This is a genomic window from Streptomyces sp. LE64, from assembly GCF_052606915.1.
Window position 1 is genome coordinate 3,214,096 of the sequence record NZ_CP199708.1, and the last position, 56,336, is coordinate 3,270,431.

Consider the following 56,336-nt stretch of genomic DNA (forward strand, 5'->3'; position numbering starts at 1 on the left):
AGGCGTCGAGGTCGGAGCGGCGGCAGCGGAGGTGCCCGTTCGGCAGCTTGATGAGCTTGGGGGCCTTGCCGCGGGCGCGCATGCGGTAGAAGGCAGCGCGGCTCATCTCGATCTCTTCGAGGACTTCGGGGAGTTTGAGCATCCTGGGGTTGGCCACGTGGTTCTCCCGATGAGTTGTGATAGGCGAGAGCTGGATGGCTCCGGCTTTCACCTGGAGAGTCCGCAACATCCGCCACGCCGCAACATCGCAGGTCAGGGGCGTGTGGTTGTGGCGGATAGCGGTTGTGTTGCGGATAGGTGCCGCCGCGCGGGGGCGCGGTGGCACCTGGTGGATGTGGGTGAGGTCAGCCGACGCTGGGCAGGGCCCGTGTGTCGGTTTCCGTGGACGTGTGGCGGCTGTCAGGAAGGGTTTCCGCCACGTATTCACCGACGCTGACCTGCGATGTTGCGGTTGTGGCGGACGTTGCGGGTTCTCCGGGGGGAGGGGGGCAGTAGCGGGCCCAGGCGTCGCTGAGGTCGTCCGCGTAGTAGCCCTTGGGGGTGGTGCTGCCGACGCGGATGCCTCGGGGTTTGATCGGGGTGTTGTCGGGGCGGACGTACTGGCTCAGGAACTTGGACAGGGCGCGGGCGGTGAGCGGCCTGGCGGTTTGTCCGTCGTCGCTGAGGTCGGACCACGGGGCGTCGTCGAGTTGGAGGAGCACTTCGAGAATGGCGGCGGTGGGCATGCGGTCGACGCCGCAGAACACCCGGTCGCGGAGGTCGGTGAGGAGCTTCACCCCGAGGGACGCCTGATTGCCGTCGGAGGCGGCCTTGATGAGGGCGACGCAGGCGGCGCGGGCTCGCTCTGGCCAGTCACCCCCGGCCGCGTCCGCGACGGCGAGCAGGGGTTCCCACACGTCCGCGGGACGGTCGGTGACCCCGTCGGGCATCTCCGGCCACGCCTGCGCGATGTGGTCGTGGATGGTCGCGGTCCACTCCGCGAGTCGGTCCCGCAGCACGTGCCCCTGCTTCTCGTGGACACGGCGGCGGTAGGGCTCGCACGTCTCGTTCGGGGCCTTCTTCCGCATACGGATGATCACCGACCGGGTCAGGATCGTGTCCGGCAGCGAACCCAGTCCGGCCATAGCCACCGCGCAGAACGAGCCGAACCAACCCGGCTTCTGCTCCGAGCCCTCCCCGACACAGCGCAGGGACTTCGCCCCACGCCGGTAACCGGAGTTCAGGAACCCCCGGACCTCCTCGTTCCCGCCTGCCTTCGGCCCGAACACAGTGTCGATCTCATCGAACAGCAACGTCGGCGGGCCCTCGTCGGCTGCCGCCAGCCGGAACAGCGCGTTCGCGGACGCGTTCACCGTCGCCACCGCCCTCGGGGTCAGCGTCTCGATGATCTCCAGCGCACGGGACTTGCCCGATCCCGGCTCGGGGCTTAGGAACGCGATCCGGGCGGTGCCGTCCAACGCATCGATCAGGTGCGCGTGCGCGTCCCACAAGGCAACCGCAACGTAGGCGTGCTCGGTCGGGAAGACGTTGAACCGGCGGTGGAACGCCTCGACCTCGGCGAGCAGGGCGGCGCCGTCGATGGGCTCGGGCATGCGGGTGTTCCTCCGGGCGGGAGCGTGGTTGGCCGGGTGCGGGTCGGAGCCAGAGCTAGAAGGGACGCCTTCGGCGACGACCTCCCCGGCGCCCACGGCGCCCGAGGGCGATGCCGGTTCGGCGGGTGCGGGTCGGTCCGCGGTGAGGGTGGGGCTTTTCAAGGGCGGGGGTTCGGGGGTGGTCATGCGACGGCCTGCCGGGGGCGGGCGGTGCGGATGGACCAGTCGAGGGCGCTGCGGATCGTGGACCGGCACTCGGACGCGGTGAGTCCCGCCGCTTCCCCCGCCGCTTGAAAAGCCTCTTCGGCCACGTGCCGGGGGATGTCCCCGCATGCGACGAACCGTCCCACCGCCCTCACGGACGCGAGCAACCGCGTGTTCCTTCCGCCTTCCTGGGCGGAGCGGACGGCGGCGGTCTCCCGTTCCAGGGCCACTTCGGCGACACGGCGCCCGTTCCCCAGCGCGGCCACCGCGGCCGGAGCCGGGTTCGAGGTGCGGGGGGTGGTGAGGGTGGTGTGGAGCCAGTCGGGCAGTGGCGCGGGAGGTCGGCTGTCGAGGAGTTCGTAGGTGCCGGCCGGGGTGGTGGAGCCGGGGGCGACGACGTACCCGCCCCACCCACGGGTGTCGATCCGTGGCCCGAGCTTCCCGGCGGTGTTGCGGAGTCGGGCGCCGGTGGGTTGGGTGAAGTACAGGTGGGTTCCGCCGCGTGCGGTCCGGACGCGGTGGGTGAGGGGGACGGCGTGTCCGGCGCGCTCGCAGAGCGCCTCGAAGGTGGTGACGCCGTCAGGCGTTCCCTTCTCGTCTGTCGCCTTGACCGTGTCGAGGTCGACGACGAGTAGCCCGGCCGGGCCGGTGGCCAGTCCCACGTTGTAGGGGGCGTGGGTCCACGCGGCGGTGATCAGGTCGGGATCGGTGGTGGCGCGCTGCTCGGGGGTGCGATGCCCGGTCGCGCACCGGCCGGTGCGGGGGCAGGACCGTTCGGGGTGCCCGGCGGGCCGCTTGTCACGAGGGCGGAGCGGGAAGACGGGCCAGCCGCGCCCGGCGGCGGCGATGGCGTGGGCGAGCAGGCCCAGGCCCGGCAGATCGATCGACGGCAACCCGCCGATCTCTCCCCCGGAAGGGGGCTGATGGGTCATGCTGGAGACCTCCAACAGGTCTGTAGTGGGCTGGTTGGGTTGAGGGCGGCCCCGGTTCTTGGCGGATGGGGGCCGCCCGTCTTGCATCAGCGGTGGTTGATGGTGCCGTTGGCATGGGCGGCTGGAGACGGGGCGGAGCGCCTGTCACTTGCCTGTCACCTGTGCCTGTTCTCGGCCTGTCACTGTCACCTGTCTGTCACCTGTAATCCGCAGGTCACAGGGGGGTTTGTGGGCTGTGGGGTGGTGATGGTCGGGGTGTTCGGGTCGGGTGACAGGTGGGGGTGGGGTCAGGTGTCGGTGTGGTGTTGGCGGTGGACGTAGCGGGCTTTGCTGCCTTCGCCGACGCGGGTGATCTCACCGGTTTCGGCCCACTCCTTCAGCCATCGTTGGATGACCGGGCGGCGGGTGCCGAAGGTGTCCTTGAGGGCGCGTTCCATCGCGGAGGCTCCGGTGCCGGTGGGGCCGGCGTCGATGAGGAGTCGGAGGGCGGCTTCGCGTGCGTCGGGCTTGTTGAGGTCCCGGTTGGTGGTCCAGGTGGTGGGGTCGGACCAGTCAGCGCCGGGGTCCGGCGGTGTGCTGCTGTCGGGGCCGGTGTCGCGGGTGGCGGAGGGGAGTTGGAAGAGGGCTTCGAGTTCGTCCGCGTCGGGGGTGTCCACGGTCGGGGTGGGGCGGGGTTCGTCCCATCCGGCGGTGGCCTTCCAACGTGGTTCGGACGGTCCCGCGGTGGCGGCCGGGCCGGGGCCGGCGGCGATGGTGCTGGTGTGGGGCCAGAGGTGGCCGCAGCGGTCCGGAGTCCAGCGGTTGGTGTAGTCGGGGCCGGCCGCGGTGGCGGACGGGGCGTCCAGTGCGGGACGGCGGAGGGCGGTCGTGGTGCTGACGGTCTCGATGCCGGAGGGGGTGATGCGCCACTGCTGGGCGGTCTTGGGCTGCTTGCCCTCGGTACCGACGAGCATCGACCCCGGCCCGGAGAAGCTGTTCTCCGCCGAGAGGGCCCGCCACCCGAAGACGTGCCCCAGCTCGGCGTCCTCGGTCGCTCCGGTGCAGACTCGGTTGGAGGCCATCTTCCGCACCATCGGGTCCGGCAGGACGTCCTGGGTGACGCGGAGCACGGACACCACGGCACGGATGGCCATGGCCCGGGCGATCCGGATGACCTCGCAGATGCCGGCCATCACGGCGCGGGCCTCGCGGGTGGCGGACACCTCGGCCCCCTCGTCCACCACGATCACGATCTCCGGGACGTCGGGGGAGACGGGGAGCTTGTCGTCGTCCTCGGCGCGCATGTGCTGCTGGTAGGTGACCTTGCGGGCCTTCGCGATCCGCACCGCCGCTTCCAGCATCAGCGTCGCTTCGGCGGGGGTGGACGCCAACCAGTCGACCCCCGGGACCGGGACCGCCGCGGCGGCGACGGGGTCGCCGCTGGTCTGGGCCTGGTGCCAGGCATGGAGCCAGGGGAGACCGAGGGAGCCGCCGTTGAGGTCGATGACCCAGACCAGGGTGTCGTTGGTCTGGGTCAGGCGGGCGATCAGGGTGTGGAGCCAGTTCGTCTTCCCGGTGCCGGTCGCCCCGGTGACGATGGTGGACGCCTGCCGCATGTCCAGCTCGGAACGTCCCCCGTCCGAGAGCAGCGCGATGGGAGCGGGGTTGTTGACCGTGGTCGTCTCCCCGATCTCATCGACGGGGAAGGGAAGCTCACGGCCCTGGTAGGACTGGGTGGCCACCTCGATCAGCACTCGGCGGCGCGACACCCCCGGGAGGACCTGGAGTCCGCATCCGTCGGGTAGGTCGAGGTCGGAGGCCAGGGCGTCGGCCCGGTCCGCGATGGCCCGCCGGGTCGTGCCGCCCTCGGGGAGTTCGACCTCGACGGTGTAGCCCATGCCGGACGGCCAGTGCTCGATGCCGGGGATCGAGACGTTCTCGACGCGGCAGACACGGGCGATCCGCTCGATCCACTCGACGGCCAGCGCCCGCCGGGTCCCGATGGACAGCAGCGTCCGCCGCCGTGCCTGCTCGGTCTCCTCGTGTGCGGCGAACCCGGCGGCGAGGGTGCCCGCGGTGATGCCCCCCACGGTCAGGGCCCCGAGCGCGGCCAGCGACACCGGTCCACTGGTGCCCAGCGCCCATGCCGACCAGGTCCCGGCCGCCGTCCAGCACCCGGCCCGGAACGTGAGCGTGGCAGTGGTCAACCGGCGGCGCAGACCGGTCGTGGCCGTGCCCACGGCCCCGGCCGCCCCGGCGGCGAGGGCCCACCCTGCGGGCATGCCGCCGCTGTGCGCGAGCGCCGTCGTGACCAGGGTGCCGGCGGTGGCGTTCAGGGTGCCGGTCAGCAGGCCGTGACCCGCCTTCCAGTCCACCCGTGTCCCAGAGTTCTTGCTACTCACGTGACCTCTCCTCGCAGAAGGGGAAGGGCCGGTCCCCGCGGTGCGCGGGGACCGGCCCAGGACGGGGCGCAGGTGGTCAGGAGACGTTCCAACGACGTTCGCCGTCGACGCCGTTGCGGGGGTTCTCGTTCCGTTCGATGTCCTCGGCGTGGACCCGCCGGTAGATGACACCGACCTCGGACAGGGACTCGACGACCTTGCTCATCGCCCGGTAGCCCTCCCCGATCTCCTCCACCACCCGCGCGTCCACGGGCAACTTCTCGTCGGACAGCTCGGCCAGCACCCGCAGCGTCTCCTGCACCGTGGACATCGCGTCGGGCAGGTCGTCCACCAGGGTCTGGAACTCGGACATGTGGTCCGGGTCGAACGTCGACGCGGCCTGGAGCATCACCTCGGCCGCCTCGGACAGCCGAGTGAATCCCGGAGCGGGGGTACCGGTGTTGGACACGCTTCCTCCTGAAAGATCGGTCCCGCCCGGCACGATCCGCGCCGGGTTCCGTCCCGGAAGGACGGGAGCCTTCTGCCGGGGCTTGGAGCGCCGGGGGTTGCTGACGGTTGAGTCCGGCACCGGCACCTGACCCGGCGCCGCCTTGCCACGGATCGCCGCGTCCCGCGCGGCCCGAACCCGCCGGGCCCGCCCCGCCAACCGACGCCACACCGCCCTCATGTGGCCCACGGCCTTACCCGGCCGCTTCGCGTTCCACAGCCCCGACACGGCACCGACACCGGCCGCCACCACAGCAGCACCCGCCAACCGGACCCCGTGTCGCACCGCCGACCTGCGCAACGCCTTCCGCTCAGCCCTACCGCCCCCACGCGAAGGCGACGACCCGCGCGGCCTCCCGGACGCGTCCAGCCCAGACTCCCGCAGAGCCTTCGCCACGCCCTTGGCCACCCGCCGCTCAGAGCGCGCAGCAACCTTCCGCTGCCGTGCCTGAGCACCAGCCGACAGCCACGATGAACCCCGCCCCGGGTCACCAGCCGTAGGAGCGGCCTTCGCCTGCTGGCTTCCCGCACCAACCCGGCCCCGCCCACGCGGCGTCTTCTGCGCACGCACCCCACGAGGACCAGCACCAGGGAACGGACCGGATGCAGAAGCACGGCCAGGGGCCACACCGCCCGGTGACGTCCGAGAGGCAAGCGGCCTCTGCCCTGGCACCCGGGGCGGGACCTGCGGGGCACGGACCGTGGGCGCCGAACTCCGGTGCACACCCGCACGCGGGTTGCCGGCGGCCAGTACCGACGCCAGCGGCCGAGGAGCACGCGCCCCGCTTCCACGCGGGTGCTGCTTGCCACCCTTGGCAGACGCGGGTCGGACCCCAGATGTGGTCGCACGGGCCTTTGCCGAAGGGGACTTCGCCTTACGGGTCAGGCGACGGGCCAGCCCCGCGGCCCCTGCCAGACCGACCGCTGCACCAGCGATTGCCAGCCCTGCGGGGCCGGCAACCGACGTCAGCCCCGCAGCCATCGCACCCACCGTGTTCGCGCCAGCCACCACCAGGGGCACCCCCGGCAACACCGCCGGGCCAGGGACGGCAGCCGGAACGGGAGGAGACTGCGGCGCCTCAGGCACCACCTCAATGACGGTATCGGTCATGCCACGAACCCCCCGTCGCCCTTGCGCGGGGTCTTGTCACGCCACATGCCCATGGCGGGTCTCCTCGGGGTAGGCGCTCGGCAGGCAGGTGTGCAGGTACTGGAGGGCGATGTGGTGGGTGTAGGCGGGAGGTATGGCCTTGCGGGCTTCCTGGTTGGTCATCCAGGTGCAGCCCATGGCGTCGGCGAAGGCGCGTTCGTTCTTGTGCGCGAACGGCAGCAGGTCGCGGTGGTGCCAGCAGGGCGGCACCAGGTCCGCGGTAGTCCCCCAGGACGTCTCGAAGGCACGGTGTCGGCGGACGTTGAGTCCGAACTGGGTCCCGCACAACAGGTAGTCGTGGCGGACCGGAGCCTCGGGGACGTTCTCGATCACCCAGGGACGGCCGGTCGATTCCATGACGCGTCGCCCGTCCGGGACCAGGTCGGGGTGGTCGGCCGGCCTGCCGCGCCACCTGGTGACGTTGGCGTAGTGCTCGCACGGCCACGATCCGTGGATGAGGTCGAACTCGTGCCCGCGGTCGGCGACGAACTCCAGGGCGTCGGCCTGAACGAACTCGAACGGGTAGTTGGGCTGAGGAGCGATGTCGACGCCGACGACGTCGAAGCCCGCCAGCCAGTAGCCCATGGCCGCTCCACCGGCACCGGAACAGGCGTCCAACACACGCAACCCGACCCCCGAGGCCCGGCCGGTCACGAGACGACCTCCAGAACGGGAGCCGGGGCGGGGGCCGTGCCGGCGTTACGCCGCTCCTGGTAGCGGGCGGTCACCCAACCGACCGACCAGCCGCACAGCTCCGCGGCGGTACGCACGGGCAGGCCCTCGGCGTGCGCGGCGGCCACGATCCGCCGGGCGTCGGGTTCGGGCAGCTTCTCGGCGGCCGGCCCGGCGGACAGCACCACGGCCCGCTCCCGCGCTTCGCGCTCTGCTCGCTCGCGCTGTTCACGCTCGCGCTCAGCGTGTTCACGAGCCGCCTGTTCGGCCCGCTCCCGCGCTTCCCGCTCGGCCTGTTCGACCGTGTGGCGGTGCTCGGCTTGGCGGCGTTGTTCAGCTTCGCGTTCACGGCGTTCACGCTCCCGCTCGCGCTGTTCACGCTCGCGCTCAGCGTGTTCACGAGCCGCCTGTTCGGCCCGCTCCCGCGCTTCCCGCTCGGCCCGTTCCGCAGCGCGGGCGGCAGCCTCACGCTCGGTCTGTTCACGGGCGAGACGGGCTTCGTGGTCGCGCTGTTCACGGGCCAGCACGGCGGCGTGCTCCCGCTCCTCGCGCTCCCGCCGCACCGCGGCGTCCCGCCGTTCCTGGGCGGCCCGCTCCCGCGCCGCCCGTGCGGCATGCTGCTCGGCTTCGAGGGCGGTGACAGCGGCGGTGATGGCCCGCCGGTAAGCGAGCCCGGTCTCCGCGGTGACGATCAGCAGGAGCGGCGCCACCGCGTGCACGGCAACTCCGACCAGGTCCTTCTTCAGGGCGGAGTCGGCGATGTTGAGGGCGAGGGTCATGCAGCCGGTCAGCCACCGCAGCACGATGGGCCATCGTCCGCCGTTGCCGCCCAGGCGGGCGAGGACCGAGTCCAGGCGGACCACGATCACCACCGCCGCGTCCACCACGATCGGCAGGATCGGGGCCGTCCACCCCCACCCCGGCGGGGTGTGCTTCGCCATCAACGGCGTCACGGTCAACACCGAGAACAGCATCGCCCCACCGACGATCAACCACGTCCCCACGGACAACGCACGCTCCGCTGAACGGATCTGAGCACCGTTCACGACCCCACCCCCACACCCGGCACGGGCACGGGAGCGTCGGCGTAGCCGGCCAGGCGCAGACGGGCCCCCATGAACACGGTCTGAACGCTCAAGACCAAGGTGAGCCCTCCACCCTGAACGCCGTGAACAACCGAACCGGGGTCGATACCCAGAGCCTCCCGCCACGCCTCGAACACGCCGAACGCTCCATGCCCCTCCTCGTCGAGGGAGGGGTGAAACGACAGGTCCAGCAGGTCCGGGAAGACCGTGGACACCCGCATGCACGGGGCCGGCAAGTCCGGGTGCTCAGCGGCCAACAGCCGCAGTACCCGCAGGGGTGCCGACAGGTCCGCCATGGTGACCGCCTCGGTCCCCACAAGGGCGGTGGTGGGCGTGCTCATGCCACACCCCCGATCGTGAAAAGGGCGGCGAGGACGAGCAGGGCCCCGCCGGTGTAGGTGAGGTCGACCGCGTGCTTGAGGGCGGTGAACTTGGCGACGGCGATGCGGGACAGGCCCGCGACGTCCTCGGCGTAGTCCTCGGAGAGTTCGGTGCGGAGCTGTTCCGCGCTGAGCGTGGCCCAGTACGGGAAGCCGCACGGCCGGTCACCGCCCAGATTCGGGCGCACCGACCGCAGCAGCATGGCCACCGCCGCGATCAGGACGGCGATGCCCAGTCCACCGAGCACGGCGGCGGGAACCGTCAGGGGGAGGTCCTTGCCCACCGTCCAGGCGCCGGCCAGCAGCGCGCCGACGAACGCCAGCAACAAGCCGGTCTTGGTGTCGGTGCGGGCGATCTCCGCCTTCACCTCGGCGTGGGCGGCGGTGATGCGGTTGGTGGCGCTCATGCGGCACCGTCCGAGAGGTTCGACGTGCCGGCGGCGGTGGTGTGGTTGAGCAGGGCGACGCGGGCGGCCAGTGCCCGGTGCCGGGCCCGGCGGATGCGCCGGGTGTCCATCTCGTTCGGGGTGCGGTCCAGCAGGATGATCTGCGCGTCGAGCAGGTCGACGTCCGCCAAGATGACGGGCATCTCCCGCTCGATCGCCGCCAACTCGCCAGCAGTCGGCTCGATCCAGTCCTCGAACGCCGTGACAGCGTCCTGAACAGTAATCTGACTCATCGGGTCGTCTCTTCCTCTTCGAAGTTGGTGCACGGCCCAGCGCGGCCCCGGGGTGCCACCCGGGGTCGTGCGCCGTAGATCAGGTGAAGGTCAGGTGGTCCAGGCGGCGGCGCGGACCAGGTCGTCCGCTGCGGCGATCGCCGCAGCACGCAACCGGTCCAGCTCATGCCGGTCGGTGGCGCCGCGCAGGGCGTAGGCCGCTGCGGTTGCGGTGCCGGCGGCGGTGGCGAGGGCGGGGGCGAGGATCTCCACGGTCACCAGCGGAGCGGAGATCGCCGACCGGGTGCCGTGCGAGTCCGCCCGGGCCACCTCGTACTCGACCGCGGGGGCGCCGGCCAGGCGCAGGGACTCCCGCACCCACATCGTGCGGCGGTGGTCCGCCAACGCGGCGACCAGCGCGGCCACCGCGGCAATCCGCTCCCGCCGATCCAGATCAGCGTGCGCCGCCCGACGCTCCGCCCGGGCCCCACGCTGCTGAAGCAACGCCGTGGTCACCGCACCCAACAGGGTGCCCACCACAGCGAACAGAGCAGTGATCATCACAACCCCCAACGGGGCCGGTACCTCCGGCTCCCCGCACCCCCGCCCGTACGGCCACCGCGGTGAGGCGGCGCCGGACAGGCGGGAGAGGCAACCGGCCGCGGCGGCAACGCCCTGGAACGGAAGTAGTGGAATCGACCAGCCTTCTCATCAGGCAGTTGAACTGCGACAACACGAAAACTCACTGCAAGGGGGACCACGTCCCCACCCTCCGGCCGTTGCTCGCGGTCACCGGGCGACCTCGCCAGTCGGGCCGAAGCCCATTGCGTCCTACCTGGCCTTTAGCGGGATTGCAGCGTCCCCGCCCTGAACGGTGGCGAGTCCTCCCAGCAGCGGGAATGTCGCCACAAGCGGGCACACTTAAAGGTGTTGCACCGCTTGCTCAACTTGTTGGTACAAGCTGATGCAGTGATGGTGCACCCACGGACGGTGAGTCGTCAAGCGATCGGGGCCTACATGTACCAACAAGTTGGGCGAGTGCGTCATGATGGATGCATGACCAAGCAGCCGAAGTACCGGCAGGTGGCGGACGCCCTCCGTCGCGACATCGACACCGACGTCTACAAGCCGGGCTCCCGCCTGCCCTCCGAAGCCGAGCTGTGCGCCCGCTTCGACGCCTCTCGGAACACGGTGCGATCCGGGCTGAGTCTGCTGGTCAGCGAGGGGCTCATCTCGTCGAGTCAGGGTCTCGGCTACGAGGTTCGCAAGCACGAGGTCTTCGAGCTCAACGCGTCCCGCTTCGAGAACCTGACCTTCCCGCAGAACGGTGACGCCTACAGCACCGACGTCACGAATGCCGGCCGTCGTCCCACCCAGACGTTCCGCGTCGAGGTGACACCGGCGACCGGGTACGTGGCCGAGCGGCTCAAGGTGGAGCCCGAGTCCACCACCGTGCTCCGCTTCTGCCACCGCTTCGTGGACGACGTGCCCTGGTCGACACAGGCGACGTACTACCCCGACTGGCTCGCCAAGAAGGCGCCGCGGCTTGCCGAACCGGGCGACATCGCGGAGGGGACGACTCGGCACCTGGCCGCGCTCGGCATCGAGCAGATCGGCTACTTCGACGAGATCGCGGCCCGGATGCCCACGCCGGAGGAGGCGCGGCTGCTCGACATCGGAGCTGGCGTTCCCGTGCTGCTCTGGACCCGCACCGGCTACTCGGAGGACAGGCCCATCCGGTGCACCCTCACGACGTTCCGGGGCGACCTGAACCGGATGAACTACGAGATCGGCACGTTGTCCGCTCGGCAGGAGGACGAACCGCAGTGATCATCGAACGAGCGACCGCAGACGACCTTGATGCCCTGCTGGCGTTCCGACGGGAAGCCTCGTCGTGGCTCACCGCACTCGGCACCGACCAGTGGCAGCGTCCCTACCCCGCCGACAAGTTGCTGGGCACGATCGAGGCCGGGGAGGTGTTCATGGTGCGGGACGGTGGCAGGACCGCAGCGACGATCACCCTGACCCCCGAAGCGGAGGAGGGGCTGTGGACCGACCGGGACCTCCGAGAGGAGTCCCGGTTCGTGAACAAGCTGACGGTGGCGCGCAGCCACGCGGGCCAGGACCTCGGTGGGCGTCTGCTCGATTGGGCAGGTGACCGAGCCTTCCGGTCCGGTGCGGTGTGGCTCCGACTCGACGCGTGGACGACGAACCGCGCACTCCAGGACTACTACCTCCGGCACGGCTTCACCCACGTTCGTACGGTCACGGAGGGCGGTGCGGTGAACGGCGGCCCCCGGGTCTCCGGGTGGCTCGCGCAGCGTCCCGCACGCCTGTCTGCCACGCACGGGCTCACTGACCGGACGGACCTCCCGGAAGCACCGATTGGCCAACCTGTGGCCAACAGAGGCCACTCCCAGGTGCCCACCAGATGAAAGCAGCACGTCAGGGCGGGTGGAGCCGCCGGTCATCGACCGGTCTTGAAAACCGTCGTGGCAGCGATGTCACCGTGGGTTCAAATCCCACCGTCTCCGCAGAGGTAGAAGACGCGCAGGTCAGAAGGGGTGCCCCGGCCCGGGGCACCCCTTCCGCGTGCTCGGGGTGTCTCACCCCGAGCCGCCCGTATCCCGGGGGTGACCAGGGCGTGCGGGCCAGGGACGGGCCAGGATTCCGGGCCTACCCCTCGGCCAACTCAGCACCGATCAGGCGGTTGGCGTGCTCCTGGCCCCCTTGCAGGATCTTGGCGTAGAACCGGAACAGCACGGCCACGCTGTGCCCGGCCCGGCGGGCGACCTCCACCGGGTCGACCCCCGCCTTGATCCACAGCGAGACCCCCGCGTGCCGCAGCGAGTAGGGGACCTCGGCCAAGGGCGTCTTCGCCTGCCGCGGGTCGAGCACCTTCTTGCGAGCCGTCGCCCACAGGTCGCAGTACTCGGTGGACCGGACCCGGCCGCCCTCGGCGGCCCGGAAGATCCTGCCGTCCGGCGCCGTGCCGTACCGGGCCAGGTGCTCCCGCAGCATCCGGACGAGGACCGGGGGAATGGGGACGGGGCGGGTCGCCCGGCGGGCCCGTCGCTTGAGTCCGCGTGCCTCGTACGGGGTGCCGCCGTCCGTCCACCCCGAACCGACCTCCGGGCGGCTCTCCTCCAGCAGTAGTTCGCCCCATGCCGCCACGTCGCCCTCCGGTGGGAGGACGCAGTCGGTCTCCTTGAGGGCGGCGGCCTCGGACGGGCGCGTTCCCGCGTAGTAGATGCAGCCGAAGAACGTCGCCAGGTGCTCGCCCCGGGCGCTCTCCTACCTCACGCCGTTGAGCAGAGAGCGGGCCAGTGACGGCCCGGGAACGTACCTGAAGTCGACCTCGTCGTCTGTCTGGGGCGGCGACCAGTCGATGCCCAGCAGGGGGTTCCGGGGGTAGTGGCCCTTCTCGACCGCGTACCGGAGACAGTTGCTCAGCACCATGACCTTGCGCTTCACCGTGTTGTCAGCGGCCTTCGTACCGTCCAGCTTGAGCGACAGCGCGCCGACGTGCCGTTGCTGGTGGTGGAGCCGGGGGCCACGATGTACCCGCCCCACCCTCGGGTGTCGATCCGTGGCCCGAGCTTCCCGGCGGTGTTGCGGAGTCGGGCGCCGGTGGGCTGGGTGAAGTACAGGTGGGTTCCGCCGCGTGCGGTCCGGACGCGGTGGGTGAGGGGGACGGCGTGTCCGGCGCGCTCGCAGAGCGCCTCGAAGGTGGTGACGCCGTCAGGCGTTCCCTTCTCGTCTGTCGCCTTGACCGTGTCGAGGTCGACGACGAGTAGCCCGGCCGGGCCGGTGGCCAGTCCCACGTTGTAGGGGGCGTGCGTCCACGCGGCGGTGATCAGGTCGGGATCGGTGGTGGCGCGCTGCTCGGGAGTGCGGTGCCCGGTCGCGCACCGGCCGGTGCCCGGCGGGCCGCTTGTCACGAGGGCGGAGCGGAAAGACGGGCCAGCCGCGCCCGGCGGCGGCGATGGCGTGAGCGAGCAGGCCCAGGCCCGGCAGATCGATCGACGGCAACCCGTCGATCTCTCCCCCGGAAGGGGGCTGATAGGTCATGCTGGAGACCTCCAACCTGGCCAGCCGGTAGTGGCCCTCCAGCCGCAGCCCCTTGGCGGTCGTCACCGTGATGTGCGCGTCGATGATCCTCAATCGGGTCCCGTTGATCCTGGTCAGGAACGACCCGTCTGGCAGTAGCGCCCAGCGGGCGGGTGTCCGGGTTCCCTTGAGCCGCACCAACAGCTGTGCGCTGGTGGCCGCGGCCTTCGCGAGGAAGTCGTCCGAGTCGAAGCCCCGGTCGTTGAGCAGCAGCATGCCGTCGTCCAGTAGGGGCAGCAGTTGCTCAGCATAGCCAGTCTCCTTCTCTGGAGTCGGTCCGAAGACCGCGCTGAGCAGGGCCCGTGTCCCTGTCGCACACAGTGCCATGATCTTCAGCATCGGGTATCCGTCGGTGCCGTAGCGGTGCTTGTGCTTGCCCAGCCAGGCACAGACTCGCGGCCGGTCTGGGGCCTTGGTGGAGCTGCACCCGTCGAAGGCGACCGTGCGCCAGCACCGGTATCGCACCCCGGGCGTGAGCGGCTGTGCCACGGGGCCGGCCAGTGTTTCGAACAGCAGCCGAAGCGGCGCGACGCCCAGTCGCCGACGAACCTCCCGCAGCGCCTTCTCCGAAGGACGCCGGTGAAGAAGCCCGCGCAGCCCGACTGTGAGCTTGTCCCACACTCGCACGTACCCCAGTTGCGGAAAGAGGGCCAGTGCCAGAACGAAGTACACGCCCACCCGCGACGGCAGCAGCCGCAGTCTGCGTTGGGTGCCGCTGGTGCGTTCCAGTACGTCATCAATGAGTTCGGGCAACTGCCGTGTCAGTTCCCCGAGATGCCCAGGAGCGAAGATGCCGTCGGCGACAGTGATGGACGACGTGAGCGTGACGGTGGAACACTGAACGGGCAACGGGGATCCTTCGAGCGGGAAGACCTTGGTCGGCTTCCTCGCTCTACCAGGAGCCCCGTTGCTGTGACCTGCACTTCCCCGAGAATCCCCGATCCCGTTGACAACCGCGGATGGGCCTTAACTCCGTGGTCTTGGGGTACTTCCTCGGGGCAGGCATCGTCTGGGCTCCTCACGTGAGACCCATCTGACCTTCTGTCACCCAACCCCGCATCTCGGGGGAACCTCATAACGGTCGATCATCGCGTGAAGCGGGGAACCGGTGTCGGGCCAGCTCGTCCGAGGGCCGACCAAGCAGTCCCAGCGGCGGACCTGTTCAGAGTTTCTTTACTGGATCAAGGCGGCCCGCTCACGCGGGCCGCGCGGCGCGGCGGCCAAGCCGCCGCTTGGTTCCTGTCTCCGCCCCACCTTGCGACGGCCCCGCCGCTCGCGCCGCAGCACCGAAGGCACGGACGGCCAGGGCCCGTGAGCAACCGGACCATCCAGCCGCAGCCGTACGGTCAGGCCGAGGCGAGTCCGCCGACGCCGAGTGCCCACCACGCCTCGATTCCCGCTCTGCGGCATCCGTCCGGATCCGCGGTGATCGCACGCGAACAGCCATCAGCCCCAGGCGCGGGTTCGCGTCCGGGGCTGCGTGACCTCTTGGCACAGGGAGCGGCGGTACGTATCCCACCGTTGACGAGGGCTGGTCGGTGGCGGGGGCCGGGGCTTCTGCGGCTTTACCCACCTCCCCGGTCCGGGACCCGACGCCGGGCAAGGCCAGGGGGCCACTCGTGCCCATTGCGGGCAGGGGAGAAGCCTGCCCGAGTTGCCGGCCATGGGGTATCCCCTGCTCCTTGGAGCTTGGGGAGGTACGGCCCCCTGGCCATGCCCGACCCCAGACCGGGGAGGACACCGGCCAAAGCCGCGCCAGCCCCCGCGTGGGCACCCGGGCGCCCAGTGATCAGACGGGCTCGGTGGCCACCAGGTGGTCGTCGGCGATGGCGTCCATCAGGAGTTCGTCGCAGGGCTGTCCCTGCCAGTAGCCGGACTGACGGAGGCGTCCGGCGGGCTGGAACCCGGCCTTCTGGTAGGCCGCGACACCCGCCGCGTTCGGTTCCAGGACCTTGAGCCAGACCATGCGGAGGGCGGCGTACTCGAAGGCCCAGCGCAGGGTGAGGGCGGTGGCCTCGGTGGCGAGACCCCTGCCGCGGGCTTCCGGGGCCAGCAGGATCACGAACTCCGCCGTCCGTACCGCCCCGTCGATCTGGAGGGTGGTGAGGCCGACCGGGGTGTGGTCGTCGGTGGTGACCACCTCGAACTGGGGGTAGTCGCGGTTGGCCCGCTGGCGCTCCCAGCCTCCTGAGCGGGCTTCCCAGGACTGGGGGACCTGGGTGCCGAAGCCGAGGATGGTGCCGGGGTCGTTCTCCCAACGGTGGTAGTCGGGCAGGTGGTCACGGTCGGGGAGGACCAAGGCGACGCGTTCGCCGGGGAGCAGGATCTGCGGGGTGGTCATCGGTGCCTCTTCGCTGTGGCTGCTGGGGTGTTGAGGGGTGTGTAGTCGTCAGTCTGGTCCGGTTCCTCGACCGGGCGGGCGTGAATATCGCAGATCCAGGCGTGCAATCTGATCGGGTCGGTCGCGATGCCGTGCCGCCAGACACCGCCGAAGCCCCGGCACGCCAGCAGCAGCGAGGCCGTCGTGGATTCCTCCAGACAGGCGACCCGGGCGGGCAGGAACCGGGCCACCCAGCGCACCGAGCGGACCGCGAGGGCCGCTTGCTCCCGGGGCGGAGGCGGGAGATTCCGGCCGGCCTCGGCGAGGCGGACCAGGCGGCCGAAGCGTGTTCCGCGACTGCCGAACTGCCGGACGCCGAGCGTGCACAAGAGCAGTACCCCAGCAGCCAGTGCCCATCGCCATGGGGGACGGGGAAGGAGCGGGAGACAGGCGGCCGATTCGCTGGTCCCCCAGGAGATCGCGGATGCCTGAACGGTCACGGGAGCCGGAGCCGCGCTCTGTTCCAGGGCGTCGAGCCAGCGGGCCAGCGCGGTCCTGGTGAGGACCGTGGTGGAACCGGTCCGGTAGTCGATGATCACCCCGGTGTGGTCGATGATCGCCGTACGGGTGTGCCGGTTCGGCAGGGGTGCGGTCATGGCCGTCCCTCCCAGCGCACGAGTTGTGTCGCTGTCCCGGAGGCGCGAAGCCACAGCTCCGTACCGAGGACCGGTTCGATCAGCCCCCAGGGGATATCGACCCCGAGCGCACCCCGGCGGAGCAGGGACCGCAGGACAGCCGGCCGGACCAGTCCGAGATCGGCGAGGTGGCCGTCCGCCAGGTCTAGGGCCCGGCCCAGATTGGCGCGGAGACCATGGTGGTGGTCCATGGCGAACCGCCCCTTCGCCGCGCGCCGTACTACCGAGTCGGGCAGCAGATCCCGGACGGCGTCGACCAGGAGCGGCTTGTAGCGGTGGGCCGACCAGCGTTCGGCGGCGGGGACGGCGAGGACGGAATCCAGGATCCGGGCGTCGGTGAACGGGTTGTGCATCTCGATCCCGAACGCGGCGGCCAGCTGGTTCTCCGTGGCGGCGGTTCGGCCGACATAGCGGCACTCGGCGAGGAGATGACGGTCGGCGTACCCCAGGAGCCTGCCGTGCGGACAGGGCGAGACGACGGCGTCCGCCAGGTCGAGGGCGTCACTGGTCAGCCAGGGTTTCGGGCCCGGGACACCACCCAGTCGATCAGGGTGCGTCCAGGCCGTGGCCAGGACGGGCCAGGGGCTCGCCCGATGGAGACGTGCCCACGACTGGGCGTCTCTCGTGGCGTGGAGCAGGTGCCCCGAGCGGACGAGGTCGGCCAGATGCGTCGGCGGCGGCATGAAGAGGGAGTCACCGCCGTCACCCGTGAGATGGACCTCGGCTTCCTCGGACGCCATCAGCGCGAACTGGGAGAAGAGCTGGGCGATGGTGATGGCGGACGGTGGCGGCTCATCGGTGAGGACCAGCGCGTCGAGATCGGTGAAGGGGAGGTGTTCCCGACCCAGCGGCATCAGGCGGTGCCGGATGGAGGGGAAGGCCAGTGCTACCTCACGGGCGTGGTCGATGTCGCCGCCCCGTTCCCTGCCCTTCGGGTGGTGGGTGATTCCGACGACGGGGACGCACCGGGCCGCGTGGGCGGTGAGCGTGCTGGAGTCCAGCCCACCGGACAGGTCCGAGGAGATCGCCCGGCCGGCCGCGCGGATCAGAACGCTGTCCGCCAGGTCGTCGCGCAGCCGCCGGGTGGACGCGGCTCGGGTGCCCGCCGAGGGTTCCCAGTACGGGACGCAGGCCGATGCCCCGTTTGGCGACACGGTCCACCGATGCCCCGGCGGCACCTGTTCCACATCGGTCCACGCCGAGCGTCCGGGGGTCCATGCGGTCGGGTCGGCCAGATGCGCCGCCAGCCATCCCCGGTCCGGACCGCTTCCGAGCAGCGAGGCGAGCGCAAGAGAACTGGACGACCACAGGAGGGCGTCATGCGTTCGCGCGAGGTAGACGGGGCAGGCGCCGGCCGGGTCTGCCCACAGGGCGAAGGTGCCTTTCCCGTTGTCCAGGACGAGGGTGAAGGCACCTGTCCAGGCGGTCACCGCCGTGTCCAGTTCGTCGGTACGGGCGTGGTCCACCAGGCGTTTCAACTCGGTGTCCACCGCACCGCAAGGGCCGAAGACCGCGAGCCGCCCGCCTTCTCTCCCCGCGGCCAACCGTACGGTCGCACCGACCGACCAGATACGAGGCTCGTTCCACACGATCTGGGCACCGATCGGTGCAGGGCTCGGATCGGGCGAGGCAAGTACCCCACCGAACCATCCCATGTGATCATCTCCAATGGATTCGGGCCGGAGGGCGCGGCGACACCTCGTATCGAGATGCCGCCGCTGAGGATCAGCAGTCGTACGGGGAGCGCTTGTTCTCCACGCTGCTGCTGCTACCGCCCTGGGTCAGCAGAGCCGCGTTCTCCAGGGGCACGGCCTCCTCGTCCGGCTCAATGCCGGGCTGAGTGGTGTCCGCCACGGTGTTCACCTCCCTTCTTCATCGATCGGATGGGGCGGGGAATGACTGCCCTGCCCCGATTGGGCCTCCCGACGCCGAACGTCCGGAGGGGCTTGGATGCGCGAGGCGCGGATCAGCTGAGGGAGCCGAGGTCGGGTGCCGATCCCCGCGGCAGATCGGTCCGTGACGACCCGAGGTCGAGGGAACCGTGCTGATGCAGTGCGGTGGCCCCGAGGAGAAGCAGGGTGATGATGTGCCCCAGCGCCCAGAAGCCGGTGAGCACCGAGCCCGTGGGGTCACGGTGCTCCCTGGCCTTGCGAGACATACGGCCTCCAGTCTTCGGGCAGCCCATGTGTGGGTACCGGCATGGATGAGCGGAACGAAGGAACGTGGCACGGCTCCTGTACGGGTGTGTTCTGCTGTCGGGCATGGCACCGGCTGGGAGGGGCGGGCGAGCCCCTGGAACTCCGGTGCTGATCCGGGCGGACAACGCCCGATCGCGACAACTCCAAGGAAAGCGTGGGGAGTACGAGGACTCCACGGCATCGATGCGGCAGCCTTGATGCACATCCGGGCACATGATCGTCGCGGGGCGAGTTCATGGGAGGGAGTCGGCATGGGACTGGCGGAACGGCGCAGGACCCTGGGCTACAGTCAGGAGAAGTTAGCCCAGTTACTCGGCGTGGACCGTACAACGGTCGGACGCTGGGAGAGCGGCAGGGGCGTACCGCAGCCGCTCCAGCGGCCAGGTTTGGCGGCAGCTCTGGACATCGGTCTCGATGAGCTGGACGCGTTGCTGAACCAGCCGCGATCAGCGGACCGAGCAGTGGCCGAAGGGCAGCCTTCCAGCGACCATCCGCACCCGAGAGCGGGAGACCCTGACGAGATGATCCGCCGTGAATTCCTCCGCCTTCTGAGCGTCAGCGGGGCACTGACTGCCTTGCCCGCCGACGAGGCCGCCGCCCTCACGGACGGAGTCCGCCGGGGGACACCCGCAGACTTTGCCCAGATGAACAGCCATCTCTGGCAGGTCTATCAACTCGCCCGTTCCAAAGGATCGGTCTATCCCGTCGTCAGGGATCAGCTGACGACCCTCGGTGAAGCCCTGAGCGCGGGGCGAGCTGCTTCCCAGCCCTTGCTGAACGCGGCCGCCGACCTCTTCCAGCTCGCGGGCGAGGTGGCCTTCGACGCGAACCGGTACACCGATGCCGCCGCCTCCTACGCACTCGCGGCCTCTGTCAGCAAGGACGCCGGCGCGTACGACCTGTGGGCATGTGCCCTAGTCCGGCACGCCTACCTGGACATGTCCGGCCGTCGGTACCACCAGGCCGTGCAGATGCTCGGGGCCGCCGAGCGGCTGGCCTCCCGGGGCGACGGCGCTCTGGCCACCCGGCACTGGGTCGCGTCGGTCCAGGCCGAGGCGTACGCGGGCCTTGGCGATCTCTCCGAGTGCGAGCGCGCCCTGGAACGAGCCGAGCAGGTCAAGGAACTGCCCGCGGAGAGCACCAACGGCGGATGGCTCCGCTTCGACGGCACCCGGCTCGCGGAGGAGCGCGGAGCGCGTTACCTCCGGCTCGGCCGGCTGGATCTTGCCGAGGAGACCCTGCGCCGGGCGCTGGAGCAGAGCGAGCTTGCCTCCGGGCAGTCGTACCGGCGACGGGGCACGGTGCTGACCGATCTCGCCTCCATCGGCGCGAAGCGGAACGACCCCGAGCAGGTCAGCGCGTACGGGCGGGAAGCCGTCCAGCTCGCCCGAGCGTCATCGTCCGGGTACGTCGCCCGTAGACTCCACGATCTGTGCGACGAGTTCGGGCCCCTGAGCCGCGACCACCGCATGGCGGAGCTTGGGGCAGAGATCGCCGCGCTGAGGACGCCGTGACGAGAGGGGTTGGCATGTCGCAGACCGAAGGCGCACGACTGTTCCGGGAGGCGTGGATCGCGGGGGTGCGCCGGCACTTCCCCGGCGAGCCGAAGGCCGGATACGTCACCCCCTGGGAGGGCACCCCGGAGTGGGAGCGTCGGGCCGCAGGCTCCGTGTACGAGCAGGTCCGCCACTTCATCGAGATCAGCGGCGGGCATGCGGCCCGGCTGTCCCGCGAGCAGAAGGGCCGCTTCGTCGCCACCTGCTGGACGGCCCAGATGTTCCAGCACTTTGAGGATCCGAAGCCGGGGTATGTCGCTGACTGGCCTGAGCTTCCGGAGTGGCAGCGGAAGACCGACGCGGACATCTTTGAAGTCATCCAGAAGTCGTTGGATTGAGTGCTGGCGTGGCCTTGCCCGGCAAGTGGGGCTGCCGCCTTGGGTAGCAGAAGCGATAGGCGTTGGCCCCCAGAAACCAGACCTGGGGGCCACGTTTCTAGCCTGAGCTAGTAGGTCCGTTCAATGTGCCTTCTGCTTAGGCTGGCAGAGAACGGCTGGGTGTAGGTGATGCTCAGCTGGCGTTCTCACCACCTTGCTGGTCTCGACGGTTACGCCAGAGTGCCAGTGCCTTCCGAGCTGCGAGGACGCATGTCGCTGTGACCGCACTCGCTGCAAGGTTGGCAAGAGCGTCGAGAAGGAAGCCCTGCATTCTTTTCTCCGTGGGCAGCTTGAAGCTACCCACCGGATGAGCGGGCTTGCAGCGAACGTCGCTTAGCGACTGGAAAGTAACCCCGTCCTCGCCCAGGGGCTGCTTACAACACACATGCAGCTACCTTCAGGTTAGCAGCGAAACGTCCAACTCCAAGAGTCCTGAGGCTCTTGTGTCGTCAACGATCTTCCACCAGCGCGTTGCGTCGATCTGTGGAGTGCGTGGGCACTTGGGGCATTTGAAGATGTAAGAGCTGCGGCTCACTCCGGAAGCTGGCTCGGCATCACGCATGGGCGGAGCGAAGTGATGCAGGGCATACGTCATGCCGTGGCGGCCGTCAGCTTCTCTGCGTGCCATCGAAAGTCGGACCCGTCCGTGTTGGCCTCTGTCGGTGCAGATGATTCCGACGCGGTACTCCAGTGTCACCACTGTCTCCCGGCGATGGGGTTGGACGAGCCTTGACTCCGCCACAGATTGCCATGTTGTGGACCAGGCGTGGACCGCCAAGCGCTCATGGAACCCTCTGCGAAGGGAAAGGCGAGGTCAGGGCGAGTCTGGTGGGGAAGACCGTAACCCTCTTGAAAACCGTCGTGGCAGCGATGTCACCGTGGGTTCAAATCCCACCGTCTCCGCAGCGTTCAGCGAAGTAGCAGGTAGAATGGGGTGTCCCGGGACGGGGCACCCCATTCGCGTATCGGGCCGCCCGTCGATCGTGACGTTCCGGGAGTAGCCGTGAGCCCTGCCCGCACCCTGACGCCCTCCCGGCCCGCCGGGCCCGTCGAACGGGTCTGGTACGCGTCGTACGGCTCCAACACGGACACCGAGCGGCTCCGTCACTACCTGGTCGGCGGTCGGCCGCCGGGCGCGGCCCGCAGCTGTCCGGGGTGCCGTGACCCCCGTCCGCCCGAGCGCTCCGTGCCCGTACTGCTGCCCGGCGGCCTGTACTTCGCGACCGAGTCGCCGCTGTGGACCGGCGGGAGCGCCTTCTACGACCCGGACGCCGGCGGCGAGCTGTGGGCCCGCGCCCATCTGCTGGGCGTGCAGCAGTTCTCCGACATCGCGGCCCAGGAGATGCACCGCCGGCCGGGGACCGACCTCGACCTCTCGACGGTGCTGAGGGACGGCCGCCATCAGCTCGGACCCGGCCGCTACGAGACGGTGCTGTGCCCGGGGTCCCTGGAGGGGCTGCCCGTGCTGACCTTCACCGGGCCCTGGCGCTCCGGGGACGTCGAGGTGACCGTACCGACCGCCGGATACCTGCGGCACCTGGCCCGGGGGCTGCTCGCCACCGGTGTCTGGGACGTGCCGGCGGTGGCCCGGTACCTGTCCCGGGCGCCCGGGGCCGCCGGGCGGTGGACGCCGCGGGAGGTGGCGGCGTTGCTCGCCGACCCGCCCTGAGGTCCGCCGCGGCCGTCAGGCGGCCCGGAGCTCCGGATCCTCGCGCAGCTTGCCCAGCGCCCGGGACACCGCGCTCTTCACGGTGCCGATCGAGACCCCGAGCACCGCTGCGGTCTGCGCCTCGCTGAGGTCCTCGTAGTACCGCAGCACGACCATGGCGCGCTGCCGGTTCGGCAGCTTCATCACCGCCCGCCACATCGCGTCCCGCAGCGCCTGCTGCTCCGCCGGGTCCCCGGGCGGCACGACCTCCGGCTCGGGGAGTTCCTCGCAGGCGAACTCGTCCACCTTGCGCTTGCGCCACTGCGAGGTCCGCGTGTTCACCAGCGCCCGGCGCACGTACCCGTCCAGGGCCCGGTGGTCCAGGATGCGGTCCCAGGCGACGAAGGTCTTGGTGAGTGCGGTCTGGAGCAGGTCCTCGGCGTCGCTCGGGTTCGCGGTCAACGACCGCGCGGTGCGCAGCAGGACGGGGCCGCGGGCGTCCACGTACGAGGCGAAGGACGGGTAGGTCAGATGGGTCACCGGGGCCGGCACGCCCGGCGCGGCGGGGGCGGGCACGGCCGCCAGGTGGTTCCGGGCCGCGTGGTCCGTGGTCATCGGTGCCACGGGCTTCGATGCGCTGGTGCAGACAGGCGCGATGGGTGCGGTCATGGGTTCCACGCTAGGTTCGCCCCCCGGCCCGGCGGATCGCCCGCAGGTCCCGAAGCCGTGTCCGACTCAGGTTGTAGGAAGGCGGTTCGCCCTACCTCCTGAGGGTGGAGAGCGGGTGGAGACTCCTCGGGGTTCGGGCCGGGGCGGCGCTCCGGAGCGGGCCGGTGCCCGCAGCCCGGGCCGGGGCGGCTGACCTGGGGCGGGCCCCGGGCCGTCGGTCCGCTCGTAGTGACAGACCGCCGGCTGCGGACACAGAATCGGTGGACCGATGTCGTCCCCCCGCGCCGGTTCCTCCGGCGCCCGCCGCACCGCGGAGGTAGCCGTGTTCAGCACGATGCAGGACGTACCGCTTCTGATCTCCCGGATGCTCCACCACGGATCCACGGTCCACGCCTCCTCCCGGGTGACCACCTGGACCGGCGAGGGGGCCCCGAGGCGCCGCACCTTCGCCGAGATCGGTGCCCGCACCGCCCAGCTCGCCCATGCGCTCCGCGACGACCTCGGCGTACGGGACGACGATCGGATCGCCACGCTGATGTGGAACCACGCCGAGCACGTCGAGGCGTACTTCGCCGCCCCCTCGATGGGGGCCGTGCTCCACACGCTGAACCTGCGCCTGCCGCCCAGGCAACTCGTGTGGATCGTGAACCACGCGGCCGACCGGGTGGTCCTGGTGGACGGTTCGCTGCTGCCGCTGCTGGTGCCGTTGCTGCCCCACCTCACGAGCGTCAAGCACGTCGTCGTCTCCGGGCCGGGGGACCGCTCCGGGCTGGCGGGCATCGGTCCCCGGGTGCACGACTACGAGGAACTGATCGCGGAGAAGCCCACCGCCTACGACTGGCCGGAGCTGGACGAACGCCGGGCCGCCGCGATGTGCTACACCTCCGGCACCACCGGTGACCCCAAGGGCGTCGTCTTCTCCCACCGGTCCGTGTACCTGCACTCGATGCAGGTGAACATGGCGCACTCCATGGCGCTCACCGACGCCGACACCAGCCTGATCGTGGTCCCGCAGTTCCATGTGAACGCCTGGGGGCTGCCGCACGCGGCCTTCATGTCCGGCTTCAACATGCTGATGCCCGACCGGTTCCTCCAACCCGGCCCGCTCGCCGAGATGATCACCACCGAGCGCCCCACCCACGCCGCGGCGGTGCCCACGATCTGGCAGGGACTCCTCGCGGAGGTCACCGCGAGACCGCGGGACCTCTCCACGCTCACCCAGGTCACCATCGGGGGATCGGCCTGTCCGCCCTCCCTGATGCGCGCCTTCGACACCCTCGGAATGCGGGTGTGCCACGCCTGGGGCATGACGGAGACCTCACCGCTCGGCACCATCGCCCGACCGCCCGCCCATGCGATCGGTACCGACGAGGAGTTCGGCTACCGCATCACCCAGGGCCGTTTCCCGGCCTCCGTCGAGGCCCGGCTCCGCGGCCCGGACGGCGACCTGCTGCCCTGGGACGGAACTTCGGCCGGCGAGTTGGAGGTCCGCGGGCCCTGGATCGCGGCGGCCTACTACGGAGGGGTGGACGCGCAACCGCTGCGCCCCGACGACAAGTTCAGCGAGGACGGCTGGTTGAAGACGGGAGACGTCGGCACCATCAGCCCCGACGGCTACCTCACCCTCACGGACCGGGCCAAGGACGTCATCAAGTCCGGTGGGGAGTGGATATCCTCGGTCGAACTGGAGAACGTGCTGATGTCCCACCCGGAGGTGGCCGAGGCGGCGGTCGTCGCCGTCCCCGACGAGAAGTGGGGTGAGCGCCCCCTCGCCACCGTCGTCCTCGCGGAGGGCGCCACCGTCGGATTCGAGGGCCTGCGGGCCTTCCTCGCCGAGACGGTCGCCCCGTGGCAACTCCCGGAGCGCTGGACCCTGGTGCAGGCGGTACCGAAGACCAGTGTGGGGAAGTTCGACAAGAAGGTCATCCGGAAGCAGTACGCGGATGGCACCCTCGACGTGACGCGGATCTGACCCGAGCCGCTACGACCGGTGGGGGTGTTTCACGTGAAACACCCCCACGCGGGACGAGGCGCTCAGTTGGTCCCGATCCGGGCCAGGAGATCGACGATCCGGCCCTGGACCTCGGCACTGGTCGACCGCTCGGCGAGGAACAACACCGTCTCCCCGGTCGAGAGCCTGGGCAGCTCCGTGTGGTCCACGGCGGCGGTGTAGACGACCAACGGGGTGCGGTTCAACTGGCCGTTCGCGCGCAGCCAGTCGACGATCCCCGCACGTCGGCGACGCACCTGCATCAGGTCCATCACCACGAGGTTCGGCCGCATCTGCGCGGCCAGGGAGACCGCCTCGGTGTCGGATGCCGCCCGGGCCACCTGCATGCCCCGACGCTCCAGAGTGGCCGTGAGCGCCAGCGCGATCTCCTGGTGCTCCTCCACCAACAGCACCCGGGAGGGATGCTGCTCGCTGTCCCGGGGGGCCAGGGCCTTCAGCAGGACGGCGGGATCCGCCCCGTACGCGGCCTCCCGCGTGGCCTGCCCCAGCCCTGCCGTCACCAGCACCGGCACCTCGGCCGCCACCGCGGCCTGCCGCAGGGACTGGAGGGCGGTCCGGGTGATCGGCCCGGTCAGCGGATCGACGAAGAGCGCTGCCGGGAAGGCGGCGATCTGCGCGTCCACCTCCTCGCGGGAGTGCACGATCACCGGACGGTAGCCACGGTCGCTGAGCGCCTGCTGGGTGCTCATGTCCGGAGCCGGCCACACCAACAACCGGCGGGGGTTGTCCAGCGGCTCGGGCGGCAGCTCGTCGTCCATCGGGCGGGTCTGCGGCGGGTCGGCGACCTCCACCGCCCCGCCCGGGCCGTCCAGGGGCTCGGGCCCCTCGTCGGCGTCCTGGGCGGGTGCCCCTATGGCGTACGAGCGTCCGGGCCCGGTCGTGGAGTTCGCCAGCCGGGCCTGGCCCCCGCCCGCCTGCGGTCGGGCCGCCTCGACCTGGCCGGACTGCTCGGGGAAGGCGTCCGGGCGGGTGCCGAGCTTCCGACGCCGTCCCGAGCCGCCCGGCGAACCGGGCGCCGCCGGCGGTACGGGCACGGGGTCCGCGCCCGACCGGGCCACCGGGACGCCCTGGCCGAGGGTGCGGACGCTGAAAGCCCGGGCCGGGACCCCGTGCGGGTCCTGCTCGGCGCCCTCGGGGGCCGTGTCGGTCGGCTGCGCGGGGGGCACACCCCAGGCGGAGCCGGTGCCCGCCGGTGTCGGGGCGTGGTCGGTGGGGGCGGGCCGGTCCGTCGGTGCGGTGCGAGCCGGCTGCGCGGGCGGCAACGGCTGGCGCTGCGGCGCGGCCGGTGCCTGGGCCGGAACGGCCGCACCGGGCGGCATCTGCCCGGGCAGCCCGGCCGCAGGTACGGGCTGCCCGAGACCGGCACGACCGTCGGCCGACGCCTCCTGGGCGGGCAGGCCGTGCGCCGGAGGCCCCTGGGGCGGCACCGGCACCCCGGGCGCGGCCGAGGGCGGCGTCACCGGGCGCGGAGGCACCCCGGGCGGTGGGACGGGTGCACCAGGCGGTTCGGTGGGAACGGGTCCGGCCGCGCCGACGGTGCCCACGGCACGGCGGCGACCGGTGGGTTGCTCGGTGGGGTGGGGCCGCGGCGGGGTGTGGTCGTCGACGGGGTCGTGCGGAGCGCTTCCGGGCTGGCGTGGCGCACCGGCCTGGGCCGCGAGGGCGCCGTGCCCCGCGGGCGTCTCGGATTCCGCGACGGGCCGACGGGGGGCGCCGTCCGGTCGGTCCGCGTCGGCCGGGGGCAGCGCGAAGGCGGTACGGGTCTCCGCCGCTTCAGCGGCGGGGGCGCGCTCGGACGCCGGGGCCAGCGCCCGGCGGGCGCGCCGACCGGCGGCCGGAGGGGCGGGGTCCGGGGCCGCCTGGGGCAGGGCACCGGGCACCGCCGGACGGGGCGGTAGCCCCGACGGGTCCACGGGCCGGGGGCCCGCCGGCGGCAGTGCCGGCATTCCGGTGCCGGGCTCCGCCGCGGCGGAACGGGGCGCCAGGGCACCCGCGCCGGCGGGCGGCACCTGTCCGAGGCCGGCCGGGCCGGGCCTGCCGCCCGCGGGCGGCAGGGCGTGCGGGCGGCCCGCAGGCTCCGCCTCGGCAGCCCGGGGTCCGGGCACGTCCGGCGTCGGGGTCTCCTCCGCCCGGCGACCGCGTCGGCGCCCGGTGGGCGCCTCGACCTCGCCGTCCGTCCCGTCCGGGCCCCCGGTGGGTTCCGGAACCCCGGCGCCGTCGGTCGAGCTGGTGGGGTGGGCGCCTTCCAGGAAGGCGTCCGTGGACCCCCGGCGGGCCCGTCGCCGTCCCCCGCGGGGACCGCCGAGCGTTCCCGACTCCTCGGGGCTCGCCCCGTCGTCCTCCGCGGGTCGCCGGACGGGGACCGTACCGGCGCCCTCGCCGATCGGCACCTCCAGCACGTAGGCGCTGCCGCTGATGCCGGGCACCTCGTGCGTCTGGAGCACGCCTCCGTGCGCCCGCACGATGCCCCGGACGATCGGCTGGTGCACGGGGTCGCCGCCCTCGTAGGGGCCGCGGACCTCGATCCGGACGACCTCGCCGCGCTGTGCCGCCGCGACGACGACCGTGGAGTCCATGTAGCCCTCGGCCGCCACCGGGGCGTTCCCGGTCGAGTCCACGCCCGCGACGTCCGCGATCAGATGGGCCAAGGCCGTCGCCAGCTGCGCGGCGTCCACCTCGGCCTCGATCTTCGGCGCGTGCACGGCGAACTGCGCCCGCCCCGGTCCGATCAGCTCCACGGCGCCCTCGACCCCGGCCTCGACGACCGCGTCCAGCGGGGCGGGGCGGCGCGTCAGCTTCTCGGTGCCGGAGTCCAGCCGCTGGTAGCCCAGGACGTTGTCGACCAGGGTGGTGATCCGGGAGTAGCCGGCGGCGAGGTGGTGCAGGATCTGGTTGGCCTCGGGCCACAGCTGCCCGGCGTCGTCGGCGGCGAGCCCGGTCAACTCGTGGCGCAGCTCGTCCAGCGGGCCGCGCAGCGAGCCGTCCAGGACCGCGAGCACCTGCTCGTAGCGGGCGCCCTGTGCCTCGAACCGGTCCTTCTCCCGCTCGGCCAGGGCCGCGTACCGCTCCTTCTCGGCGGCGATCTCCTCGGTGCGCCGCTCGGCGTGCTCGGCGAGTTCCGCGGCGTGGTCCGCCCGCAGCCGGATCAGCTCCGCGGCGTGCTCGCGCTCCAGCTCCTCCTTCTCCGCGGCCAGCGCGTCGTACGGCCTGCGGTCGGTGAAGGTCATCACCGCGCCGACCAACTGGTCACCGTCCCGTACCGGAGCGGTGGTCAGGTCGACGGGCACCTTCTCGTCCTTCTTCGACCACAGCACCTGTCCGCGCACCCGGTGCTTGCGGCCGGACTTCAGCGTGTCGGCCAGCGGCGAGCCCTCGTACGGGAACGGCTCGCCGTCGTCCCGCGAGTGCAGGACGAGGGTGTGCAGTTCCTTGCCGCCCAGCTCGTTCGCCCGGTAGCCCAGGATCTGCGCGGCGGCCGGGTTGACGAGCACGATCCGGCCGTCGAGATCGGTGCCGACGACGCCCTCGGAGGCGGCCCGCAGGATCATCTCGGTCTGCCGTTGCGAACGTGCCAGTTCCGCTTCGGTGTCCACGGTCCCGGACAGGTCCCGGACCACCAGCATCAGCAGTTCGTCACCGGTGTACCCGTGACCGTCGTACGCCTGTTGGCCGTTCTCAAGATTCGCGGATGTGACCTCGACCGGGAACACGCCGCCGTCCGTGCGGCGCGCCGTCATCCGCTTCGGCTTGGTGCGGCCCCGGGGGTCGGTGGACTCGGGCCGGCGCATGGAGCCGGGGATCAGCCGCGAGTCGAACTCGGGCAGCAGATCCAACAATCCCCGCCCCACCAGCGCGGTACCGGGCGCCTCGAACGCCTCCAACGCGATGGTGTTGGCGTTGACCACCGTCCCGTTGGCGTTGACCAGGACCAACGCGTCCGGGAGCGCGTCCAGTATGGCTGCGAGGCGAGCAGCGCCTCGGGATGGCCTGCTGCTCACGAGACGCTTCCTCCCTGTTACGGCATCCTGCCGACCACGAAGGCCATCTTGCCGCGCGGTCCGCAACGTGTCACGCGGGAGTCTACGGCCCTGGGTTGCGCTCGCGACGGCGGATGCGGGGGAGTCGGCGGGCGCGGGGTGTGCGGCGTGCGGTCGTTCTCCGGGTGCGGCGGGGGCGATCGGACGGTGGCCCGGCACCGGTGTTCCGGGCCACCGGGCGGATTCCGGCCCGGTCGTGCGGGGCTCAGGCTCCACCGGCGCTCGGCAGGACGGGGACCAGGTCGTTCCAGCGGGCGATCTCGCAGCCGTCGGTCCGCGAGAAGCGGGCGTCCACGGGCCTTCCGTACCAGCGTCCGGTGACCCGGGCGGTGGCGTTCCCGCCGTGCTGGAACGTGCAGACGGTCCCTCCGGGAACGGGGGCGAAGGGATCGCCCCCGAAGGTGGAGAGTTCGGCGAGTCGTTCGCATGCCCGTGCCGCCTGCGGATGGGTGCCCCCGGTGGGCCCGCACTCCAGACGGTACGCGCCGTCGACGGCCCGCCCGGTGCCCCTCACCTCGATGGTCAGCCGGTCGGGCGTCCCGGCGAGCGGAGCCGCCGGCCGGGCCAGCAGGCCGTCGCCGAGGAGCGGGAGCAGGGGCACCCGGTCCAGTGCCTGGGCGGTGCCGGGGGCCGCGGCCAGCCCGGAGAAGGCGGCGAGGGCGGCTGCGGCGGTGCGGAGGATGCGCTGCGGCATGGGCGTCCTTCGGTGGTGCGGAAACGGTACGGCAGGCGAGCGCCACCGGCCGGCCGGGACGCCCGCCGGGTCTAACGCGCGGGACCGGAACGGGTTGCGCCACGGTGCCGGCCCGGCCCCGGGCGGGGCCCGCGACGGCCCGGAGCCCGGTGATCTCGTACCGGTGGCGGCACGGGCTTTGCCCTGCGGCCGGCGCGCCTAGTACCGTAGGGGGCGATTGGTGACGGCCCGCTGGGCTGTGTCATCATCTGCACGCACCCTTCGCGCTCGCGCGGGCGGTTGTGCTGGAGGCGTCGCCTAGTCCGGTCTATGGCGCCGCACTGCTAATGCGGTTTGGGCCTTAAAGCCCATCGAGGGTTCAAATCCCTCCGCCTCCGCACTCGTGAACCCGAAGCCCCGGCCCCACGGCCGGGGCTTCGGGCGTTCCCCGGCCCGGGCTCCCCGGCTCCCCCGGTCTGCCTTCCGCCGACCGCACGGTCGGTACGGGGGCGAGGGTTCGAGGGGCGATCCGGTGCGTCGGTGGCCCCGGCGGACAACGGTCGACCTGGGCGTGTCGCGGTGAAAGTGCAGGTCAGAGGTGGTGTGAAGAACGGATTTCGCCTCACGGCGCCGTTCATGTAATGTTGTTCCCGCAACGCCGACCGGCAAGAAAGTCGGAGCGGGGGAGCACAGAGAACAACAGAACACAAGCACTCGTAGCTTAACGGATAGAGCATCTGACTACGGATCAGAAGGTTGCAGGTTCGAATCCTGCCGAGTGCACAGCAGACCAGAGGCCCTGTGGATCAGTCCACAGGGCCTCTGGCCTTCGCGTGGACGGTGGGGTCGGCGGGGCCGGGCGGGCGTCGTTCGGGACGTCGGAGGCCCCGTGGGGTGAGCCACGGGGCCTTGGGTGCCGCCGGGGCGGGGCGGCGGGTAGTGGGGGCGGGGTTGCGGTCAGGCGGTCTCGTGCTTCGCGCGCCACTCGGCGGCCAGCATGGCGTAGTGCAGCTCGCCGCCCCACTCGCCCTTGAAGATCTCGGACTCCACGAAGTGGGCCTCCTTGCGCAGGCCGAGGCGCTCCATCACCTTGGCGGAGCCGCCGTTGCGCGGGTCGCAGCGGCCGATGATCCGGTGCAGGGAGAGCTTCTCGAAGCCGATGCGCAGCATCTCCGCCGCCGCCTCCGTGGCGTAGCCCTTGCCGTGGAAGCCCGGGTGGAGGACGTAGCCGAACTCGCCCTGGCGGTGTTCCTCGCTCAGCCACACCAGCAGGACGTAGCCGATGACCTTGCCGTCGAGTTCGACGGCCGTCATCAGGGTGTCCTTCTCCTTGCGGAGGGCGGTCTGACCGAGTCGGACGGCCAGTTCCCTGGCGTTGTCCTCGCGGGTGCGGGGCTCGTTGAAGAGGTAGCGGGCCACGTCCTCCCGCGACTCGAACTCCAGCATGTCCTCCTCGTCGCGCGCGGCGAACGGGCGGAGGACCAGACGCTCGGTCTTGATGGGCTCAACGAGTTCGAACATGGAGTAGTCCTTGAGGAATCGAATGACGGTCGAATGATCGGGTTGCTCGGTACAGCCTGGGCCACGCGCGCTCCCCACCAGGCGTTTTCACGCCAGTGTTGGGGCGGTCGGCCGGGGCCGGCAGCAGCCGGGGGCGGCGGGGACGGGAGGCCGGGGCGGGTGTTCCGCCGCCGGTCGGCCGGGGCGGGCGGGTCCGGTCGGCGGACGGTCGAAGGGGGTCAGGAGCTCCTCGACGGGGTGCCGGTGGCCGTCCGTGAAGACCTCGCGGACCCGGGCCGCCGCCCGTACGTCCCGCAGCGGGTCGCCGTCGACCACGAGGAGGTCGGCCCGTGCCCCGGGGGCGACCACGCCGAGGACGCCCTGCGCGCCGAGCGCCACCGCCGCGTTGACGGTGGCCGTGCGCAGCGCGTCCACCGGGGAGAAGCCGTGCCTGACCAGGGCGCGCAGGTTCTGGTGGATGCCGATGCCGGGGAAGTCCAGCGGGGCGTCGGTGCCGGCGACGACGGTGCCGCCGGCCCGGTGCACCCGCAGCAGCAGGTCGACGTCGCCGGCGGTCCACGCCCGGTCCAGTTCGGCGGCCGGGGTGGCGGCGTGCTCGGCGCGGGCCAGCAGGGCGGCGTACTCGGCGGCGGGGAACAGCGTCCTGGTGCGCCGGTCCTCGATCAGGTCGCGTCCTTCCAGGAAGAGTTCGTGCGCGAAGAGCAGGGTGGTGGAGACGTACATCCCCGAGCCGCTCAGCAGGCGCACGGTGTCCTCGGCGGTGCGCCCCCCGGCGTAGCTCAGGGTGCGGGAGTAGCCGAGCCGGTTCTCCCCGCCGGTGTGCTCCATGCCGTTGAAGCCGGTGGCGGCGGCCGGGTAGAGGTAGTGGGAGACCGCCGGGACGCCCGCGTGTCGCAGTCGGGCGACCAGCCGTCGCTCCAGCCGGACCGGAAGGCGCTGATACGACTTCAGCACGTGGTAGCCGAGTGCGGTGACCCGTTGGAGTTCGCGGTCGAGCTGGGCCTCGGAGGTGACCGTCCGCATGAACGGGAAGCGGACCCGCGCACCGTCGAGGGGCTCGCCCGAGCCGAGGAACCTGGGGCCGGGGACGGCGCCCGAGTGGATCGCCTCCCGGGTCTCGGCCATCCGGTAGGCCGGGTCGCCGGTGGAGCGGCTGGTGGTGACCCCGTACGCCAGCCACAGCGGCCCCTGCCGGCTGCCCCATTGGCGTCCGCGCAGGTGCCAGTGGTTGTGGACGTCGATCAGGCCCGGGATCACCGTCGCGGTGCCGGCGTCGACGTCGGGCCGGGGCGCACCGGCCCGTACCGGTTCCACGGAGACCACGCCGCCGTTCTCGACGGTGATGTCGACGTCCCTGCGGTAGCCGTCGGCCCGTCCGTCCCAGAGCGCCCCCGCACGGATCACGGTGCGGGGGGCCGCGGGGCGCTGCACGCACACCAAGGGGGTGGTGTGGCGGGCGGTGCGCCGGCGGCGTCCGGGGGACAGCAGGACGAGTTCGCCCAGGGACAGGAACAGCACGTGCCCGGTGGCGGAGACGGAGACGGCGTCGGCGACCCGGTCGGACAGCGGCACGGGAGGTCCGGTGACGGTGCCGTCGGGGGCGACGGGCACCCGGTGCACCAGGCTCTCCGCGACCACGACCAGGGACTTCCCGTCGGGTGCCCAGACCGGCCCGTCGTGGCCCCGGGTGGCGATCGAGCGGTGCGGGGCGATCGGCCGGACGGTGCTCGCCCCGGTGGCGACGTCGAGGGTGAGGACGCGGTTGAAGCCCGCGGTCTCCCGTTCGGACGCGGTGACCAGCACCGCCATCGACAGCCGGGTCCCGTCCGGTGACCAGGACGCCTTGCCGGGGTGGTCCGCCGCGGGAAGCAGTTCGCGGCTGCTGCGGGCGGCCGTGTCGTACAGCCGCAGCGCGCCGTTGCCGTCCTGGAAGGCGATCCGGTCGCCCGCGGGAGAGACGCTCGGCAGCAGCGCGCCGTCCGCGAGGTCCGTGAGCCGCTGGTCGGGGCCGCCTCCCACGGTGTGCCGCCACAGCTGGGGGGAGCCGTCGCGGTCGCTGGAGTAGACCAGGGAGCGCCCGTCGGGGAACCAGTGCGGATCGCTCGGGTCCCCGCCGTCGACGATCTTCGTGGTGGCCCCGCCGAGGACGTGCAGCCACAGCGCGCCCAGGGCCCGGAAGCACACCGTGGAGGCGTCCGGCGACAGCACCGGCCCCGCGAGGCCCCGCACCGGGGCCCGTTCCGGGGCGGTCACCGGCCGGGACGGCACCGGGGCCGCCCCGGCGGGGGCCAGCACCGCGGCGAACGGGACCTCGCCGGCCCGGGAGCCGGGCGCGGTGGCGCGCCGGCGGATCGTTCCGTCCGCGCCGCCGTACAGCAGCTCGGTCGCCGACGCCCACGCCGGCGGGAAGGGCCCGGGTTCCTCCGCCTCGTCGGTCAGCGGCCGGCCGTCGACGTACAGCCGGGCGCGCGGCCCGTCGACGGCGATGTGCGCGAGGACGCCGCCGGGCCCGTAGCCGGCGCCGCGCAGCACCTGCCCGGCGGGCGCGGTGCGCACCGTGGTGCGCCGCCCGCTGGGCAGGTGGAGGGTTTCGAGGACGGTCTCCCCGACGACGTAGGCGATCCGTTCGCCGTCCGGGTGCCAGGTCGGCGAACGGTACGCGCGGTCGTCGTCCGTGCCGACGACCGCGCGGGTGCGTCCGGTGGCCGGGTCGAGCAGCCACACGGCGCTGGTGTCGCCGGCGTCGGAGACGTAGGCGATCCTGCCGCCGTCCGGGGAGACGGCGGGCTCCACGTCGTACTGCGGCCCCGAGGTGAGTCGGCGCACGGCGCGGGTCGTGAGGTCGACCGCGCACAGGTCGTAGACGCCCTCGCGGAAGGACTGGAAGGCGACCTCGGTGCCGCCGGGGAAGAAAGACGGCCAGGTCGCGTCCTCGGCGTCCTCGGTGAGCCGCCGGGCCGTGCCGCCGGTCAGCGGCATCGCCCACAGGGCGTTGACCGCGTCGTGGACCAGGGTCCCGGAGACGGGGTCGCAGCTCAGGGCCGTGTTGGTGGCCCGGTCGACGGCGATGCCGGGCGCGGCGGCCCGCGCCGGGGAGGTGCGCACGCCGAGTTCGACGGCGGGCGCACCTCCCAGCACGGCGCCGCCCTTCAGCATCGTGCGCCTGCTCAGGGTCATGCGCGGAGCTCCAGACGGTTCACGGACGGTGCGGGGCGGGGTCGCTTCATCGCCCGGCGCGTCGGGCGATCACGTAGCGGGGGAAGCCGTCGTGGTCGGTGTGGCTGGTGACGGTCTCGAACCCGGCGGCGGCGACGATGTCGGACACCTGGTCCACGACCGCGTCGTAGTGCTCCAGCGCCAGGGTGCCGCCTGGCTTGAGCAGCCGTGCGGCGGTGGTGACCACCGAGCGCAGCACGGCCAGCCCGTCCCAGCCCGAGTAGACCGCCTCGGCGGGCTGGTGGACCGACCACTCCGCGGGGATCACCAGGCGGTCGGGGACGTACGGCGGGTTGGCGGTGACCAGGTCGACGGTGCCGTCGAGTTCGGCGAGGAGGGCCGGGTCGTTCGCGTCGCCCCGGACGAAGTCCACGGCGGCAGGGACCCGTTCGGCGAGCGAGGCCGCGTTGCCGCTCGCGCACGCGACCGCGGCGGCGGAGACGTCGACGCCGGTGACGGTCGCGTCGGGGCGGTGCGCGCCGAGCGCCAGCGCGATGGCGCCGGAGCCGGTGCACAGGTCGACGCAGCGCGGGGCGTCGGTCCCGACCCGTTCGAGGGCGTCGAGCACCATCGCCTCGGAGTGCACCCGGGGGATGAACACGTCCTCGGTGACGCGTAGGTCGAGGTCGAACAACCGGGCCCGGCCGGTGAGGTACTCCAGCGGGGTGCGGTCGGCGCGCCGGGAGACCAACGTCCGGTAGGCGTCCACCTGTTCGGCGGTCAGCTCCGTCGTCTCCGCGGGGACGGCCCCTTCGCCGAGGACGTGGGCGGCGAGTGCCAGCGCGTCCTGTTGCGGGGCCCACACCCGGGCGGCGGTGAGGACCCGCAGGCCCCACGCGGTCTGCGCGCCGACGGTGTTCGTCGCGTCCCGTTCGGGCTCGCCGAACCTGGCGCGGCAGTTCGCGTAGTAGGTCCGCATCCACTCGACCATCCTGGGGTGGAGCCGGGAGGAGGCGATCAGCTCGGGGGGCGGGGTGAACCCGGGGTCGATGGTGTCCGCCCAACGGGAGTAGATCGGCTCCAGGTCCGCGCCGAGGTACTCCTGCCAGTCGGTGGGGACGTGCCAGTGGTGCTCGTAGCCGGTGGCGAGCATGTGCTCGACGGTGGTGTCGATCGCGGACCGGCGGGAGACGCCCTCCAGGGGGCGGCGCTCGGGCGTGAAGGGGTCGAGGTCCAGCTCGGGGGCGTCCCCGTACAGCCGGCGGGCGAACTCCTGCGCCAGCAGGGGGGAGAGGAACAGCCCGTCGCGGTAGGTGCCGGTCATCATCCACAGGCCCGAGAGCGGGGTCTCGCCGAGCAGCGGGAAGCCGTCGAGGGAGACGGGCCGGTTGCCGACGTGGATGCCGGCGACGCTGCTCGACCAGAGGTCGCGGCGGACCTGCCGGTGCGAGCACTCCAGCAGGAAGAGCAGGTCGCGCATGACCGGGTCGGCCAGCGGTCGCGGGTTGATGATGTTGGTGGCGCCGACGTACACCCGGGCCATGCCGCGCGGAACGACGTGCAGGCCGCAGGCGAAGGCCCGGTTGGGGGTGCGGATCACGGACTCGGGGGCGGTGCCGTCATGGGTGGAGACCGTCGCGGAGACGCCGTAGCCGGCGACCAGGCGGGGGATGCAGTCGCCGAGTCCGTCGACGGAGTCCACGAGTTGCTGGGAGCCGACGCCGCTGGCGAGGACGACCTTGTCCGCGGTGAGCCGCTCGCCGTTGTCGAGGACGACGCCGCGGACCGTGCCGCCCTCGTGGAGCACGGAAACGGCCTGCGCGTCGACCAGGGTCACCCCGCGCCGCTCCGCGGTCCGTTCCAGCCGGCGCAGCAGCCGCCCGGAGTCCACGGCGTGCTCGCCGGGTATGTGCAGGGCCTTCAGGGGGCGGGAGTTGGGGTCCGGGTCCAGCCAGCCGACGTCCTCGGGGTCGACCGTCTCGTACGGTTCCCCGTGCTTCTCCAGCGTGGCGCGGATCGCCTCGTAGTTGTCGCTGTCGATGGCACCGGTGCCGACGGTGTTGAGGATGACGGTGGTGCCCTTGGCGGTGAGGATGTCGCGGGGGTCGGCGGTGCCGTCGGCGATGGTCTCCAGCCAGTCGTCCCAGACGTCCTTCGCCTTCAGGTCCAGGGCGAACTTGACCTGTCCGTAGGCGTTTTCCAGCAGGGCGCTGGTGACCTCGCCGAAGCAGCCGAGCATGGCCCCGGCCGCCGAGGAGGCGGCGAAGGGTCGGGTGCGCCGGCCGATCAGCGCGACCCGGGCTCCGCGCCCGGCGAGTTCGACCGCCAGGGAGGAGCCCAGCGAGCCGTTGCCGACGACGAGCGCGTCGAAGCCCGTGGAGCGGGGGGTGCTGTCGTTCATCGAAGGGTCTTCCTTTGCCTGGGGCGCCCCGGGGTCCGGGGCGCCTGGGAGTGGTGGCCGGGCGTCAGACGGAGGCGAGGCAGTCCGCGACGGACTGGATCTGTTCGGGGGTGTGGTGGGCGGAGAGGGCGAACCGCAGCAGGCCGGTGCCCCGCGCGACGACGGGGTAGAAGACGGGGAAGCAGAGGACGCCCGCCTCCCGCAGCTTCACCGCGCTCGCGAAGGCGGCCTCCTCGGTCTCCATGGCGAGGCCGCGGATCGGCGAGCGGGTTCCGGCGTTGACGAGCGTGCCGGCGCTGTTGGCCTTGTCGAAGAGGTCCGCGTTCTCCCACAGCTTCCGCTGGAGTTCGGCGACGGTCCCGTCGAGGTGCATCCGTGCCGACTCGGTGTTGACGAGGACGTGGGTGATCATGTTCGAGTGGCCGAAGACCATGGGGTTGGCCTCGCGGCGCAGCACGGTCACGTCCTCCGCCCGGTGCGTCAGCAGGAAGCCGCCCGAGCCGCCGAACGCCTTGGACAGCGAGCCGACCAGCAGCACCGAGGGCGGGACCTCGCAGCCGAGCGCCTCGAAGGCGTAGCCGGCGCCGCGCGGGCCGCTGATCGAGATGCCGTGGGCGTCGTCGACGTAGACGTAGCCGCCGAGCCCGGCCGCCGCGTCGCTCAGCGACTTCACGTCGATCAGCCCGCCCATCGAGCCGATGCCGTCGACCAGGACGATCGGGGTGCGGCCCTGCGACCGCGCCAGGTCCAGGGCGTCGGTCAGCGACTGCGGGTCCTCGATGCGGAACCGGGCCGCCGGTCCGACCTGTTCGAGGACTCCGCGCAGGGCCTGCATGGAGGCGTGCGCGGTCCGCTCGATCACGAAGAGCGGCCCCTGGGCGGCGATCGGGTAGCCGGGCAGCACGCCCGCTCCCAACAGGGGCAGCACCCCGAGGTGGACGCTGGAGACCGAGTTGAACACCAGCGCCGACATGCCCGGGTAGACCTCCCCGAGCAACTCCTCCAACTGGCGTGCCTCGGCGGGCTCCACGCTGTTGCGGGAGGAGGAGAAGTGGGTGCCGTACAGGTCCAGCGCGGTGCGCACCGACTGGACGAGCCGGGGATGGTCCTCCAGCCCCAAGTAGGAGCAGGAGACGAACTCCACGTACTCCTCGCCGTCGGCCAGCCGCACCGACTTGCCGGAGCGGGCGGAGATGGTGTGGCCGGTGAGTCCGGCGCGGACCGCCCGGTCGTACATGTCGGTGGTGGCCGCGGACCTGCGGGCGATGCGGTTCGGTGTCGGGTCGTTCATGACGCCCTCCTGGGGTGGGGGTGCGGGGGGTTCTCCGGGTTCACGGCGAGCCGGGGGGTGCCGGGGCGATCAGGGCGCCCAGCAGCCGGGCCGCGTCGGCGGCGGCGCCGTCGAGGCCCTCGCCGTACCAGTCGGCGAGGTCGGTGAAGTGGGTGCGGAACTCCTCCTCCCCGCCGTCCGCGCGGGCCCGGGCCCCGAGCGCGGCGAGGGCCTCGCCGAGGGCCGCGCGGGCCGCGCCGGCGTCCTCGCCGGCCGCCTGGATGTCCCAGTAGGTCTCGACGTCGGCGGAGAGCACCCGGGCGGTGAGGGCCAGCAGCGCCCGGGTCGGCGGCGGCGCGCAGGCCGCGACCAGGGCCGGGTCGAGCCCGAGCCGGGCGAGTGCGGCGGTGAAGGAGAGCAGGGCGGCGTGGGTGGCCGCCTGCACGGTGGTGACGTACCGGTCGTGGTCGCGGTGGCTGAGCCGCTCCACCCGGACCCCGGTGCCGGCGAGGAGCTCCAGCAGCCGTTCGCAGCAGTCGTCGCCGCGGGTCAGGGAGGCGGTGACGGCGTTGCCCGCCCAGCCGAGGGAGGGGTGGAAGAGCGGGTTGAGGCTGAGGACGGGACGGGGCGCGAGTCCGTCCTCGGCCAGCTCCAGGAAGCGGTGCTTGTGGGAGAGGGTCTCCACCACGGTCGCGGTCGGGGCGGTCGTTCCGGCGAGCACGGGCACCGCCGCGACCGCGGCCTGTTCGGGCACGGCGACGAACACGGCGTCGGCGGCGGCGAGTTCGGCCCGCAGTTCGGCGCCGGGCGTGGCGATGTCGTCCCTGATCAGCGGCGTGGTCCCGGTGGGTCGGGCCGCGGGGTCGGCGGCGACGGTGCGCCAGCCGGCGGAGGCCAGCAGACCGGTGAGGAGCCGGCCCACGTTGCCGTGGCCGACGACCACGGCCCGCCGAATGCGCTCGGGCCCGGTCCTCGGGGCGGGGGCGCTCATTCGTCCTCCACCGTGGCGTCCGTGGCGGCGAGCATCACCCGGGACTTCACCAGGGTCTCCTCGTACTCCTCCGCCGGGTCGGAGAGGGAGACGATCGCCCCGCCGACGCCGAAGGTGGCGGCGTCGGGGCCGTTGACCAGGGTGCGGATGACGATGCTGAGGTCGGCTGCACCGCTGAGGGAGAACCAGCCGACGGCGCCCGAGTAGTAGCCGCGGGCCCGGCGTTCGAGCTGGTCGATGATCTCCATGGTGCGGACCTTGGGCGCGCCGGTCATGGAGCCGCCGGGGAAGGCCGCGCGCACGCACTCGACGGCGGAACGGTGGTGGGCGACGCGGCCCTCGACGGTGCTGACGAGCTGGTGGACGTGGGAGTAGGTCTCGACGTCGAACAGCTTGGGCACGTGCACCGAGCCGACGGTGCAGACCCGGTTGAGGTCGTTGCGCAGCAGGTCCACGATCATCAGGTTCTCGGCGCGGTCCTTGGGGTTGGCCGCGAGCTCGCGGCGGATCTCCTCGTCCTCGGCCGGGTTCCCGCCGCGCGGCCGGGTGCCCTTGATGGGCTTGGCCTGGACGCGTCCGTCGCGGCGCACCTGGAGGAACCGTTCCGGCGATGCGCTGAGCAGGGTGTCCGCCCCGAAGCGCAGGTACGCCCCGAAGGGCACCGGGCTGGTGGCCCGCATCCGCAGGTAGGTGGGCAGCGGGGCGTCCACGGGCGCGGATTCGGCGGTGTTGGTCAGGCAGATCTCGTAGCTCTCGCCCTCGGTGATGGCGTCCAGGCAGGACTTGATCGAGCCGAGGTAGGCGCTCCGGGGCTGGTCGAAGCGGAAGGTGCGCCCGCCGTCCGGGTCCGCGGGGGCGGGCGCCGCGGCGCCCGCCCCCGGCTCCGCGCACCGGGCGACCGCCTCGGCGGTCCGGGCGAACCAGGCGGCCGTCTCCCGCGGGGATTCGGCGGCCGCGGGGTCGGTCAGCGCGAGGAGGTGGGTGCGCCGTTGGTGGTGGTCGATGACGACCGCCCGGTCGGCGAAGACCAACTGCCCGTCGGGCCGGGGGGAGACGTGTCGGGCCCGGCCCCCGGTCTCCGCCTTCAGCTCGTAGCCGAGGGCGCCGACGTAGCCGAGGTTGAAGTCGCACGGGAGCCCCGCGGGGTGCGGGGCCCGCCGCTTCGCCAGTTCCTCCCCGAGGCGCTCGAAGAAACCCTGCTCGACGCGGTGGGTCCCGGCCCGGTCGGTGACGGTCCAGGTGCGGTCCTGCACGCAGTAGGAGGCGTGCTCGGCGAGCGGGCCCGAGGCGTCTCCCATGATCGTGAAGCGGCTCTCCGGCAGGTCGTCGCGGGAGCTGTCGAGCCAGAAGGCGTGTGCGGAGTCCCCGTACAGCCCGGTGAAGAGGGCGGCGGCGTCGGGGTGGTGGGGCAGCTCGCGGACCTCGACGCGGCGTCCGGTGCGCGGGGTGCGCCGGGCGGCGGACCGGTCCCGGTCGCCGTTGGCGGCGGTGGCCAGGGCACGGAAGTTGTGCAGCAGTTCGCCTCCGTACTCGGTGAGGACCGACTCCGGATGGAACTGCACCCCCCACTGGGGGGCGTCGCGGTGGCGGACCGCCATCACCACGCCGTCGGCGGTCCACGCGGTCGCCTCCAGGTGCGCGGGCAGTTCGGTGACGGCGAGGGAGTGGTAGCGGACCACGGTGAAGGGGGAGGGTATCCGGGCGAAGAGGCCCTCGGCGGCGTGGAAGACCTCGGCGGTGCGGCCGTGGACGGGTTCGGGGGCGTGCGCGACGGTGGCCCCCGCGAAGTGCGAGATGGCCTGGTGGCCCAGGCAGATCCCGAGGACGGGCACCCCGGTCTGTTCCAGGGCGTGCGCCGACGCCCCGAGGTCCGCGTTCCGTTGGGGGCGGCCCGGACCGGGCGAGAGCACGACCGCCTCGTAGGAGTCGAGGTCGATCTCCGACCACGGCGTGTCGTGGGTGACCACCTTCGGTGCGATCCCGAACACGCGGTGCATCAGGTCGTTCAGGTTGTAGGTGAAGGAGTCGTAGTTATCGATCAGAAGCGTGCGCACCGCGCTCCACACCTCCGACCAGTACGGCGATCCGGTCCCGTGCCGAGTCGAGCGGCGCCGAGCGGCCCTCTTCCTCCCGGCAGGCGTCGGAGATGAGGGTGGTGTACACGTCCTGGAGGGCCCGCGGGTTCAGGCCGTGCTCCAGGGCGAACTCCGTGGCCCTCTCCAGCACCGTCCGCACCCTGGCCGGCTGCATGACGGGGATGTCGTTGCCCTTCTTCATCTCGCCGATGCGGCGGGTGCAGTGGTGCCGCATCAGCAGGGCGTTGAGGAGGATCCGGTCGACGGCGTCCAGGTCCGCGCGCAGTTCGCGCAGCACCTGCTGGTGCGCGTCCTCGGGGTCACCACTGGTCATGGGGGTCTCCTAGGGGTGCGGGTACGGCGCCCGGGGCGGCACCGCGCGGGTCCCGGTCCGACCGGGGGCACGGGCGGGCGGGGTTCGCCACCGAGGGCTGGGGGAGGGGGTCGGCGGTCGGGCTCGGCTCGGGGTTCCGTTCCGGGGGGCGCACGGACGCGGTCGGGGCGGCCGTGGGTGGAGCGAGACGGCGTGCGGGCGCGCCGGGGCGGCGGCGGACCGCCGGGAACCGGGGCGGGAAGGGAAGGGGGGAGGGGGAGGCACGGAGCGGGTCGGTCGATGCGTGCGGCTACGACGGATGACGTACGCGGCACGGGGGCGCCGTTCGTCGTGGCACTGCACGGTAGGCAGCCGGGCACCCGCCCCACCAGGGACCACGGGAGACACTTCCCGGGCGGTTGCCCGCTCGGGTCACCCGCACCGTCCTCCCCAGGAGGCGTCCCGGGGGTCACCCCGGAGGACATCGGGGCCGGGCGGACGGACGGCGCGGGAGGGCGGGAGCCGAACGGTCGCGGTGCCGGAACCGGGCCGGGCGGGGAGCCGGGGCGGGCTCGGAGCCGTATGTGGGTTTCTGATGGGCGGCGCGGGTCCAATCGGTGACCGGTGTCCGAAGGACCCGCAAATCTGGCTGATACCCATGCGTCAACCGGTGTGGTCAGGTCGTTTTTTGACGCGTGGTTGAGTCGTTTGTGATGGGCTCTTTACTATCCGCTAGGCAACCGCCTGAACGGACGGTCCTGGTGGGGGAGGAAAAGCGGCGTGTCCATCCGAGTCGTGATCGCCGAGCCGCGTGCCGCCGCGCGTGCCGCCTTGTCGCTGCTGCTGGCGTCGGACCCGGACATCGTGGTCGTGGGGGACGCGGCGAACGGGGCCGGGGCGGTCGCCCTGGTCGCCGCCGTCAGCCCCGACATCGCCCTGCTGGAGGTCCGGCTCTCCGACATGGGCGGCCTGGAGGCCATCTCCCGGATCGCCGACCGACCCGGACCCCACCGCACCCGGGTGCTCGCCTACAGCAACTACGCGGAGGACGAGGACGAGTTCTTCCTGCCCGCGCTCTCCGCGGGCGCCAGCGGCTTCCTCGCCGTGGAGAGCGAACCGAGGGCCGTGCGCGCCGCCATCCGCGCCCTGGCCGACGGCGACTCCTGGCTCGACCCCCGCCACGCCCGGCGGCTGATCACCGAGTACGTCTCCGCCGCCGGGCCCCGCCCGCCCGCCCCCGCGTGCCAGGGCCCCGCCCTGACGGCCCGGCTCAGCGCCCGCGAACGCGAGGTCACCGCGTTGATCGGCCGCGGCTACACCAACGGGGAGATCGCCGAGTGGCTCAGTCTGAGCCCGCTCACCGCGAAGAAGTACGTCAGCCGGCTGATGGCCAAGCTCGGTGCCCGCGACCGGGTGCAGCTGGCCCTGATCGCCTCGCGCGCGGGCACCTCGCTCGCCTCCTGAGGGCCGGGGCCCGGCGGGGCGCCGGGCGGCGGGCGACACGACCACACGAGAACGGGAAGAGATGAGTCCCCCCAACGACGTACGGGTGCCCCCGGCAGGTCCCCGCGAGTGGGCCGGCCTCGCCGTGCTCACCCTGCCGGTGCTCCTGATCTCCATCGACATGACGATCCTCGGGTTCGCCGTCCCCCGGTTGAGCGAGGACCTGGACCCCGGCGCCGGGCAACTGCTGTGGATCGTCGACGTCTACTCGTTCGTGCTGGCCGCGCTGCTGGTCACCCTGGGCGCCCTCGGCGACCGCATCGGCCGGCGGCGGCTGCTGGTGCTCGGCGCCGCCGGATTCGGCATCGCCTCCGTCCTCGCCGCCTTCGCCCCCTCCGCCGAGGTCATGATCGCGGCGCGGGCCCTGCTCGGCCTCGCGGGCGGCACCCTGATGCCGTCCACCCTCTCCCTGATCCGCTCGATGTTCCCCGACGCCACCCAGCGCGCGTTCGCCGTCGCGGTCTGGTCCTCGGCCCTGGCCGCCGGTTCCGCCCTCGGGCCGGTCCTCGGCGGCGTCCTGCTCGAATTCTTCTGGTGGGGTTCCCTCTTCCTCGTCAACGTCCCGGTCATCGTGCTGATCCTGGTGCTGGCCCCGCTGCTGGTCCCGGAGTCGAAGGCGCTGGTGCCGGGGAGGCTCGACCCCGTCAGCGTGCTGCTCTCGGCCGCAGCGATGCTCCCCGCGGTCTACGGGATCAAGAAGATCGCCGAACACGGCCCCGGCCCGCTGCCGTTGGCCCTGATCGCCGTCGGCGTCGTCTGCGGGGTCCTCTTCGTCCGGCGGCAGACCTCGCGCGAGGACCCCATGCTCGACATGGCCCTCTTCCGCCATCCGACCTTCAGCGTGGGCGTGGCGCTCAACCTGATCACCCTCTTCGTGATGGTCGCGGCCCTGTTCTTCCTGACCCAGTACCTCCAGATCGTGCTCGACGTCCCGCCGATCCGGGCCGGACTGGTGCTGCTGCCGGGCATGCTGCTCACCGTCGCCGCCTCCTTCGTCGCCGTCCGCGCCGCCGCCCGCTCCGGGCTGACGACGGTGCTCGGCACGGGGCTGCTGCTGATGGCCGGCGGCTTCGTCCTGTTGGCCCTGCTGCCCGTGGAATCCGGGGTCGTCCTCGCCGCCTCCGGCTTCGCCCTGGTCTGTTTCGGCATGGGCCTGATCCAGACGCTCAGCAACGACGCCGTCCTGTCCGCCGCCCCCGAGGACCGGGCCGGCGCCGCCTCCGCGGTCTCCGAGACCGGCTACGAACTCGGGGCCGCGCTCGGCATCGCCGTCCTCGGCAGCGTGCTGACCGCCTCCTACCGCGCAGGCCTCGCCGACGACGTCCCCGGGGTCCCCGGGGACGCCCTGTCCACCGCCCGCGACACCCTCGGCGGCGCCGTGGACGCCGCCTCGGCCCTCCCGGACGGAGCCGCCTCCGCCCTCCTGGACGCGGCCGGCACGGCCTTCGTCGACGCGGTCCGCACCACCAGCACCACGGCCGCGGTCCTGCTGCTGGCCGCGGCCCTGGCCACGGTGCTGGCCCTGCGCGCCGGGCGACCGGAGCCGTCCGCCGATGCCCCGGACCCGGTGACCCCGGCCCCCTCGCCGGCGGAGGAACCGTCCGGCCGGTGAGCCGGCCCGGGGTGCGGGACGGGCGGTGCGGTCGGTGCCGCCCGAGGCTCAGGCCGGACGGTCGCGTCCGGCCAGCCAGACGGTCAGGTCGTGGGCGATCCCGTGGATGCTCGTCGAGGTGGTGACGGAGTGCTCGGCGCGGACGGTGTCCCGGCGGTCGACCTCGTACGTTCCCGGGGCCAGCACCCGCACCCGGACCGACCAGCCGTCGCCCCGGGCCGGGCGGACGCGGAGGAAGGTGTTCTCCGCGTCGTCGAGGTCGCCGAGCATCATGAACAGCGCGTCCTCGGAGGGGTCGTCGATGCGGTCGCCGTCCTGGCTGTCGGCCCGGTAGTACTCGGCATCCAACGCTCTGCTCTCCTCACTGGTCGCCCGTGTCGACCCGGTGGACGTTCGGGCGCCAGCATGCCACCCGGCACTGACGCCCCCGGCCGCCCGGCGGAACGTCAGTGGCCGGCGGTAGCGTCGGGAGGATGACGTGGTGGTCGGTCGGGGTGCGCTGGGACGCGGCGGCGGGGGTGCCGGTGCTCGGATGGCGGGGGGACCGGGGCGAGTCGCGGGAACGGCCGCTCCTCCTCGGGGAGCGCCTGGGGTTCCGGGCGGTGGGCGTGCGCAGGTGCGTCGGGGTGGCGCGGGGCGGGCGCCTGACGGGGTGTGCGACGGGGGCCGAGGTGGCGGCGCGGGTCACGCGGGCGCAGTGCGAGGAGTGCGCCCGGCTGGACCGGGCGCGTTCGGTGGCCGCCGACACCCTGTCGGACGATCCCCGTCCGTACCGGGTGTACCTGGCCTGGTTCGGGGCCGGGATGGTGAAGGTGGGGATCACCCGGGTCGACCGGGGCGCGGCGCGGCTGTTGGAGCAGGGCGCCGTGGCCTTCGCCTGGCTCGGGTCCGGGCCGCTGATGGCCGCGCGGCGGGCCGAGGAGGCGGTGCGGACCGCGTTGGGGGTGCCGGACCGGGTGCCGTACGACCGCAAGCGGGCGGTGCGGGCCGAGTTGCCGGGGGTGGAGGCGCGGGCGGCCCAGGTGCGCGAGGCGTACCGGGCCGCGGTGGGCTTGCCGGGCTGGCCGGAGTCGCTCCGGCGCACCCCGGAGTGCGTGGTGGTGGACCACGGCGGGGCGTTCGGGCTGGTGGGGCTGGCCCCGGCCGCCGCGGTGGTGACCGGACTGCGGGCGGGCGGGGTGGTGAGGGGGACGGTGGTGGCCGCCGCCGGCCCCGATCTGCACCTGGCGGACGGTCGGGGAGCGGTGGTGGTGCTGGACGGCCGGTTGATGGCGGGATGGGAGCTGGTGCGGGCGGACGGCGGGGCCGACGACGGGGAGGTGACGGTGCCGGTGCGGGACGTGTCCGCGGTGCAGGGCGGATTGTTCTGAAGTCGCCCGCGGTGCCGCGGCCCGGGAATCAGCGCCCGGCGAGCACCTCTCGGACCGCCCGTCGCACCTCGGCGTGGGCGGCCTTCGCCTTGCGGAGCACCTCCCCGTTGTCCGCACGCGCGGAAGCCTGGTTCTCGGTCTCGGCGGCGCGCCAACTCTCTGCGAAGAGGGAATTCTTCTTGCACCGGACGTCAGCGACGGCGGTGTCGACCTCTTCGGTGGAGGGCTTGGTCATCTCCACCCAGGAGGGTTTCCGTTCCGCACCCGCCCAATGGGGGGACGCGATCACCTCCTCCGGGATTCGGTAGTCGTACCCGGCGTCTTGCATGCAGACCCGCCATTCAGCGGCTGCTTTCCTGACCGTCGGACTCTGGCGCGCCTGCTTCCACGCGGTGAGCCTCAGGTGGTTTATTTCGTTCGCATAGGGAATCTCCGGCTTGGCCATTCCCACCTTTCGGTACGCCTCCCCGCGGCATCCTCCTTCCGGGATCTCTCGTCCGTCGTGCTTTCCGGTCTTCTCGCCGGTGTAGATCCTCCGCGTGGTTTCGGGTATGCGTGCGGTGCGTTCCCTGGACTTGCTGTGGGACCTTCCGATCTCCTCCCACGTCATGTTGGCGGGGGCTGGCGGGCTGTATCCGAATTTCTTTATGAAGCGTTCGTCCGTCACGCCGTAACGTCGTGATTCGATGGTGGACGGTCCGGGGTCGCGCCGTGGCCGCGGCCAGTCCAACCCGAACGATTCCATGCACGTGCGGGAGACGGTGTGGATGGCCTGTTCGAGCCGGCGTTCGTCTTCGAGGCCGAACTGGTGCGCGTCCAGGGGCATCGGGATGAGGGCCCCGCGGTACTCCTCCGGGTTGGGGAGGACGGCGGGAGGGGTCTCACGGGCTTCCTGCGCACCGGTTGTGGAACAGCCGGTGATGAACGACGCGACGGCGAGGGCCAGAACCGCCCGTGTGCCCTTCATGGTTTCCCTTCCCGGTCAGGACGGAGTTTCAAAAAAGGTGCTGCCCGCTCGGACGAGCGGGCAGCACCTCGTGCTTCTGCTGTTTTCAGCCCGGGCAGGCGGGGTTGTTGGCGAAACAGTGGGAACTCCACGAGTTCTCCTCGCCGAACTGGCTCCAGTTCGTCTTCCCGCCGCCCAGTTGGCCCAGTCCCAGGCCGCTGTAGTTGGCGAACTGGTAGAACGACACGGTCGTGTCGGGGTCCCGGTTCCAGGTGGAGTTCACCGTGTTGTCGATGCCGACGTTGGTTCCGTAGTAGGTGCCCGTGTAGGACGGCTTGCTGTACAGCGTGTCGTAGACGCGGCCGGTTTGGTTGTTCGCGTCGTAGAGGCACACTTCGCCGCCGTTCGAGCTCTCGCACACGCCGTTGTAGCTGCCTGCGGAAGCTGTGCCGGAAAATGTGCCGAAAGCCAGGGCCGCGACGACCGCTGTGATGGAAATATGGCGAACCTTTACCACGGTGGCCTCACATCTCGCAGTGGGTGCAAGGAAGCGTTCATCCGGAATCTAGGTCGGATTCCGTTGTGGAGTCAACCCCTTTACTCATTGCCGGAAGGGGTGGGTATTCGATTTGGCTAAAAGGGAGACGGGTGTCTTGATCCCCCGTGTGCGCGTTCCGTGCCAGATGATTTCTTGCCGGGAAATAAAGGGTTATGGCGGAAGGTGTGGTCCGTGCCTTCCGTGCGGCGGACCGTGGCGCTGGGCGCTGGCGGCGGAGGCGGCCCCGGGGCGGCAAGGCCCCGGGGCGGTCGGGCCCTCGGTGGCGGGCGCGAGACCCGGTCGGATTCTCAGGGATTTCACAGACCGCCCACATGGGGGTTTCAGGGCCCGCCCCGAGGGTGACCGTCATGACCGCGATTCAGGAACGCATGCAGGTGGCCGAGGCGGACGGGCAGCCGGTCAGGGTGCTCGTCGTCGACGACGAACCGTCCATCACCGAGTTGTTGTCGGTCTCCCTGCGCTGTGAGGGGTGGAGCGTGCACAGCGCGGCCGACGGGCAGGGGGCCCTGCGCACGGCGCGGGAGTTCCGGCCCGACGCGGTCGTCCTCGACGTGACGCTGCCCGACCTGGACGGCCTCTCGGTGCGGGCCCTGCTGCGGCGGGAGTGCCCCGGCGTTCCGGTGCTGTTCCTCACCGGCCGCGGCGTGACGGACCGGATCGCCGGGTTGACGGCCGGCGGCGACGAGTACGTCACCAAGCCGTTCGGGGTGGAGGACGTCGTCGGGAGGTTGCGCGGGCTGATCCGGCGGACCGCGCCGGTGGCCGGGGCCGCGGGCGGGTCCCTGCTGGTCGTCGGAGACCTGGTGCTGGACGAGGACAGCCGTGAGGTGACCCGGGGCGGGAGGGCGATCCACCTGACGGCCACGGAGTTCGAGCTGCTCCGCTACCTGATGCGCAATCCGCGCCGGGTGCTGAGCAAGGCGCAGATCCTCGACCGGGTGTGGAGCTACGACTTCGGCGGGCGGGCCAACGTCGTCGAGCTCTACGTCTCGTACCTGCGGCGCAAGATCGACGCCGGCCGCGAGCCGATGATCCACACCAGGCGCGGCGCCGGGTACCTGATCAAGCCCGGCGGGTCCGGTGTGAGCGGGGCCTCCCGGTAAATCGCTGTACGCCGTACAGGAGTACTTCTACAGTGTACGAGTTCCGCTCGTACACTGGAGAAGGAGTGCCGGATGACGGCCATGGACTCCCCGCCCCCGCTGTCCCAGGGGCACCCCCGGCGGTGGCTGATCCTCGGAGTCATCCTGCTGGCGCAGCTGACGGTGCTGCTCGACAACACCGTGCTCAACGTCGCCATCCCCTCGCTGACCCGGGAACTCGACGCCTCCTCCGCCGACGTCCAGTGGATGATCAGCGCCTACTCGCTGGTGCAGTCCGGTCTGCTGCTCACCGCGGGCAGCGCCGCCGACCGCTACGGGCGCCGACGGCTGCTGATCGCCGGGCTCGCGGTCTTCGGCGTCGGGTCGCTGGCCGCGGGGCTCTCCCAGACCTCCGGGCAGCTGATCGCCGCCCGGGCGGGCATGGGCGTCGGCGGGGCGCTGCTGATGACCACCACCCTCGCCGTCGTCGTGCAGATATTCGACGACAGCGAGCGGGTCAAGGCGATCGGCCTCTGGTCCACCGTCAACTCCCTGGGCTTCGCCGCCGGGCCGCTGATCGGCGGGGTAATGCTCGACCACTTCTGGTGGGGCGCGATCTTCCTGATCAACATCCCCGTCGCGCTGATCGGCCTCTGGGCGGTGGCCCGGATGGTGCCCGAGTCCAGGACCCGTCTGGGCGACCGGCCGGACCTGGTGGGGGCCGTCCTGTCGACCATCGGCATGACCGGGGTGGTCTTCGCGATCATCTCCGGCCCGGAGCACGGCTGGACCTCCGGCCGGGTGCTCGCCCCGGCGACCGTCGGGGTGCTGGTGATGGCCGGCTTCGTGCTGTGGGAGCTGCGGGTGCCGCACCCGATGCTCGACATGCACTTCTTCCGCAACCAGCGGTTCGTGGGGGCCGTCGCGGGCGCGATCCTGGTGGCCTTCGGCATGGGCGGCTCGCTCTTCCTGCTCACCCAGCACCTCCAGTTCGTCCTCGGCTACGAGGCGCTGGAGGCGGGGGTGCGGACCGCCCCGCTGGCCGCCACCGTGGTGCTGCTCAACCTCACCGGACTCGGCGCCCGGCTGGTGCCGCGGCTCGGCACCCCCGCCACCATCGCCGCCGGCATGTCCCTGCTCGCCGCCGGGCTCGCGATGATCGCGCTGCTCTCCGGCGGTGCGGACGGCAGCTACGCCGGGGTGTTCGCCGGGCTCGTGGTGATGGGCGCCGGCATCGCGCTCGCCATGCCGGCCATGGCCAACGCCATCATGAGCGCGATCCCGCGGGAGAAGGCGGGGGTCGGCGCGGGCATCAACGGCACCCTCGCCGAGTTCGGCAACGGGCTCGGCGTCGCCGTCCTCGGCGCCGTGCTCAACGCCCGGTTCTTCGCTGTGGCCTCGGTCTCGGCGGCCTCGCTCCCGGTGGCCCTCGCCGCCGCCGGCTCGGCGGACGAACGGCGGGAGATCACCGACGCCTTCGCCTCCGGCCTGGCGACCAGCCAACTCGTCGGCGCCACCGCCGTGTTCCTCGGCGGGATGCTCGCGGCGGCGCTGCTGCGCCGCGCCGAGCGGACCGCGACCGCCGGCCCCGGAGACGTCGACCCCGCGGCGGCGGAGCCCGCAGCGGTGGCCGAGCGGCAGGGCGGGGCCACGAAGACCCTCTGAGCCGCGCATACGATGCGCGGGCGGGCGCGGTGCCGGGCACCGCGCCCGCCGGGAGCAGGTGGTGAGGGGCCGTCCCCGGGCGGCTCCGGGGACGGAAGAAGGTGCGCGATGGCGAAGGCAGCCGATCCGGCGAAGCGTCCGGCGCGGGCGAGCGTCTGGCTGGCGGACGGGGCGCGGGGGGAGCCCCCGGCCCGCCGCGGCACCCAGCCGTCCCCGTCCGGCCTGGACCGGGACCTCATCACGCGGACCACGGTGCGGATGCTGGATGCCCAGGGGCCGGCGAAGTTCTCGATGCGCCGGCTGGCCGCCGAACTGAACGTCACCGCGATGTCCGTCTACTGGTACGTCGACACCAAGGACGACCTGCTGGAGCTGGCCCTGGACGCGGCCACCGGCGAACTGCGCCTGCCCGCCCTGCCACAGGACCCGGCGGCCCGGCGCGCCCAGTGGCGCGAACTGCTGCGGGCCACCGCCCGCGAGTACCGGGCGCTGCTGGTGCGCCACCCGTGGCTGTCGGCGCTGGCCGGGCACTTCCTCAACGTCGGGCCGAACTCCCTGGAGTTCTCCCGCACGGTGCAGGAGATCGTGCGCTCCACGGGGCTGCCCGCGCAGGGGCAGACGGGGGCGATCGCCGCGGTCTTCCAGTTCGTGTACGGCTTCGGGACCATCGAGGGCCACTACATCCAGCGGTGCGCCGAAGCGGGCCGCACCCAGGACGAGTACCACCGCGAGGCCATGGGGGCGATCTCCGACGAACCGGGGATGGCCGTCCTGTGGGACTCGGCGGCCGAGCTGATGGAGGCGCGCGGCGGGGACACCGTGGAGGAGATGCGGGAGCGGGACTTCTCCTTCGCCCTGGAGCTGATCGTCGCCGGCATCGAGGCCATGATCGAACGGCACGCCCGGGACGCCGGTACGGGCTGACCGGCGGTCCGCGGTCAGCCCCGGCGGCCCCGCAGCGGCACCTCCCGGATGAACAGCGCGAGCAGCAGCGCCGCTGCGGCCAGCGGGGCGGAGGCCAGGAACACGTCCCCGATCCCGTGCCCGTACGCCCCCTCCAGCACCGTGCGCACCGGTGCGGACAGCGCGTCGAGGTCGGGGAGGGCGCCGTCGCCGGCGCCCGGGGCGGGGGCGGTGCCGAGCGCGGCGAACCCCTCGCGCACGTGGTGGTCGACCCGCAGGGAGAGGAGCGCGCCGAGCGCCGACACGCCGACCGCGCCGCCCAGCGAGCGGAAGAACGTCACCACCGAACTGGCCGCCCCGAGGTCCTCGGGTCCCACCTGGTTCTGGGTGCAGAGCACCAGGTTCTGCATCATCATGCCGATGCCGAGCCCGGTGAGGGCCATGGACAGGGCGATGTACGCGTACGGGGTGTCCTGCCGCAGCCCGCCCAGCAGGCCCAGCCCGGCGGTCAGCAGCACCCCGCCGGCGAGCAGCCACGCCTTCCACTTACCGGTGCGGGTGATGATCAGCCCGGACGCCGTCGAGGAGACGAACAGCCCGGCGATCAGGGGGATCGTCAGCAGCCCGGACGCGGTGGGGGACTGCCCGCGCGCCAGCTGGAAGTACTGGCTGAAGAAGACCGAGCCGGTGAACATCGCGACGCCGATGAAGAGGGAGGCGAGCGAGGCGAGGGTGATCGTCCGGTTCCGGAACAGCCGCAGCGGGATGACGGGGTCGGCGGCCCGGCGCTCCACCAGGACGAAGGCCGTGGCGAGCAGCAGCGCCCCGCCGACCATCAGCGCGGTCTGCCAGGACGACCAGGGGAAGGCGTCGCCGGCGAAGGTGACCCAGACCAGCAGCAGGCAGACGGCGGCGGTGACGAGGGACGCGCCGGTCCAGTCGATGCGGACGTTCCGCTTGCGCACCACGGGCAGCCGCAGGGTCTTCTGGAGCAGCACCATCGCGAGCACCGCGAACGGCACCCCCACGTAGAAGCACCAGCGCCAGCCGAGCCACTCCGTGTCGGTGATCACCCCGCCGAGCAGGGGCCCGCCGACGGTCGCCACGGCGAAGTTGGCGCCGAGGTAACCGCTGTACCGACCCCGCTCACGGGGCGAGATCATCGCGGCGATCACGATCTGGGCGAGCGCGGAGAGCCCGCCGACGCCGATGCCCTGGACCACCCGGCAGGCGATGAGGGTGCCGGTGTTCTGGGCGAGTCCGGCGACGATCGAGCCGGCCGTGTAGATGACCAGGGATATCTGGATCAGCAGCTTCTTGGAGAACAGGTCGGCGAGCTTGCCCCACAGCGGGGTGCTGGCCGTCATGGCGAGCAGGGCCGCGGTGACCACCCAGGTGTAGGCGCTCTGGCCGCCGCCGAGGTCACCGATGATCTCGGGCAGGGCGTTGGTGACGATGGTGGACGACAGGATCGCCACGAACATGCCGAGCATCAGGCCCGACAGGGCCTCCATGATCTGCCGGTGGGTCATGGCGGGAGCGGTGTCCTGGTGCTCCGCACGGGCTCCGGCGCCTTCGCGCACCCCGGTCGGTGTGGTGGTCATGCGCGGGTCCGTTCCTGTTCTCGGCCGCCGTTCGCGGTCGGTGCGCCGGTGGTCCGTGGTCCGTCGAACTCGGCGCGGAGCCGGGCCAACAGGGTGGTGAGTTGGGTGATCTCGTCCTCGGACCAGTCGCCGAGCCGGCGGGCGAGGTCCCGGGTGCAGCGGGCGCGGAGGTCGGCGAGCTGCGCCTCGCCCGAAGAGGTGAGGCGCAGCAGGCGGGACCGTCCGTCGAGGGGGTCGGGCGAGCGGGCGACCCAGCCGCGGTCGGTGACGTGGGTGACGTGCCGACTGCTCACCGAGGGGTCCACCGCGAGCAGTTCGGCGAGCCGGCCGCTGCGCAGTTCCCCCTCGCGGGCCAGGACGTGCAGCACGGCCGCCGCCCCGGCGGGGCAGTCGGCGGGGAGCAGCCGGGCGAGCCCCCGGTTCACCGCCCCCACGGCGTTGAGCTGCCGGACCAGCTCGGCGTAGGCGGACCGTGCGGCCATGACCCTCCCTCGTTTCGTTGCTTAGAGCAACCATAGAGGTTAATTGGTTGCCGCAGGCAATGTGAGGGGGGTGGGGCGGCTAAAAACCTGGCAAACCTCCCGGGGCGGACCGGGGAACGCAGGCGGTGGGGGCGGTGCGCACCGCAATCCGTGGACGAGAAGGGGAGGAGGGGGCGGAAGGGGCGGGCGGGGCCGGTGCGGCTCGATTCGGGAGGCCGGGGCCCGACCCCGCTCTTGGGACGGCTCCGCCGATTCGGCTAGTGTCCTGCCCCATGGCACAGAACCCCCAAGCCCCGCACGGTCCTCAGGGCGGCAACGACCCCGCGGGCAGCACCCAGATGTTCCGCGCCTTCGTCGACGAAGGCGGCACCTCCCGGAGTGCGGCCCGGGCGGCCGCCTCCTCGTCCTCCGGTCCGCGGGTCGGTCTGATCCTCGGTGTCCTCGTCGGCGTCGTGGTCCTGGTGGGCGTCGCCTGGCTGGCGCTGGGCTGAGCGTCCGCGCGCGGACGCACGACTGACGGGCCCTCGAAGCATCCCTTCGAGGGCCCGGTCGGCGTGCACGGGTGGTCCGGAGCCGGGTGCGCTCCCCCGGCCGGGCGGCGTCCTTAGGACGCCGGTTCAGTCGGCGATCAGCAGTCCGTCGCGCAGCTGGGCGAGGGTGCGGGTCAGCAGCCGGGAGACGTGCATCTGGGAGATGCCGACCTCCTCGCCGATCTGCGACTGGGTCATGTTCGCGAAGAACCGCAGCATGATGATCCGCCGTTCGCGCGGCGGGAGCTTGGCGAGCAGCGGCTTCAGGGACTCGCGGTACTCGACGCCCTCCAGGGCGGTGTCCTCGTAGCCCAGGCGGTCCGCGAGGGAGCCCTCGCCGCCGTCGTCCTCGGGGGCGGGGGAGTCCAGCGACGAGGCCGTGTAGGCGTTGCCCACGGCCAGCCCGTCGACCACGTCCTCCTCGGACACCCCGAGCACCGCGGCGAGTTCGGGGACGGTGGGTGAACGGTCGAGCTTCTGGGACAACTCGTCGCTGGCCTTGGTGAGGGCCAGCCGCAGCTCCTGGAGCCGGCGGGGCACCCGCACCGACCAGGAGGTGTCCCGGAAGAAGCGCTTGATCTCCCCGACCACGGTCGGCATCGCGAACGTCGGGAACTCCACGCCGCGTTCGCAGTCGAAGCGGTCGATCGCCTTGATCAGGCCGATGGTGCCGACCTGGACGATGTCCTCCATCGGCTCGTTGCGGCTGCGGAAGCGGGCCGCGGCGTACCGCACCAGCGGGAGGTTCAGCTCGATCAGGGTGTCGCGGACGTAAGCGCGTTCGGGGCTGTTCTCGTCCAGCGCGGCGAGCCGCAGGAACAGGGACCGGGACAGGGTCCGGGTGTCGATGGCAACCGGAGCGGCCGGCACCTCCGGGGGCTCGACGAGCGTGACGGACCCGGGGGCGACGGGGGATTGCGAGGTCTCGGAGCCGTGGAGCTCGGCGGGCGCGGATTCGCTCTTCGTGAGCGTGAGCACCTTCGAGCTGCCCTGTTCTGCGGACATGCCACCCCCTTGAGGTCGCTGACGGTCGGCGGCCGGCCGTTCCCGAGAGGAACGTAGCCTCCACCTGAATACCGGAGCCTGGGGTCCGGCAAACGCGCTGCCGGAAGAATGTCACATGTCGGCAACACGCTGTAGTGACTTGTCGACATCCTGTCGCGAGCCGCTCGGGGGTTTCGTGCCGATTTGATGGTAAGTGCGGCCTGTTGGGCGCGGACCGGCGCACGGAGGGTGCAACCCGATCCGGCTACGCCTCGATCCTGTTTGCGGATCGTAGTCGCGCGAAGCTCCGGGCCAGCAACCGGGACACGTGCATCTGGGAGACGCCCAGCTCCGCGCTGATCTGCGACTGGGTCAGATTGCTGTAGTAGCGCAGCAGCAGGATGCGCTGTTCCCGCTCGGGGAGTTGGACGAGCAAGTGCCGGACCAGGTCGCGGTGTTCGACCCCGTCCAGGGCCGGGTCCTCGTAGCCGAGGCGGTCCAGCAGCCCGGGCAGTCCGTCGCCCTCCTGGGCGGCCTCCAGCGAGGTCGCGTGGTACGAGCGGCCGGCCTCGATGCAGGCGAGCACCTCGTCCTCGGTGATCCGCAGCCGCTCGGCGATCTCGGCGGTGGTGGGCGAGCGCCCGAAGCTGGTGGTCAGGTCCTCCGTCGCCCCGTTGACCTGCACCCACAGCTCGTGCAGCCGGCGCGGCACGTGGACGGTGCGCACGTTGTCGCGGAAGTACCGTTTGATCTCGCCCACCACGGTGGGCATCGCGAAGGTCGGGAACTGCACGCCCCGGTCCGGGTCGAAGCGGTCGATCGCGTTGATCAGGCCGATGGTGCCGACCTGGACGACGTCCTCCATCGGCTCGTTGCGGCTGCGGAACCGGCCCGCCGCGTACCGCACCAGCGGCAGGTTGGCCTCGATCAGCGCGCAGCGCACCCGGGTGTGCTCGGGGGTGCCCGGGTCCAGGTGCCGGAGCTGCCCGAACAGGACCTGGGTGAGGGCCCGGGTGTCGGCGCCCCGGCGCGGGGGCGCGGGAGCCTCGGAGGGCGGCTCGGAGGGGGGCTCGTCCGGTGCGGGCGCGTGGGGCACGGCGGGTGCGGAGCCGGCCGGCGGGGCAGGTTCCGGGGGGGTCCGGGAGGGGGTCCGGAGCCCCCCGGGGGCACAGGGGGCGTTCCGGAGTTCATGGGGCGCGTGGGTGGGGGTGGAGGGCGCAATCTGGTGTGCATGGGGCGCGAGGGGGTGTGCATGGGGCGCAAGGTGTGCGACTGCTGTGCCGGATGGGGCGGGGGAGGCTGTGGTGTCGGACTGCTCCCCTTGCTCCTCCGGCCCCCCGGTCCGTTCGGCGGGGCCGCGGGGGGCACCGGAACCGGCGCCCGGGGTGTTCCGGGGTGGAGCCTGGCGAGGCGCAGTACTGGCCGGCACGGTCAACGCCACCCCTTCGTCGCGCTGGTCCCCCCGGGCTTCCCACGGTGGGTCACCATCCTGCAAAAGCGGTCATAGCATCACAAGACATGTGCACTGTGTGCAA

Annotated in this window: 48 protein-coding genes, 2 tRNA genes and 2 pseudogenes (1 of these 52 running past the window's edge); 15 read left to right on the forward strand and 37 right to left on the reverse strand. The window is 72.1% G+C overall.

Going from position 1 to position 56,336, the window contains the following annotated elements:
- From ACSMX9_RS14575 to ACSMX9_RS14625, 11 genes are all read right to left on the reverse strand, one after another.
- A protein-coding gene (locus ACSMX9_RS14575; RefSeq protein WP_445402731.1) for a helix-turn-helix transcriptional regulator crosses the window boundary here: on the reverse strand, positions 1-157 show its 5' portion. 35 nt of this gene lie to the left of the window's left edge; the window shows 157 of its 192 coding nt (coding positions 1-157); the start codon lies at positions 155-157; its stop codon lies off the left edge, out of view.
- Positions 158-344: 187 nt separating this feature from the next.
- Complete coding sequence (locus ACSMX9_RS14580) at positions 345-1,592, reverse strand: DUF3631 domain-containing protein (RefSeq protein WP_445402732.1); 1,248 nt, start codon at positions 1,590-1,592, stop codon at positions 345-347.
- A 182-nt stretch (positions 1,593-1,774) separates the two neighbouring features.
- Complete coding sequence (locus ACSMX9_RS14585) at positions 1,775-2,728, reverse strand: bifunctional DNA primase/polymerase (RefSeq protein ID WP_445402733.1); 954 nt, start codon at positions 2,726-2,728, stop codon at positions 1,775-1,777.
- Positions 2,729-3,015: 287 nt separating this feature from the next.
- The gene (locus ACSMX9_RS14590; RefSeq protein ID WP_445402734.1) at positions 3,016-5,109 is read right to left on the reverse strand and encodes a hypothetical protein; all 2,094 of its coding nucleotides are present in this window, start codon (positions 5,107-5,109) and stop codon (positions 3,016-3,018) included.
- A 76-nt stretch (positions 5,110-5,185) separates the two neighbouring features.
- Positions 5,186-5,557 (reverse strand): hypothetical protein, encoded by a 372-nt coding sequence (locus tag ACSMX9_RS14595; RefSeq protein ID WP_366116360.1) that lies wholly within the window; start codon positions 5,555-5,557, stop codon positions 5,186-5,188.
- Between the two features lie 1,185 nt (positions 5,558-6,742).
- The gene (locus tag ACSMX9_RS14600; protein ID WP_445402735.1) at positions 6,743-7,330 is read right to left on the reverse strand and encodes a DNA cytosine methyltransferase; all 588 of its coding nucleotides are present in this window, start codon (positions 7,328-7,330) and stop codon (positions 6,743-6,745) included.
- A gap of 65 nt (positions 7,331-7,395) precedes the next feature.
- Complete coding sequence (locus tag ACSMX9_RS14605; protein ID WP_445402736.1) at positions 7,396-8,463, reverse strand: DUF2637 domain-containing protein; 1,068 nt, start codon at positions 8,461-8,463, stop codon at positions 7,396-7,398.
- Positions 8,460-8,843 (reverse strand): hypothetical protein, encoded by a 384-nt coding sequence (locus ACSMX9_RS14610; protein WP_445402737.1) that lies wholly within the window; start codon positions 8,841-8,843, stop codon positions 8,460-8,462. The genes ACSMX9_RS14605 and ACSMX9_RS14610 overlap by 4 nt, the downstream gene beginning before the upstream one ends.
- Positions 8,840-9,289, reverse strand: coding sequence for a Pycsar system effector family protein (locus tag ACSMX9_RS14615; RefSeq protein ID WP_445402738.1), 450 nt, complete (start codon positions 9,287-9,289; stop codon positions 8,840-8,842). The genes ACSMX9_RS14610 and ACSMX9_RS14615 overlap by 4 nt, the downstream gene beginning before the upstream one ends.
- Positions 9,286-9,561: a DUF6284 family protein gene (locus ACSMX9_RS14620; protein WP_445402739.1), complete on the reverse strand. Its 276-nt coding sequence runs from the start codon at positions 9,559-9,561 to the stop codon at positions 9,286-9,288. Before ACSMX9_RS14620 ends, ACSMX9_RS14615 begins: the two co-directional genes overlap by 4 nt.
- A gap of 90 nt (positions 9,562-9,651) precedes the next feature.
- A complete protein-coding gene (locus ACSMX9_RS14625) occupies positions 9,652-10,101 on the reverse strand; it encodes a protein kilB (RefSeq protein WP_445402740.1) in 450 nt (149 codons plus the stop codon).
- Positions 10,102-10,596: 495 nt separating this feature from the next.
- Here ACSMX9_RS14625 and ACSMX9_RS14630 point away from each other — a divergent pair, with 495 nt between their 5' ends.
- Together ACSMX9_RS14630 and ACSMX9_RS14635 are read left to right on the forward strand one after the other, a co-directional pair.
- Positions 10,597-11,370 carry a GntR family transcriptional regulator gene (locus ACSMX9_RS14630; protein WP_445402741.1) on the forward strand — a complete coding sequence of 258 codons (774 nt, stop codon included), beginning with the start codon at positions 10,597-10,599 and terminating at the stop codon, positions 11,368-11,370.
- Positions 11,367-11,975, forward strand: coding sequence for a GNAT family N-acetyltransferase (locus ACSMX9_RS14635; protein WP_445402742.1), 609 nt, complete (start codon positions 11,367-11,369; stop codon positions 11,973-11,975). The genes ACSMX9_RS14630 and ACSMX9_RS14635 overlap by 4 nt, the downstream gene beginning before the upstream one ends.
- Before the next feature lie 241 nt (positions 11,976-12,216).
- On the opposite strand, the gene ACSMX9_RS14640 is transcribed toward ACSMX9_RS14635, so the two are convergent.
- The 9 genes and pseudogenes from ACSMX9_RS14640 to ACSMX9_RS14680 form a co-directional block, all read right to left on the reverse strand.
- Entirely contained in the window at positions 12,217-12,714 is a 498-nt protein-coding gene (locus tag ACSMX9_RS14640; protein ID WP_445402743.1) for a hypothetical protein, read from the reverse strand.
- Positions 12,715-12,834: 120 nt separating this feature from the next.
- Positions 12,835-13,113 (reverse strand): hypothetical protein, encoded by a 279-nt coding sequence (locus ACSMX9_RS14645; RefSeq protein ID WP_445403144.1) that lies wholly within the window; start codon positions 13,111-13,113, stop codon positions 12,835-12,837.
- Positions 13,068-13,611 (reverse strand): annotated as a pseudogene (locus ACSMX9_RS14650) (bifunctional DNA primase/polymerase); the annotation flags it as partial. The pseudogene ACSMX9_RS14650 and the gene ACSMX9_RS14645, both read right to left, overlap by 46 nt.
- An 18-nt stretch (positions 13,612-13,629) precedes the next feature.
- Positions 13,630-14,499: pseudogene (locus ACSMX9_RS14655) on the reverse strand (transposase domain-containing protein); the annotation flags it as partial.
- A 940-nt stretch (positions 14,500-15,439) separates the two neighbouring features.
- Positions 15,440-15,991, reverse strand: a complete 552-nt coding sequence (locus tag ACSMX9_RS14660) for a GNAT family N-acetyltransferase (protein WP_445402744.1) — start codon at positions 15,989-15,991, stop codon at positions 15,440-15,442.
- Positions 15,988-16,626, reverse strand: a complete 639-nt coding sequence (locus tag ACSMX9_RS14665) for a lasso peptide biosynthesis B2 protein (protein WP_445402745.1) — start codon at positions 16,624-16,626, stop codon at positions 15,988-15,990. Before ACSMX9_RS14665 ends, ACSMX9_RS14660 begins: the two co-directional genes overlap by 4 nt.
- A complete protein-coding gene (locus ACSMX9_RS14670) occupies positions 16,623-18,320 on the reverse strand; it encodes an albusnodin/ikarugamycin family macrolactam cyclase (RefSeq protein WP_445402746.1) in 1,698 nt (565 codons plus the stop codon). The genes ACSMX9_RS14665 and ACSMX9_RS14670 overlap by 4 nt, the downstream gene beginning before the upstream one ends.
- A gap of 70 nt (positions 18,321-18,390) precedes the next feature.
- Positions 18,391-18,519 carry an albusnodin family lasso peptide gene (locus tag ACSMX9_RS14675; RefSeq protein WP_445402747.1) on the reverse strand — a complete coding sequence of 43 codons (129 nt, stop codon included), beginning with the start codon at positions 18,517-18,519 and terminating at the stop codon, positions 18,391-18,393.
- Between the two features lie 112 nt (positions 18,520-18,631).
- Complete coding sequence (locus tag ACSMX9_RS14680; RefSeq protein ID WP_445402748.1) at positions 18,632-18,823, reverse strand: hypothetical protein; 192 nt, start codon at positions 18,821-18,823, stop codon at positions 18,632-18,634.
- Between the two features lie 291 nt (positions 18,824-19,114).
- On the opposite strand from ACSMX9_RS14680, the gene ACSMX9_RS14685 reads away from it, so the two are divergent.
- From ACSMX9_RS14685 to ACSMX9_RS14695, 3 genes are all read left to right on the forward strand, one after another.
- Positions 19,115-20,377 (forward strand): helix-turn-helix domain-containing protein, encoded by a 1,263-nt coding sequence (locus ACSMX9_RS14685; protein ID WP_445402749.1) that lies wholly within the window; start codon positions 19,115-19,117, stop codon positions 20,375-20,377.
- Between the two features lie 14 nt (positions 20,378-20,391).
- Entirely contained in the window at positions 20,392-20,757 is a 366-nt protein-coding gene (locus tag ACSMX9_RS14690; RefSeq protein WP_445402750.1) for a hypothetical protein, read from the forward strand.
- 1,042 nt (positions 20,758-21,799) lie between these two features.
- Positions 21,800-22,465: a histone deacetylase gene (locus ACSMX9_RS14695; RefSeq protein ID WP_445402751.1), complete on the forward strand. Its 666-nt coding sequence runs from the start codon at positions 21,800-21,802 to the stop codon at positions 22,463-22,465.
- 15 nt (positions 22,466-22,480) lie between these two features.
- Here ACSMX9_RS14695 and ACSMX9_RS14700 read toward each other — a convergent pair whose 3' ends face one another.
- Positions 22,481-23,113, reverse strand: coding sequence for a SigE family RNA polymerase sigma factor (locus ACSMX9_RS14700; protein ID WP_445402752.1), 633 nt, complete (start codon positions 23,111-23,113; stop codon positions 22,481-22,483).
- 322 nt (positions 23,114-23,435) lie between these two features.
- Between ACSMX9_RS14700 and ACSMX9_RS14705 the strand changes: the two genes are divergently transcribed.
- Positions 23,436-25,085: a long-chain fatty acid--CoA ligase gene (locus ACSMX9_RS14705; protein ID WP_445402994.1), complete on the forward strand. Its 1,650-nt coding sequence runs from the start codon at positions 23,436-23,438 to the stop codon at positions 25,083-25,085.
- Between the two features lie 62 nt (positions 25,086-25,147).
- Here ACSMX9_RS14705 and ACSMX9_RS14710 read toward each other — a convergent pair whose 3' ends face one another.
- Positions 25,148-29,122 (reverse strand): PAS domain-containing protein, encoded by a 3,975-nt coding sequence (locus tag ACSMX9_RS14710; protein ID WP_445402753.1) that lies wholly within the window; start codon positions 29,120-29,122, stop codon positions 25,148-25,150.
- A gap of 244 nt (positions 29,123-29,366) precedes the next feature.
- Positions 29,367-29,855 carry an SSI family serine proteinase inhibitor gene (locus ACSMX9_RS14715; protein ID WP_445402754.1) on the reverse strand — a complete coding sequence of 163 codons (489 nt, stop codon included), beginning with the start codon at positions 29,853-29,855 and terminating at the stop codon, positions 29,367-29,369.
- A 286-nt stretch (positions 29,856-30,141) separates the two neighbouring features.
- On the opposite strand from ACSMX9_RS14715, the gene ACSMX9_RS14720 reads away from it, so the two are divergent.
- Positions 30,142-30,232: transfer RNA gene (locus ACSMX9_RS14720), tRNA-Ser, on the forward strand.
- A 312-nt stretch (positions 30,233-30,544) separates the two neighbouring features.
- Positions 30,545-30,617, forward strand: a tRNA-Arg gene (locus tag ACSMX9_RS14725).
- Between the two features lie 174 nt (positions 30,618-30,791).
- Here the strand turns inward: ACSMX9_RS14725 and ACSMX9_RS14730 are convergent.
- The 7 genes from ACSMX9_RS14730 to ACSMX9_RS14760 all read right to left on the reverse strand — a co-directional run bounded on the left by ACSMX9_RS14730 (position 30,792) and on the right by ACSMX9_RS14760 (position 41,582).
- Positions 30,792-31,355 (reverse strand): GNAT family N-acetyltransferase, encoded by a 564-nt coding sequence (locus ACSMX9_RS14730; RefSeq protein ID WP_445402755.1) that lies wholly within the window; start codon positions 31,353-31,355, stop codon positions 30,792-30,794.
- 87 nt (positions 31,356-31,442) lie between these two features.
- Complete coding sequence (locus ACSMX9_RS14735; protein WP_445402756.1) at positions 31,443-34,532, reverse strand: amidohydrolase family protein; 3,090 nt, start codon at positions 34,530-34,532, stop codon at positions 31,443-31,445.
- 46 nt (positions 34,533-34,578) lie between these two features.
- Positions 34,579-36,912 carry a HemK family protein methyltransferase gene (locus ACSMX9_RS14740; RefSeq protein ID WP_445402757.1) on the reverse strand — a complete coding sequence of 778 codons (2,334 nt, stop codon included), beginning with the start codon at positions 36,910-36,912 and terminating at the stop codon, positions 34,579-34,581.
- A 64-nt stretch (positions 36,913-36,976) separates the two neighbouring features.
- Positions 36,977-38,203: an aminotransferase class I/II-fold pyridoxal phosphate-dependent enzyme gene (locus ACSMX9_RS14745; protein WP_445402758.1), complete on the reverse strand. Its 1,227-nt coding sequence runs from the start codon at positions 38,201-38,203 to the stop codon at positions 36,977-36,979.
- A 40-nt stretch (positions 38,204-38,243) separates the two neighbouring features.
- Positions 38,244-39,173, reverse strand: coding sequence for a prephenate dehydrogenase/arogenate dehydrogenase family protein (locus ACSMX9_RS14750; RefSeq protein ID WP_445402759.1), 930 nt, complete (start codon positions 39,171-39,173; stop codon positions 38,244-38,246).
- Positions 39,170-41,227 carry an aminodeoxychorismate synthase component I gene (pabB, locus tag ACSMX9_RS14755; RefSeq protein ID WP_445402760.1) on the reverse strand — a complete coding sequence of 686 codons (2,058 nt, stop codon included), beginning with the start codon at positions 41,225-41,227 and terminating at the stop codon, positions 39,170-39,172. The genes ACSMX9_RS14750 and pabB overlap by 4 nt, the downstream gene beginning before the upstream one ends.
- Positions 41,205-41,582: a chorismate mutase gene (locus ACSMX9_RS14760; protein ID WP_445402761.1), complete on the reverse strand. Its 378-nt coding sequence runs from the start codon at positions 41,580-41,582 to the stop codon at positions 41,205-41,207. The genes pabB and ACSMX9_RS14760 overlap by 23 nt, the downstream gene beginning before the upstream one ends.
- 759 nt (positions 41,583-42,341) lie before the next feature.
- Here ACSMX9_RS14760 and ACSMX9_RS14765 point away from each other — a divergent pair.
- Positions 42,342-43,025 carry a LuxR C-terminal-related transcriptional regulator gene (locus tag ACSMX9_RS14765; RefSeq protein ID WP_445402762.1) on the forward strand — a complete coding sequence of 228 codons (684 nt, stop codon included), beginning with the start codon at positions 42,342-42,344 and terminating at the stop codon, positions 43,023-43,025.
- Positions 43,026-43,086: 61 nt separating this feature from the next.
- Positions 43,087-44,676, forward strand: coding sequence for an MFS transporter (locus tag ACSMX9_RS14770; protein WP_445402763.1), 1,590 nt, complete (start codon positions 43,087-43,089; stop codon positions 44,674-44,676).
- Positions 44,677-44,724: 48 nt separating this feature from the next.
- On the opposite strand, the gene ACSMX9_RS14775 is transcribed toward ACSMX9_RS14770, so the two are convergent.
- Positions 44,725-45,024 (reverse strand): hypothetical protein, encoded by a 300-nt coding sequence (locus ACSMX9_RS14775; protein WP_445402764.1) that lies wholly within the window; start codon positions 45,022-45,024, stop codon positions 44,725-44,727.
- 125 nt (positions 45,025-45,149) lie between these two features.
- Between ACSMX9_RS14775 and ACSMX9_RS14780 the strand changes: the two genes are divergently transcribed.
- Positions 45,150-46,046, forward strand: coding sequence for a DUF2797 domain-containing protein (locus ACSMX9_RS14780; RefSeq protein ID WP_445402765.1), 897 nt, complete (start codon positions 45,150-45,152; stop codon positions 46,044-46,046).
- 28 nt (positions 46,047-46,074) lie between these two features.
- On the opposite strand, the gene ACSMX9_RS14785 is transcribed toward ACSMX9_RS14780, so the two are convergent.
- Both ACSMX9_RS14785 and ACSMX9_RS14790 read right to left on the reverse strand, forming a co-directional pair.
- Positions 46,075-47,013 carry a hypothetical protein gene (locus ACSMX9_RS14785; RefSeq protein WP_445402766.1) on the reverse strand — a complete coding sequence of 313 codons (939 nt, stop codon included), beginning with the start codon at positions 47,011-47,013 and terminating at the stop codon, positions 46,075-46,077.
- Between the two features lie 85 nt (positions 47,014-47,098).
- Positions 47,099-47,413, reverse strand: a complete 315-nt coding sequence (locus ACSMX9_RS14790; RefSeq protein WP_445402767.1) for a peptidase inhibitor family I36 protein — start codon at positions 47,411-47,413, stop codon at positions 47,099-47,101.
- A 485-nt stretch (positions 47,414-47,898) separates the two neighbouring features.
- Between ACSMX9_RS14790 and ACSMX9_RS14795 the strand changes: the two genes are divergently transcribed.
- From ACSMX9_RS14795 to ACSMX9_RS14805, 3 genes are all read left to right on the forward strand, one after another.
- Positions 47,899-48,654: a response regulator transcription factor gene (locus ACSMX9_RS14795; protein ID WP_445402768.1), complete on the forward strand. Its 756-nt coding sequence runs from the start codon at positions 47,899-47,901 to the stop codon at positions 48,652-48,654.
- 72 nt (positions 48,655-48,726) lie between these two features.
- On the forward strand, positions 48,727-50,298 hold the full coding sequence (locus tag ACSMX9_RS14800) for an MFS transporter (RefSeq protein WP_445402769.1): 1,572 nt from the start codon (positions 48,727-48,729) through the stop codon (positions 50,296-50,298).
- Positions 50,299-50,406: 108 nt separating this feature from the next.
- Positions 50,407-51,222 (forward strand): TetR/AcrR family transcriptional regulator, encoded by an 816-nt coding sequence (locus ACSMX9_RS14805; protein WP_445402770.1) that lies wholly within the window; start codon positions 50,407-50,409, stop codon positions 51,220-51,222.
- Positions 51,223-51,236: 14 nt separating this feature from the next.
- On the opposite strand, the gene ACSMX9_RS14810 is transcribed toward ACSMX9_RS14805, so the two are convergent.
- Positions 51,237-52,805 (reverse strand): MDR family MFS transporter, encoded by a 1,569-nt coding sequence (locus ACSMX9_RS14810; RefSeq protein WP_445402771.1) that lies wholly within the window; start codon positions 52,803-52,805, stop codon positions 51,237-51,239.
- Positions 52,802-53,287, reverse strand: a complete 486-nt coding sequence (locus ACSMX9_RS14815; protein WP_351248825.1) for a MarR family winged helix-turn-helix transcriptional regulator — start codon at positions 53,285-53,287, stop codon at positions 52,802-52,804. The genes ACSMX9_RS14810 and ACSMX9_RS14815 overlap by 4 nt, the downstream gene beginning before the upstream one ends.
- Before the next feature lie 272 nt (positions 53,288-53,559).
- On the opposite strand from ACSMX9_RS14815, the gene ACSMX9_RS14820 reads away from it, so the two are divergent.
- The gene (locus tag ACSMX9_RS14820; RefSeq protein WP_351248823.1) at positions 53,560-53,778 is read left to right on the forward strand and encodes a hypothetical protein; all 219 of its coding nucleotides are present in this window, start codon (positions 53,560-53,562) and stop codon (positions 53,776-53,778) included.
- A 126-nt stretch (positions 53,779-53,904) separates the two neighbouring features.
- On the opposite strand, the gene ACSMX9_RS14825 is transcribed toward ACSMX9_RS14820, so the two are convergent.
- Positions 53,905-54,822 (reverse strand): RNA polymerase sigma factor SigF, encoded by a 918-nt coding sequence (locus ACSMX9_RS14825; RefSeq protein WP_351248821.1) that lies wholly within the window; start codon positions 54,820-54,822, stop codon positions 53,905-53,907.
- A gap of 244 nt (positions 54,823-55,066) precedes the next feature.
- The gene (locus ACSMX9_RS14830) at positions 55,067-55,897 is read right to left on the reverse strand and encodes an RNA polymerase sigma factor SigF (protein ID WP_445402772.1); all 831 of its coding nucleotides are present in this window, start codon (positions 55,895-55,897) and stop codon (positions 55,067-55,069) included.
- Positions 55,898-56,336: the final 439 nt, after the last annotated feature.

What these genes read in the sequence shown, in the direction of transcription:
- ACSMX9_RS14800 (WP_445402769.1), top strand. Translation starts at nt 48,727, where the DNA reads ATGACGGCCATGGACTCCCCGCCCCCGCTGTCCCAGGGGCACCCCCGG.
- ACSMX9_RS14670 (WP_445402746.1), bottom strand. Translation starts at nt 18,320, where the DNA reads ATGGGATGGTTCGGTGGGGTACTTGCCTCGCCCGATCCGAGCCCTGCA.
- ACSMX9_RS14610 (WP_445402737.1), bottom strand. Translation starts at nt 8,843, where the DNA reads ATGAGCACGCCCACCACCGCCCTTGTGGGGACCGAGGCGGTCACCATG.
- ACSMX9_RS14740 (WP_445402757.1), bottom strand. Translation starts at nt 36,912, where the DNA reads ATGAACGACAGCACCCCCCGCTCCACGGGCTTCGACGCGCTCGTCGTC.
- ACSMX9_RS14620 (WP_445402739.1), bottom strand. Translation starts at nt 9,561, where the DNA reads ATGAGTCAGATTACTGTTCAGGACGCTGTCACGGCGTTCGAGGACTGG.
- ACSMX9_RS14585 (WP_445402733.1), bottom strand. Translation starts at nt 2,728, where the DNA reads ATGACCCATCAGCCCCCTTCCGGGGGAGAGATCGGCGGGTTGCCGTCG.
- ACSMX9_RS14750 (WP_445402759.1), bottom strand. Translation starts at nt 39,173, where the DNA reads ATGAGCGCCCCCGCCCCGAGGACCGGGCCCGAGCGCATTCGGCGGGCC.
- ACSMX9_RS14615 (WP_445402738.1), bottom strand. Translation starts at nt 9,289, where the DNA reads ATGAGCGCCACCAACCGCATCACCGCCGCCCACGCCGAGGTGAAGGCG.
- ACSMX9_RS14685 (WP_445402749.1), top strand. Translation starts at nt 19,115, where the DNA reads ATGGGACTGGCGGAACGGCGCAGGACCCTGGGCTACAGTCAGGAGAAG.
- ACSMX9_RS14810 (WP_445402771.1), bottom strand. Translation starts at nt 52,805, where the DNA reads ATGACCACCACACCGACCGGGGTGCGCGAAGGCGCCGGAGCCCGTGCG.
- ACSMX9_RS14780 (WP_445402765.1), top strand. Translation starts at nt 45,150, where the DNA reads ATGACGTGGTGGTCGGTCGGGGTGCGCTGGGACGCGGCGGCGGGGGTG.
- ACSMX9_RS14785 (WP_445402766.1), bottom strand. Translation starts at nt 47,013, where the DNA reads ATGAAGGGCACACGGGCGGTTCTGGCCCTCGCCGTCGCGTCGTTCATC.
- ACSMX9_RS14715 (WP_445402754.1), bottom strand. Translation starts at nt 29,855, where the DNA reads ATGCCGCAGCGCATCCTCCGCACCGCCGCAGCCGCCCTCGCCGCCTTC.
- ACSMX9_RS14580 (WP_445402732.1), bottom strand. Translation starts at nt 1,592, where the DNA reads ATGCCCGAGCCCATCGACGGCGCCGCCCTGCTCGCCGAGGTCGAGGCG.
- ACSMX9_RS14760 (WP_445402761.1), bottom strand. Translation starts at nt 41,582, where the DNA reads ATGACCAGTGGTGACCCCGAGGACGCGCACCAGCAGGTGCTGCGCGAA.
- ACSMX9_RS14735 (WP_445402756.1), bottom strand. Translation starts at nt 34,532, where the DNA reads ATGACCCTGAGCAGGCGCACGATGCTGAAGGGCGGCGCCGTGCTGGGA.
- ACSMX9_RS14680 (WP_445402748.1), bottom strand. Translation starts at nt 18,823, where the DNA reads ATGTCTCGCAAGGCCAGGGAGCACCGTGACCCCACGGGCTCGGTGCTC.
- ACSMX9_RS14660 (WP_445402744.1), bottom strand. Translation starts at nt 15,991, where the DNA reads ATGACCACCCCGCAGATCCTGCTCCCCGGCGAACGCGTCGCCTTGGTC.
- ACSMX9_RS14825 (WP_351248821.1), bottom strand. Translation starts at nt 54,822, where the DNA reads ATGTCCGCAGAACAGGGCAGCTCGAAGGTGCTCACGCTCACGAAGAGC.
- ACSMX9_RS14665 (WP_445402745.1), bottom strand. Translation starts at nt 16,626, where the DNA reads ATGACCGCACCCCTGCCGAACCGGCACACCCGTACGGCGATCATCGAC.
- ACSMX9_RS14815 (WP_351248825.1), bottom strand. Translation starts at nt 53,287, where the DNA reads ATGGCCGCACGGTCCGCCTACGCCGAGCTGGTCCGGCAGCTCAACGCC.
- ACSMX9_RS14795 (WP_445402768.1), top strand. Translation starts at nt 47,899, where the DNA reads ATGACCGCGATTCAGGAACGCATGCAGGTGGCCGAGGCGGACGGGCAG.
- ACSMX9_RS14600 (WP_445402735.1), bottom strand. Translation starts at nt 7,330, where the DNA reads ATGGGCTACTGGCTGGCGGGCTTCGACGTCGTCGGCGTCGACATCGCT.
- ACSMX9_RS14820 (WP_351248823.1), top strand. Translation starts at nt 53,560, where the DNA reads ATGGCACAGAACCCCCAAGCCCCGCACGGTCCTCAGGGCGGCAACGAC.
- ACSMX9_RS14770 (WP_445402763.1), top strand. Translation starts at nt 43,087, where the DNA reads ATGAGTCCCCCCAACGACGTACGGGTGCCCCCGGCAGGTCCCCGCGAG.
- ACSMX9_RS14630 (WP_445402741.1), top strand. Translation starts at nt 10,597, where the DNA reads ATGACCAAGCAGCCGAAGTACCGGCAGGTGGCGGACGCCCTCCGTCGC.
- ACSMX9_RS14730 (WP_445402755.1), bottom strand. Translation starts at nt 31,355, where the DNA reads ATGTTCGAACTCGTTGAGCCCATCAAGACCGAGCGTCTGGTCCTCCGC.
- ACSMX9_RS14745 (WP_445402758.1), bottom strand. Translation starts at nt 38,203, where the DNA reads ATGAACGACCCGACACCGAACCGCATCGCCCGCAGGTCCGCGGCCACC.
- ACSMX9_RS14690 (WP_445402750.1), top strand. Translation starts at nt 20,392, where the DNA reads ATGTCGCAGACCGAAGGCGCACGACTGTTCCGGGAGGCGTGGATCGCG.
- ACSMX9_RS14700 (WP_445402752.1), bottom strand. Translation starts at nt 23,113, where the DNA reads ATGACCGCACCCATCGCGCCTGTCTGCACCAGCGCATCGAAGCCCGTG.
- ACSMX9_RS14625 (WP_445402740.1), bottom strand. Translation starts at nt 10,101, where the DNA reads ATGATCACTGCTCTGTTCGCTGTGGTGGGCACCCTGTTGGGTGCGGTG.
- ACSMX9_RS14805 (WP_445402770.1), top strand. Translation starts at nt 50,407, where the DNA reads ATGGCGAAGGCAGCCGATCCGGCGAAGCGTCCGGCGCGGGCGAGCGTC.